The 57,671-nt window shown below is 42.1% G+C and carries 50 protein-coding genes and 1 pseudogene (1 of these 51 running past the window's edge); 32 read left to right on the top strand and 19 right to left on the bottom strand.

The genetic code is table 11. The annotated features are described in order from the left end of the window. The 3 genes from pgmB to V7K30_RS33140 form a co-directional block, all read right to left on the bottom strand. Nucleotides 1–2,120, bottom strand: partial view of a beta-phosphoglucomutase gene (gene pgmB / locus V7K30_RS33150; RefSeq protein ID WP_335006697.1) — the 5' portion only. The gene continues 922 nt to the left of window position 1, outside the view; 2,120 of the gene's 3,042 nt are visible here — the first part of the coding sequence; its start codon is at nucleotides 2,118–2,120; its stop codon lies off the left edge, out of view. A gap of 222 nt (nucleotides 2,121–2,342) precedes the next feature. After that, nucleotides 2,343–4,757 carry a sucrose synthase gene (locus V7K30_RS33145; protein ID WP_335006695.1) on the bottom strand — a complete coding sequence of 805 codons (2,415 nt, stop codon included), beginning with the start codon at nucleotides 4,755–4,757 and terminating at the stop codon, nucleotides 2,343–2,345. A 390-nt stretch (nucleotides 4,758–5,147) separates the two neighbouring features. Then, entirely contained in the window at nucleotides 5,148–9,413 is a 4,266-nt protein-coding gene (locus V7K30_RS33140) for a PAS domain S-box protein (protein WP_335006693.1), read from the bottom strand. A 449-nt stretch (nucleotides 9,414–9,862) separates the two neighbouring features. Between V7K30_RS33140 and V7K30_RS33135 the strand changes: the two genes are divergently transcribed. Beyond that, nucleotides 9,863–10,198 carry a hypothetical protein gene (locus V7K30_RS33135; RefSeq protein WP_335006691.1) on the top strand — a complete coding sequence of 112 codons (336 nt, stop codon included), beginning with the start codon at nucleotides 9,863–9,865 and terminating at the stop codon, nucleotides 10,196–10,198. A 501-nt stretch (nucleotides 10,199–10,699) separates the two neighbouring features. Here the strand turns inward: V7K30_RS33135 and V7K30_RS33130 are convergent. Both V7K30_RS33130 and V7K30_RS33125 read right to left on the bottom strand, forming a co-directional pair. Next, nucleotides 10,700–10,873 (bottom strand): hypothetical protein, encoded by a 174-nt coding sequence (locus tag V7K30_RS33130; RefSeq protein WP_335006689.1) that lies wholly within the window; start codon nucleotides 10,871–10,873, stop codon nucleotides 10,700–10,702. 342 nt (nucleotides 10,874–11,215) lie between these two features. Beyond that, a complete protein-coding gene (locus V7K30_RS33125; RefSeq protein ID WP_335006688.1) occupies nucleotides 11,216–11,437 on the bottom strand; it encodes a DUF4327 family protein in 222 nt (73 codons plus the stop codon). A 307-nt stretch (nucleotides 11,438–11,744) separates the two neighbouring features. Here V7K30_RS33125 and V7K30_RS33120 point away from each other — a divergent pair, with 307 nt between their 5' ends. Beyond that, nucleotides 11,745–12,977: a cysteine desulfurase-like protein gene (locus tag V7K30_RS33120; RefSeq protein ID WP_335006687.1), complete on the top strand. Its 1,233-nt coding sequence runs from the start codon at nucleotides 11,745–11,747 to the stop codon at nucleotides 12,975–12,977. Here the strand turns inward: V7K30_RS33120 and V7K30_RS33115 are convergent. Beyond that, nucleotides 12,974–14,215 carry a molybdopterin molybdotransferase MoeA gene (locus V7K30_RS33115; RefSeq protein WP_335006757.1) on the bottom strand — a complete coding sequence of 414 codons (1,242 nt, stop codon included), beginning with the start codon at nucleotides 14,213–14,215 and terminating at the stop codon, nucleotides 12,974–12,976. The two genes, V7K30_RS33120 and V7K30_RS33115, sit on opposite strands and share 4 nt — an antisense overlap. Before the next feature lie 143 nt (nucleotides 14,216–14,358). Then, nucleotides 14,359–14,652, bottom strand: a complete 294-nt coding sequence (locus V7K30_RS33110; RefSeq protein WP_335006685.1) for a PEP-CTERM sorting domain-containing protein — start codon at nucleotides 14,650–14,652, stop codon at nucleotides 14,359–14,361. Nucleotides 14,653–15,233: 581 nt separating this feature from the next. On the opposite strand from V7K30_RS33110, the gene V7K30_RS33105 reads away from it, so the two are divergent. The 5 genes from V7K30_RS33105 (at nucleotide 15,234) to V7K30_RS33085 (ending at nucleotide 19,580) form a co-directional block, all read left to right on the top strand. Next, nucleotides 15,234–15,791 (top strand): RDD family protein, encoded by a 558-nt coding sequence (locus V7K30_RS33105; RefSeq protein ID WP_335006683.1) that lies wholly within the window; start codon nucleotides 15,234–15,236, stop codon nucleotides 15,789–15,791. A gap of 43 nt (nucleotides 15,792–15,834) precedes the next feature. Beyond that, nucleotides 15,835–16,029 (top strand): 50S ribosomal protein L33, encoded by a 195-nt coding sequence (rpmG, locus tag V7K30_RS33100; RefSeq protein ID WP_335006682.1) that lies wholly within the window; start codon nucleotides 15,835–15,837, stop codon nucleotides 16,027–16,029. Between the two features lie 2 nt (nucleotides 16,030–16,031). Next, nucleotides 16,032–16,247 carry a 30S ribosomal protein S18 gene (gene rpsR, locus V7K30_RS33095; RefSeq protein ID WP_012411240.1) on the top strand — a complete coding sequence of 72 codons (216 nt, stop codon included), beginning with the start codon at nucleotides 16,032–16,034 and terminating at the stop codon, nucleotides 16,245–16,247. 304 nt (nucleotides 16,248–16,551) lie between these two features. Then, complete coding sequence (locus tag V7K30_RS33090) at nucleotides 16,552–18,612, top strand: ribonuclease catalytic domain-containing protein (protein ID WP_335006681.1); 2,061 nt, start codon at nucleotides 16,552–16,554, stop codon at nucleotides 18,610–18,612. 125 nt (nucleotides 18,613–18,737) lie between these two features. Continuing rightward, nucleotides 18,738–19,580: a 2-isopropylmalate synthase gene (locus V7K30_RS33085; protein ID WP_335006680.1), complete on the top strand. Its 843-nt coding sequence runs from the start codon at nucleotides 18,738–18,740 to the stop codon at nucleotides 19,578–19,580. A 56-nt stretch (nucleotides 19,581–19,636) separates the two neighbouring features. On the opposite strand, the gene V7K30_RS33080 is transcribed toward V7K30_RS33085, so the two are convergent. Next, nucleotides 19,637–20,170, bottom strand: a complete 534-nt coding sequence (locus V7K30_RS33080; RefSeq protein ID WP_335006678.1) for a GrpB family protein — start codon at nucleotides 20,168–20,170, stop codon at nucleotides 19,637–19,639. A gap of 113 nt (nucleotides 20,171–20,283) precedes the next feature. Here V7K30_RS33080 and rpmI point away from each other — a divergent pair, with 113 nt between their 5' ends. The 7 genes from rpmI (at nucleotide 20,284) to bchB (ending at nucleotide 27,234) form a co-directional block, all read left to right on the top strand. Next, a complete protein-coding gene (gene rpmI / locus V7K30_RS33075; RefSeq protein WP_109007939.1) occupies nucleotides 20,284–20,481 on the top strand; it encodes a 50S ribosomal protein L35 in 198 nt (65 codons plus the stop codon). Between the two features lie 22 nt (nucleotides 20,482–20,503). Continuing rightward, on the top strand, nucleotides 20,504–20,860 hold the full coding sequence (gene rplT, locus V7K30_RS33070; protein ID WP_069069781.1) for a 50S ribosomal protein L20: 357 nt from the start codon (nucleotides 20,504–20,506) through the stop codon (nucleotides 20,858–20,860). Nucleotides 20,861–20,872: 12 nt separating this feature from the next. After that, nucleotides 20,873–21,688 (top strand): transporter substrate-binding domain-containing protein, encoded by an 816-nt coding sequence (locus V7K30_RS33065; protein WP_335006676.1) that lies wholly within the window; start codon nucleotides 20,873–20,875, stop codon nucleotides 21,686–21,688. A gap of 119 nt (nucleotides 21,689–21,807) precedes the next feature. Continuing rightward, nucleotides 21,808–22,332: a tetratricopeptide repeat protein gene (locus V7K30_RS33060; protein WP_335006674.1), complete on the top strand. Its 525-nt coding sequence runs from the start codon at nucleotides 21,808–21,810 to the stop codon at nucleotides 22,330–22,332. 108 nt (nucleotides 22,333–22,440) lie between these two features. Then, nucleotides 22,441–24,423, top strand: a complete 1,983-nt coding sequence (locus V7K30_RS33055; RefSeq protein WP_335006672.1) for a primary-amine oxidase — start codon at nucleotides 22,441–22,443, stop codon at nucleotides 24,421–24,423. 119 nt (nucleotides 24,424–24,542) lie between these two features. Next, a complete protein-coding gene (locus V7K30_RS33050; RefSeq protein ID WP_012411234.1) occupies nucleotides 24,543–25,112 on the top strand; it encodes a peptidylprolyl isomerase in 570 nt (189 codons plus the stop codon). Between the two features lie 595 nt (nucleotides 25,113–25,707). Beyond that, entirely contained in the window at nucleotides 25,708–27,234 is a 1,527-nt protein-coding gene (bchB, locus tag V7K30_RS33045) for a ferredoxin:protochlorophyllide reductase (ATP-dependent) subunit B (RefSeq protein ID WP_335006670.1), read from the top strand. Nucleotides 27,235–27,694: 460 nt separating this feature from the next. Here bchB and V7K30_RS33040 read toward each other — a convergent pair whose 3' ends face one another. Beyond that, complete coding sequence (locus tag V7K30_RS33040) at nucleotides 27,695–28,525, bottom strand: hypothetical protein (RefSeq protein ID WP_335006668.1); 831 nt, start codon at nucleotides 28,523–28,525, stop codon at nucleotides 27,695–27,697. Nucleotides 28,526–28,638: 113 nt separating this feature from the next. On the opposite strand from V7K30_RS33040, the gene V7K30_RS33035 reads away from it, so the two are divergent. Both V7K30_RS33035 and V7K30_RS33030 read left to right on the top strand, forming a co-directional pair. Next, nucleotides 28,639–28,881, top strand: coding sequence for a type II toxin-antitoxin system Phd/YefM family antitoxin (locus V7K30_RS33035; protein WP_335006666.1), 243 nt, complete (start codon nucleotides 28,639–28,641; stop codon nucleotides 28,879–28,881). 338 nt (nucleotides 28,882–29,219) lie between these two features. Further along, a complete protein-coding gene (locus tag V7K30_RS33030) occupies nucleotides 29,220–32,399 on the top strand; it encodes a plasmid replication protein, CyRepA1 family (protein WP_335006664.1) in 3,180 nt (1,059 codons plus the stop codon). A 275-nt stretch (nucleotides 32,400–32,674) separates the two neighbouring features. On the opposite strand, the gene V7K30_RS33025 is transcribed toward V7K30_RS33030, so the two are convergent. Further along, the gene (locus V7K30_RS33025; RefSeq protein WP_335006662.1) at nucleotides 32,675–32,959 is read right to left on the bottom strand and encodes a DUF2470 domain-containing protein; all 285 of its coding nucleotides are present in this window, start codon (nucleotides 32,957–32,959) and stop codon (nucleotides 32,675–32,677) included. A 253-nt stretch (nucleotides 32,960–33,212) separates the two neighbouring features. Here V7K30_RS33025 and V7K30_RS33020 point away from each other — a divergent pair, with 253 nt between their 5' ends. Then, a complete protein-coding gene (locus V7K30_RS33020) occupies nucleotides 33,213–33,968 on the top strand; it encodes a metallophosphoesterase family protein (RefSeq protein WP_335006661.1) in 756 nt (251 codons plus the stop codon). Nucleotides 33,969–34,191: 223 nt separating this feature from the next. Here V7K30_RS33020 and V7K30_RS33015 read toward each other — a convergent pair whose 3' ends face one another. Next, a complete protein-coding gene (locus V7K30_RS33015; protein ID WP_335006659.1) occupies nucleotides 34,192–35,055 on the bottom strand; it encodes a M48 family metallopeptidase in 864 nt (287 codons plus the stop codon). Nucleotides 35,056–35,447: 392 nt separating this feature from the next. On the opposite strand from V7K30_RS33015, the gene V7K30_RS33010 reads away from it, so the two are divergent. Then, nucleotides 35,448–35,981, top strand: coding sequence for a DUF4330 domain-containing protein (locus V7K30_RS33010; RefSeq protein ID WP_335006657.1), 534 nt, complete (start codon nucleotides 35,448–35,450; stop codon nucleotides 35,979–35,981). Nucleotides 35,982–36,075: 94 nt separating this feature from the next. On the opposite strand, the gene V7K30_RS33005 is transcribed toward V7K30_RS33010, so the two are convergent. Further along, nucleotides 36,076–37,068 carry a metal ABC transporter solute-binding protein, Zn/Mn family gene (locus V7K30_RS33005; protein WP_335006655.1) on the bottom strand — a complete coding sequence of 331 codons (993 nt, stop codon included), beginning with the start codon at nucleotides 37,066–37,068 and terminating at the stop codon, nucleotides 36,076–36,078. 776 nt (nucleotides 37,069–37,844) lie between these two features. Here V7K30_RS33005 and V7K30_RS33000 point away from each other — a divergent pair. The 4 genes from V7K30_RS33000 to V7K30_RS32985 all read left to right on the top strand — a co-directional run bounded on the left by V7K30_RS33000 (nucleotide 37,845) and on the right by V7K30_RS32985 (nucleotide 40,007). Beyond that, a complete protein-coding gene (locus tag V7K30_RS33000; protein WP_335006653.1) occupies nucleotides 37,845–38,180 on the top strand; it encodes a hypothetical protein in 336 nt (111 codons plus the stop codon). Between the two features lie 653 nt (nucleotides 38,181–38,833). Continuing rightward, a complete protein-coding gene (locus V7K30_RS32995; protein ID WP_335006651.1) occupies nucleotides 38,834–39,184 on the top strand; it encodes a YtxH domain-containing protein in 351 nt (116 codons plus the stop codon). Between the two features lie 11 nt (nucleotides 39,185–39,195). Further along, the gene (locus V7K30_RS32990; RefSeq protein WP_335006649.1) at nucleotides 39,196–39,735 is read left to right on the top strand and encodes a DUF948 domain-containing protein; all 540 of its coding nucleotides are present in this window, start codon (nucleotides 39,196–39,198) and stop codon (nucleotides 39,733–39,735) included. 89 nt (nucleotides 39,736–39,824) lie between these two features. Next, on the top strand, nucleotides 39,825–40,007 hold the full coding sequence (locus tag V7K30_RS32985; protein ID WP_335006647.1) for a hypothetical protein: 183 nt from the start codon (nucleotides 39,825–39,827) through the stop codon (nucleotides 40,005–40,007). Here the strand turns inward: V7K30_RS32985 and V7K30_RS32980 are convergent. Then, a complete protein-coding gene (locus V7K30_RS32980; RefSeq protein ID WP_335006645.1) occupies nucleotides 40,004–40,354 on the bottom strand; it encodes a DUF2281 domain-containing protein in 351 nt (116 codons plus the stop codon). The two genes, V7K30_RS32985 and V7K30_RS32980, sit on opposite strands and share 4 nt — an antisense overlap. Nucleotides 40,355–40,786: 432 nt before the next feature. On the opposite strand from V7K30_RS32980, the gene V7K30_RS32975 reads away from it, so the two are divergent. From V7K30_RS32975 to V7K30_RS32965, 3 genes are all read left to right on the top strand, one after another. Further along, nucleotides 40,787–41,596, top strand: a complete 810-nt coding sequence (locus tag V7K30_RS32975; protein ID WP_335006643.1) for a TPM domain-containing protein — start codon at nucleotides 40,787–40,789, stop codon at nucleotides 41,594–41,596. Between the two features lie 125 nt (nucleotides 41,597–41,721). After that, a complete protein-coding gene (locus V7K30_RS32970; RefSeq protein WP_335006641.1) occupies nucleotides 41,722–42,351 on the top strand; it encodes a precorrin-8X methylmutase in 630 nt (209 codons plus the stop codon). Between the two features lie 100 nt (nucleotides 42,352–42,451). After that, nucleotides 42,452–43,864, top strand: coding sequence for a right-handed parallel beta-helix repeat-containing protein (locus tag V7K30_RS32965; protein ID WP_335006639.1), 1,413 nt, complete (start codon nucleotides 42,452–42,454; stop codon nucleotides 43,862–43,864). 86 nt (nucleotides 43,865–43,950) lie between these two features. Here V7K30_RS32965 and V7K30_RS32960 read toward each other — a convergent pair whose 3' ends face one another. The 5 genes and pseudogenes from V7K30_RS32960 to V7K30_RS32940 all read right to left on the bottom strand — a co-directional run. Next, nucleotides 43,951–44,637, bottom strand: coding sequence for a phosphate ABC transporter permease (locus V7K30_RS32960; RefSeq protein ID WP_335006637.1), 687 nt, complete (start codon nucleotides 44,635–44,637; stop codon nucleotides 43,951–43,953). Between the two features lie 39 nt (nucleotides 44,638–44,676). Continuing rightward, nucleotides 44,677–45,513 (bottom strand): 4-hydroxy-tetrahydrodipicolinate reductase, encoded by an 837-nt coding sequence (gene dapB, locus V7K30_RS32955; protein ID WP_335006635.1) that lies wholly within the window; start codon nucleotides 45,511–45,513, stop codon nucleotides 44,677–44,679. A gap of 550 nt (nucleotides 45,514–46,063) precedes the next feature. Then, nucleotides 46,064–47,848 carry a diguanylate cyclase domain-containing protein gene (locus tag V7K30_RS32950; RefSeq protein WP_335006633.1) on the bottom strand — a complete coding sequence of 595 codons (1,785 nt, stop codon included), beginning with the start codon at nucleotides 47,846–47,848 and terminating at the stop codon, nucleotides 46,064–46,066. Nucleotides 47,849–47,857: 9 nt separating this feature from the next. Further along, nucleotides 47,858–48,838, bottom strand: coding sequence for an ABC transporter substrate-binding protein (locus tag V7K30_RS32945; protein WP_335006631.1), 981 nt, complete (start codon nucleotides 48,836–48,838; stop codon nucleotides 47,858–47,860). 7 nt (nucleotides 48,839–48,845) lie between these two features. Next, a pseudogene (locus V7K30_RS32940) lies at nucleotides 48,846–48,923 on the bottom strand (IS200/IS605 family transposase); the annotation flags it as partial. A gap of 290 nt (nucleotides 48,924–49,213) precedes the next feature. Here V7K30_RS32940 and psbP point away from each other — a divergent pair. The 6 genes from psbP to V7K30_RS32910 all read left to right on the top strand — a co-directional run bounded on the left by psbP (nucleotide 49,214) and on the right by V7K30_RS32910 (nucleotide 55,818). Next, on the top strand, nucleotides 49,214–49,759 hold the full coding sequence (gene psbP, locus V7K30_RS32935) for a photosystem II reaction center PsbP (RefSeq protein ID WP_335006629.1): 546 nt from the start codon (nucleotides 49,214–49,216) through the stop codon (nucleotides 49,757–49,759). 82 nt (nucleotides 49,760–49,841) lie between these two features. Further along, nucleotides 49,842–50,435 carry a Maf family protein gene (locus V7K30_RS32930; protein ID WP_335006627.1) on the top strand — a complete coding sequence of 198 codons (594 nt, stop codon included), beginning with the start codon at nucleotides 49,842–49,844 and terminating at the stop codon, nucleotides 50,433–50,435. Nucleotides 50,436–50,554: 119 nt separating this feature from the next. Continuing rightward, nucleotides 50,555–51,292 (top strand): phycocyanobilin:ferredoxin oxidoreductase, encoded by a 738-nt coding sequence (locus tag V7K30_RS32925; RefSeq protein WP_335006625.1) that lies wholly within the window; start codon nucleotides 50,555–50,557, stop codon nucleotides 51,290–51,292. Between the two features lie 938 nt (nucleotides 51,293–52,230). After that, a complete protein-coding gene (locus tag V7K30_RS32920; RefSeq protein ID WP_335006623.1) occupies nucleotides 52,231–53,655 on the top strand; it encodes an HlyD family efflux transporter periplasmic adaptor subunit in 1,425 nt (474 codons plus the stop codon). 171 nt (nucleotides 53,656–53,826) lie between these two features. Continuing rightward, nucleotides 53,827–54,981, top strand: a complete 1,155-nt coding sequence (gene devC / locus V7K30_RS32915; RefSeq protein WP_335006621.1) for an ABC transporter permease DevC — start codon at nucleotides 53,827–53,829, stop codon at nucleotides 54,979–54,981. A 126-nt stretch (nucleotides 54,982–55,107) separates the two neighbouring features. After that, on the top strand, nucleotides 55,108–55,818 hold the full coding sequence (locus V7K30_RS32910) for a DevA family ABC transporter ATP-binding protein (RefSeq protein ID WP_335006619.1): 711 nt from the start codon (nucleotides 55,108–55,110) through the stop codon (nucleotides 55,816–55,818). A gap of 136 nt (nucleotides 55,819–55,954) precedes the next feature. Here V7K30_RS32910 and V7K30_RS32905 read toward each other — a convergent pair whose 3' ends face one another. Then, entirely contained in the window at nucleotides 55,955–56,776 is an 822-nt protein-coding gene (locus V7K30_RS32905) for a hypothetical protein (protein WP_335006755.1), read from the bottom strand. A gap of 95 nt (nucleotides 56,777–56,871) precedes the next feature. On the opposite strand from V7K30_RS32905, the gene V7K30_RS32900 reads away from it, so the two are divergent. Then, entirely contained in the window at nucleotides 56,872–57,540 is a 669-nt protein-coding gene (locus tag V7K30_RS32900; RefSeq protein WP_335006617.1) for an HAD family hydrolase, read from the top strand. Nucleotides 57,541–57,671: the final 131 nt, after the last annotated feature.

Here is a 57,671-nt window from a genome sequence, read left to right as displayed (position 1 = left end):
TGGGGATTGGCTACAGGGCCATTTTCGGTTAGTTGGATGCCGCCAAATCCAAAAATTACAGCTTGCCAAATGCCACCAGCACTAGCGCCGTGAATTCCGTCGTTGGTGTTCCCTCGGTTATCTTCAAGATCCACCATTAACGCCCGCATAAACTGTTCGTAAGCTTCGGTTGATTTGCCCAAATCTGAAGCTAAGATGGCGTGAACTGCTGGGCCAAGAGACGAACCATAGGTAATATCGGTGCGGGGTGCGTAGTAGTCCCAGTTGGTCTGCAATGCTTTTTCGCTGTAAGGAAAATCTGCTGATTCCCGCATTAAATAAAGCAGCATCAAGACATCTGGCTGTTTGATTACTTGATATTTGTTGATTTGATCAACACCCAAGATTGGTTGCATGGAGCGATCGCGTGGTTCATAATCTGCTAAGTTAATATCTTCCAATTGGAAAAATCCCTCGATCTGCTCAATTAGTTCTGTTGATGGGTCATAGAGAAATAATATTTTGGCGATGATATCTTGCCAGTGCGATCGCTCTTGGGGGGTAAGTTTTAGTTTCTGCTCTAGTTCGGTAGCTCGTTCGGGGAATTTGTAAACCAACCAATCATAGACTGCGATCGCTTTCTCTAAATGCCATTGCGCCATGCGGTTTGTAAAGGTGTTGTTGTGGACGAATTCATGGTATTCATCCGCTCCGATCACTCCCCGAATTTCATACTTTTCGCGCTCAGGATTGAATTCGACCCGGCTACCCCAAAAAATAGCGGCATCCAAAATCACCTCTGCACCGCACTTTTGCATCCATTCATCGTCACCAGTGCTTTGCCAGTATTTCCAGATGGCGTAGGGGATATCTGCATTGATATGAATTTCGCGATCGCGGCACCAAATCCGCACATCTTCACCATAAAAATCACTTCCGAGTGCCCAACGTGGTGTCACTTCATCTCCAGTAACAGCACTTTCCCAGGCAAACATTGCCCCTTTATAGCCGTAATGGGCTGCCTTGCGTTGCGCCCCTGGTAAGGTGTGCCAGCGGTAACTGAGTAAGTTGCGGGCGATCGCTGGTTGGGTAAACAGAAACAGAGGCAGCATAAAAATTTCTGTATCCCAAAAGATATGACCGCGATAGCCAAACCCGGAAAGGGTTTTAGCAGGAATGCTCACCCGATCATCATGCCGTGGCCCAGCAATCAGCAGTTGAAACAGATTGTAGCGAACAGCAAAAGTCGCGGTGCTATCCCCTTCAATGAGGATGTCACTTTGCTCCCAAACCTCATCCCATGCCTGTTCATGCGCTTTTAGTAATGTTGCGTAGTCTGGTAAGTGTGCGAGTTTTTCTTGAGCTGCTGAGACTGGTGTTTCAATCTCCTGTGAGGTAAAAACTGTGACAATTTTTTCTACTGTTACGGTCTGTTGCGCTTTAGCTAGGTAGCTCATATTCAAGGTCGGATAACCAGGTGTAGTACTGACTTGCAAAGATGCTTCAGAGCCTAACATTGTCACCTTAGCTGCCATACAGAGTTCAATTCGGGAGTTGCGGGTGCGGCGTTGCAACCAGATTCCTTGGTCGGTCTTGCCCTGGTCTAGTCCTTCCCAGTGATTGAAACCCTGATTTTCTGGATAGCCGTTGATACTAGCTTGAACTTCGATTAACCCATCAAAATCTACTGGCGTTAAATGGCAGCGTAGCGCCAACACGTGCGGATCTGCAAGACTAGCAAAGCGTTCAAAGCTGATGTCTATGATGTTCCCACTGGGAGAGCGCCAACGCAAGGTCCGGAAGAGTAGTCCATGACGCAGATCAAGTTGCCGATCATAGCGCAATATCTCACCTTGATCGAGACGGAAGCGATCGCCATTCACAATCACTACCAAGGATAGCCAGTCAGGGCAATTTACCAGTTCAGTGTATACCACTGGCACATCGTCGTAGACACCGTTGATAAAAGTCGCTGGCAATGCATGAGGATAACCTTCCTCAAAACTGCCCCTTGTTCCTAGATATCCATTGCCGATTGTAAAGACAGTTTCTTTGGAGTGCAATTGCTCAGGGTCAAACTGGGTTTCGATTAATATCCAGTCTGTGTAGATAAAATGGCGATAACGACCTTTTGTTTCCATAAGTGGGGAGTGGGGAGTGGGGATTTTGAGTCTTTGAGGTGAATGAACGGAGTTCTGAGGTAGATGAACGGAGTTCTGAGGTAGATGAACGGAGTTCTGAGGTAGATGAACGGAGTTCTGAGGTAGATGAACGAAGTTCCGAGGTAGATGAACGAAGTTCTAATTTTCCCTCATCTTGCCCATATCCCCATTCCCTACTCCCCACTCCCTACTCCCCATTCCCTAGACACCTCGCCCCATATGCTTTTCCAAAATCTTTTCGGCTCTGGGTTTATAAATGAGATGAAATAAGGCTTCCATATAACGATCTCTAGCTTCGTTATTTTCTGGAGCAACAAAGTTCCAAAAACTAAACATTTTAGCAAGCAGTAGTAATTGATTGCTATGTAAATGCCAATTGTATCTATTATGAATTCGCTGACTCATCCATTCTGATACTTCGTGCCAGTGTTCAGGATGAGTATTGCATTTCTCAATGAAGTCTAAAACTTTATTTGCTGTTCCTTCTAAATCCGTAGGATTAAGATTAAATTCGTTTTCTTGGTTCTCAATAATTTCCAAAGAACCGCCAAATTGAGTAGTAAAAGTAGGCAAGCCGGAAATCATCGCTTCCAAAATACTCCGTCCGAAGGATTCAAAGCGGGCAAAATGGACATAAATTCCCTGAGAATCTGCAACTACCCGGTAGGCTTCGCCGAGTTCACTGCTAGGGATACGCATTCCCAACCAGCGAATCTTGCCATGAAGATGATATTGATCAATAATGTCGTAGAGTTTTTGAATTTCTTCTGCTTCTTCTCGGTTTATAGCTTCATGTGGATGCAGTTTACTACCTAAGATAATCAGGTTACAACGCTCTTGCAACTCCTGACTTTTACCAAAGCATTCAGCTAAACCAGTGAGATTGTTGATTGAAGTGATGGTATCAACAGCAAAGATTGGTCGCTTATTAGGGTGATCTAAGTGACCAAAGATTTGGGAGTCTTCGCGGCTAAAGAGGAGGTCGTGGACTTGTGTACTAAGGTTAGATCGGTCTTCTTTTTGGCTATAGGGAAAGAAAATATTTTCATTTACTCCCGGCGGCACTAAGTTGAATTTAGGACTAAACAAATCAATGCCATCAACCACATGATACAACTGCGGCATCGTAAAGCACTTATACGACTCGTATTGACCCATCGTGTCTGGTGTGCCGACAATTTCTTGATATGACGATGTAATAATGAAGTCGGCTGCATTCATGCTAATCAAATCGGCGGTGAATTGTACCGAGAAGTGGTATTTGTCTTCTAAATCTTGCCAATATAAATTGCTAAATAGATATTTAGGTTTTTCCAAAGAATGGGCAATATTGCACTGGGTAACTTTCATCCGACGAGATAAGAGAAAGGCTACTAAGTTACCGTCGCTGTAATTGCCAACGATCAGATTAGGTTTGCCCTGGAATTTAGTTAGTAATTCTTTTTCTGCATCTAGAGCAAATTGTTCTAAATAAGGCCAAATCTCAAATTTAGAAATCCAATTGTTGGTAACTTCTGGATTGAACTCACCAAAAGGAACGCGCAATATCCAAGCATTTTCAGTATCTTGGACTTTTTCTAAGCGCAGGCTGCAAAATGTCCTTTCAGCGTTAGGGATTAGCCGGGTGAGAATAATTACATGGGGTTTAATACCTAGCTGATCGAGACCAGCGAGTTTGATTTGTTCACGCAGCTCGTTTTCTAAGCTGCGAGCTTGTTCGAGGACGTAGATAACTTGACCGAATGTTTCATCTCTTCCCAAAACATCTTCCTGTCCAACCCAGCCGTGGATGGAAATGAGGACGACGCGAAAGATAGCAGGGACGCGGGCCACAAATGCTTCTAAGATGCCAGGTTCTGGAGAGTAAATGAGTCGGTCGAGGAGTTCTAGGGTTCCCCTGACTCGCGCCACAGTGTTACCCCAACCCGGCTCAAAGCCGAGTTCTTGGAACTCAAAGCGGAATTTTTCATAGGGTTCATCAGGCTCAAGCTCACTCAGGAATTTGAGCGATCGCTTTATTTGTTTAGCTAACTGAATACCGGAAGAAATGCGATCGCTCAACAACAGGCGAATCCCATCGGATTGCAGCCCATGTAATGCTTGAAATAACATTTCTAACCAATATTCGGGGTCAGTCAACAATTGATTGCACAGATAACGGTTGAGGAAGGCTAAACCTTGACCTATATTTCTGGCGTCGTCGATTCTTGGGGAACTCTCGTAAAAGGGGTGGAGGTCAATTTCAAGGATGTGAGGTTGGTAGCGGTTGACTAAGCGATCTCTCACATCTAGCAGCGCTTGCGGCGTCATCTGCTCAAAGCTATTCAAATCGGCTGTCAGTCGCCAAACTTCCTGGTTAGCAATCTTGGGTCGAACCACGAACCAAGTATTTTCCTCTTCAAGAATTATTTCGTGGGTGTACTGTATCAGTTTGCCAACAGAAGAAGAGTAGTAAAAATAGGCTGGCTTTTGGGATTGATGACAGTAATCGGCAAAAGCTTGCAAAATCTCATTTCTCAGGAAGTAACGCTTACCTGAAGCACTCAACGCATAAATCAACTGATGTAGAGCAGTTTTTTCATCACCGTTGAAGACAGCTTGAACTAGTTCATACATGATGACGAATCTCAGAACTTTAGCTTAGGTCACGACCTCATTTTTGTCTCCAGTCTCCGGTTATCTGAGGTACATTTCCGCCACAATGGTAAATAACTATAAAAATTTTGGCGTCTAGCTCTGGGATGAAACACTGCGAGGACTTCAAATCTATGGGATGAGGAAGTGGGGAGTGGGGGAGGCAGGGGAGGAAAGAGAGTTATTAAGTACCTGGACAGAATTAATTACATATTAGTTATTTACCAATTCTTTGCCAGTCAAGGATTTCAGTCCAGATTTTTGTGTAATTAATCTTGTCCGATTACTTATTAAGCTATTTATTCTTCCCCTGCTCCCCCTGCCCCCTGCCCCCTCTTCCCCTTCACTCGTCAATTTCGACTTGACAGACTACTAGCCTCTGAATAGGCGGTGTAAACTTTTCAATAATTCTCTGGCCGTGTAAGGTTTTGATAAAATTCCTTGCACATTAGCATCAGCAGCTTGAGCAAAGACTTCCATTGAGTTCAGTCCGCTACAGGCAATAATTTGAACCTGCTTGTTCATTTTTTGCAAGGTGCGAATAGCAGTGATTCCATCCATCTCCGGCATCATTATATTCATCAATACAGCATTGATTTGATGCTTGTATTGGGCATAAAGTGCGATCGCTTCTATGCCATTACTGGCAGCAAGTATCTTATAGTTATGGTTTTCTAGAATGATTGTGGCAATCTCCCGAATTTGGGCTTCATCATCTACAACTAAAATCAATTCTCCCTGTCCTGGAAGCAGATCCACCTCTTCTATCCTGAACAGTTGGGTTGCTTCCACTGCTGGTAAGAACAGGTCAAATTTGCTGCCTCTACCAACATTGCTAGACACTTTGATAAAACCGTCGTGGCTTCTAATGATGCCCAGCACTGTTGAAAGTCCGAGTCCCGTACCTGCATTGACCTCTTTTGTAGTAAAAAATGGATCAAAAATTCTATCTAATATGTCTGGCGGTATCCCAATTCCGTTATCCGCAACGGTAATCACAATATAATGCCCAACTTTGGCATCGAGATTCATTCTGGTATAAGCTTCATCAATAAACTTATTTTCCGCAGAAATTTTGATATTGCCGCCATCTGGTAAAGCATCGCGGGCATTTACTACCAGATTCATTAGCACTTGATGCAATTGTGTGGTGTCCACAGTGATAGCCCAAATGTCTTCTGGGATAACCGTGGAAAATTCAATAGATTTGGGAAATGTCTGTTTAGAAATTTGGATAATTTCTGATATCAGGTACTTGATTTGGATAATTGTCCGCTCTCCTTTAAACCCTCGCGCAAAGGACAAGACTTGCTTCACTAAAGCTGCTCCGCGTTTGGCGTTGCTTTCTACGAGTGCCATCAATTGCCCAGAATACTCCTCGTCTTGGAAAAATTTTTCCTGTGCCAATTGAGCCGCTGCCAAAATTGGTGTCAATATATTGTTCAAGTCGTGGGCAATACCACCTGCAAGAGTACCAAGGCTGTCCAATCGCTGGGTGCGAAAAAACTGCTCTTCGAGTTGTTTCTTTTCGGTGATGTCAGTGTCAACAGTCAGGATAGATTTGGGTTTTTCTTCAGGATCACGCATCAATGTCCAGCGGCTTTCCACAACAATTTTCTTACCGGATTTCGTCACATTACATAACTCACCATGCCACGAGCCACTCTCAATCACGCTTTTTAGCGGTACTTCCAGTTGCTGCTGAGTTCCTGCTGGGTACAAAATCTCCTGGGTGTCTTTTCCTATAACCTCTATAGAAAGCCAACCGTACATCCGCTCTGCACCTTTATTCCAGAATAAGATTTGAGACTGGAAATCTCGAACTAATATGGCGTCGGTGGCGATATCAAGTAGAGCGGCTTGTTCGGAGATTTTTTGTTCCGCCAGCTTGCGCTCAGTGACATCCCTATTTGTGCCAATCATCCTGATTATCTGACCGATTTCGTTATAGTAGACCTGACCTTTGCAGTTTAACCAGTGTAGGCTACCGTCGGGCCAGATAACTCGATAATCTGTAGTTGCCCTTCCTTCCTCAATCATGCGAGGTACACTTGCAGCAACAGATTCGCGGTCTTCTGGATGGATTAGATTGAGATAGTCTTCAAAGGTTGGACACAAGGTAGTGCTCGGCAGACCATAAAGTGGCCCCATATTGGCAGACCACATACTAGTATTGGCGATCAGGTTGCGATCCCATATACCCATTTGGCCAGCTTCCAGAGCTAAACTCAATCGTGCTTCACTTTCTTGCAGTGACTCTTCGGCCAGTTTGCGTTCAGTGATATCTTCGGCGATGCCACCATAGTAGTTAACTTTTCCTTGGGAATTATATACAGGAAAGCTCCGATCCCAGATCCAGCGCACCGATCCATCAGGTCGCAAAATTCGATATTCTACTGAAGCCGACTCACTACTAAGCTGTTGCTTTGCTGCATTGGTAAAGCGATCGCGATCGGCTGGATAAACGTTGTCTATCCAGGACTCAGGTTGCTCCAATAGACTTTGACAAGAGCGACCCCAAATTTTTTCATAAGCAGGACTAACGTACAAGATTCGGAATGAATCTGGGCTGGTAATCCAGATGACTGCGTGGCTATTTTCGGCAAAAGTGCGAAATTTCTCTTCACTCTGGCGCAGTGACTCTTCCGATAGTTTCCGCTCGGTGATATCTTCGGCAATGCAACCATAGTAGTTAACTTTTCCTTGGTCATCATAGACAGCAAAGCCCCGATTCCAAATCCAGCGCATCGATCCATCGGGTCGCAAAATCCGATATTCTACTGAAATAGATTGACTACCACTAAGTAGTTGCTCTACTGTTTTGGTGGCGCGATGGCGATCGTCTGGATGAATTGCCTCTAGCCATGAGTCTGGCTGGTCGTAAAGACTTTGGCAAGAGCGGCCCCAAATCCTCTCATAAGCAGGGCTAATGTACAAGGGATGGAATGAATCTGGGCTAGCAATACTGATGATGGCGTGGGTGTTTTCGGCAAAATTGCGAAATTTCTCCTCGCTTTGGCGCAGTGCAACTTCTGCAAGTTGGCGTTCGTGTAGCGCGGCTTGCTGTTCAGTAATATCTCTGCCTACCCCTTGGATTTCAACAAGCTCTCCTTTGTCATCATGAATTGCGATCGCATTCCATTGAAACCAGCGGATACCGTTGACTGTCAATGCACGTCGCTCATGATTAGTCAAGGGATGGAATGAAGATCCTAAAGTTGTCATATCTTCCATGACTTCAGGCAAGTCATCTGAATGAAGAAACTGGAAAAATAACTGACCACGAAACTCATCTTGTTTCCAGCCGAAGGTTTGAGAAGCAGCCATATTGGCAAAGGTAATCTGCCCCTGCAAATCAATGCGGATAATTATGTCAGTTTGACTTTCCACAAGTTGGCGATAGAGGTTTTCGCTCTGCCGTAATGCAATTTCTGCGCGTTGGCGTTCGATAATTTCTTGTTGCAAGAGGACGTTGGACATAACAAGTTCTGCTGTCCGTTCTGCCACTCGTTTTTCTAACTCCTCGTAAGCTTGGTGCAGTGATTCCTTTGCCTGTTGGCGGTCGCTAATATTGCAGAGTAACCAGCGCCAACCAACTTGCTTCCCCTGTGAATCGTAGATGGCAGTGGCTCTTATGCTAGCCGGAAAAGCTGTACCTCCCCGTGGTTTTAGGTAAACTTCCCACTCCTGTACATGCTGCGAATTATTCAGTCGGGTGGTAAAAGTCTGGCGATCTTCCTGAGCAATAAATAAATTTAATGGTTTGTTTACTAAATATTTTTGGCGGATAGCCAGCAAGGTTGCTGCTGCTCGGTTAGCCTCTTGGATAACACCTGCTGCATCAGTTACCAAGTAACCATCTGGAGCGAACTCAAACAAATCCTGGTAACGCTGGCGCTCCAATTCTACTAGCTCACGGGCAACTGCCAACTCTTCGTTTTGTTGACGCAGTTCTTCTTCCACAATCTGGAGTTCTTCAAAGGCTTGCTGAAGTTCCTGATTAACTTGCATCATTTCAGCCGATTGTGCCTCAAGCCATAGTTTTAAGTGATTTTGAGTTTGTCTGCGGACTTGCTCTATCTCAATTGACTGATGAACCTGCCTGAATTCATCTGTGGGTTTTTGTAAATATTGCTGCAAGCCTTCAACGACCCCAACCATTTTTATCATGTCAAAGGCTTGTAGCAAGCCAGTCTCAGTGATGATTCCTAGCAATTGGCCGCGATCGTCCAAAACGGGCAAATAGTGAGTCTGATGCTGACGCAATAACGATAAGGCGATGAAAATATCCTGAGAATCTGATTGTCTAAGGGTAACGACTGGCTGCGTCATCACTTCAGCCATTGTCACCGTAGATAAGTCCATTCCAGAAGCTATAAGCCTAAGGACATCTCTATAAGTAAAAATACCTAATAAATTCACTCCATCCAGAACCAAGACACAACCAGTTAAAGGTTGACTTCTGGGGTTTAAATCTAATGACGAATTTAAATAGGTAGGTGTATAATTACCACATCTTTCCTGACTCATCAAGACAATAGCTTCGACTACAAAACTATCAGGGCTAATCGTTAATGGAGAACGATTAATAACATGATTTAAACTAGGTAAGTTAATCAGTTGATCGTTGAATCGCATGGTTAGTTTGTCAATTCTAATGATCTTTTTGATATAGCAGTCCTAAATCAAACGCGCAGGATTTGAAATTATTGCGACCCCCTGTAATCCACCCAAAGCATCGGGGGGACGGCGTTAGCCGGGGGGTTAATTTTCTTACAACTCATTTAGGATTGCTATATTAGAGCGAACTAGCAGAAGCTAGAGTAAGTAAACTTTTAAAAATCAGGAATTATTCTCGTACAATTGGTACTCAATCAACTCTATTGATAAATCCGCCCTGTAAATCTTACAAGACTCAATAGAGGGGACATAGTGCAAGTTAGTAACTAAACCAGGAAGTAGATAGCGTTTTAAGAGTCGCCAAACTTATTCTATTGTCAAATTAGAGATAGATGATCTGTTATTTCAAGAGATTACCTTAATTGATAGTCTTGGTAGTCTTGTTAGCGTGAAATCTTTGATAATTGATGATTAGAGATATTAAACCCTTGCTTCCCGAACGTCGCCAGAAGGTTCGTGCTTTCGGCTGTTTTGATAAACCTCCAGCAAGACTTTCAAGAACCAAGTCAGGGTGCAGAAAGCAAAATGAAAGAGGATTTGAGTTGTTTATTCTATTCATAGCGGGTAGCACGCTACCAGTAAGGCTGCTCCTAATACCAATTTTTTGTGAAACTGCACAAAATCAAGCTTGGCCAGACTTGGGGCTTGAGCAAATTGTTCTATGCAACCTCACAGGTAATCGGTATAAGTCCCAGATTTTTAGTTGTACTAATTTATACGAAGATAATTTGGGGCTATTGTAAAGAAATAGCTAAATAACTTGATGTCATTACTTAAATAAATATGTATAATAATATACGATTATTAAGTATTTTAAATTTCCTCACAAGTTCCTCATATTTTTACAATATAGTCAAAATATAGACAGCTTGTTTTAAATATCTACGGGCTTGTCAACTGGCTGCCCTGATTTGCAATAACACTTTTATTAACAGGATTTGAGAAAAATATGAATTACTGTCCTTGCTGTTCAAGTTTACTTTTAGAACATATACGCCATGCAGAGAGTTTCTGGTTTTGTCGCCACTGCTGGCAAGAAATGCCTGTTTATAATTTGAACGAATCCAGTTCATTCACCGAGGCTGTTATGGGAAAACTACCTAGAAAACCTCAAAAAGAAAAACGTAGAAATACTACTGTTTACGCAAGCCAATGGCAACCTATCACCGAATGGATAGGGCTACAAGATTTGTCTGCCTAAATACCAAGTTACTGAAGGTTATTCAGTATAACTTATTTCGTCTTTATTCCAGTAACCAATTGTCATAAAATGCGAGGATGTAACCCACCCATGAGGCATTACCTGACACAGCCAGAAAGATAAAACAGCGAATTTCCATAAAACCCACAGCAAAGAGGCGAGGTTCCTCTGAGGTTAGGCTACCGTGTATACACAAGTCAAAAAACCTCATCCACATTGGCTTGAATCTCGTGGGGTGGGTTATGGACATTAGTCCTAACGCACCGAAAATCTAGGATGGTGCGTTAGCCTACGGCGGCATAACACACTTTTGCATTAGTAGGTTTTGAGGACTTGTGCGTACACCGTAGCCCCTTTAACAGAGAAGTATTGCTACGCTGGCGGTGGTTCTCTCCTCTTCTCAAGCACCTAACTCATTCATCAAGATTTATTGCTTACTTTAATAATCTCTTGTTTATAACCCCCGACTTAATTCGAGGGTTTTTAATGCTGAAAAATTAATTTTTAATTTTGATTTTATTGGGATGCTGCTAATGGAGTTCAGCTTCTAAATGCAGCCTCAATAGTCTTCCCACGATTCGTGATTCAGTAGGTCGATAATTCTATCTCTGAGTAGAAATTCGTTTTTTTCTAACTCAAGTTCAAAATTTATCCAGTCAGGATGAGGAATATATTTACAGAGGGTATAAATTGGCTGCTGACGGTTAACAAGTCTCTTTTTAACAAGTTGAAGTGCTTCTTCCTTGATAACCTCGATATCATATTTAACCGTAGTGTTCATAGGTCGTTCCTTTGTTTTCAATCAAGGAATTAAGAATCAAAACAAAAGTTGCTTTGACTCTTCCTTAAACTTATCAAAGAAAATTGGCGAGAATTGTGAAGAATCAAGACATTAATCCTTGCTAGAAGTTAGATATGTCAGTAAGATACTCTTTGGGACTCCACGTATACCCCCTTTAGAGAGACTCTTGCAGAGGAATAAGGCTGGCACAACAACCTGTAAACACTAAAAGAGGATGTAGATGCTCTCTGGGCGACTTGCTAAAAGGTAGGCTAGGGTAAAGAACATTGTCTAAAAAACTTATACTATGCTCCTGAATCTTGATAAAGTTCGTCAATATTTTCCTGCTCTAGCTGGTGAATGGACTTTTTTCGATAATGCTGGCGGGTCACAAACCCTGAAAAAAGTAGTAGATAGAATTAGCGAATATCTCTTAAGTTCTGATGTCCAGTTGGGAGCTTCTTATGCGGTTTCTCAACTTGCAGGAGAACGATTGGCTTTAGCAACTAGAGGAATAGCTACTTTCATTAATGCCAATTCTTCTAAAGAAGTGGTCATGGGCCCATCTACTACAATGATGTTGAAAGTTCTCTCAATTTGTCTGGGTCAAACCTTCATACCTGGTGATGAAATTATTGTTACTAATTGTGACCATGAGGCGAATATTGGTGCTTGGGTCGCTCTTGAAAAACAAGGAATAAAGGTTAAAGTGTGGCAAATTCGCTCAGATACCTTAGAACTTCATTTAGCAGATTTAGAACCATTAATGAGTCAGCGCACCAAACTAGTAGCTTTGACTCATGCTTCTAATGTTCTAGGAACCATCAACCCGATTAAAGAAATTGCTGCATTTGTGCACGATCGCGGCGCTATGATTTGTGTGGATGGTGTAGCTTATGCACCCCACAGATTAGTTGATGTGCAAGATTTGGATGTTGATTTCTATACTTTGAGTTGTTATAAGGTCTATGGGCCACATCATGCCCTACTTTATGGTAAAGAAGAACATTTATTAAGATTGCCTGGTCTTAACCATTATTTTATTGAACAGACAGATATCCCTTATAAATTTCAGTTAGGGAATGTCAATTTTGAATTAAGTTATGGAATGTTAGGGTTATGTGATTATCTAAGTGAATTAGCACAACTGCACTACGGCAATCAAACTGCACCTGATTTGAGAAATAAAATGGTGCAGGCGTTTGATTTAATTAGCATACATGAAGAAAAGATTAGCGATCGCCTCCTAAATTATCTCAACAGCAAGTCTAATGTGCGAGTGATTGGTCAATCAAAAGCTGACCGTCAATCCCGTGTGCCAACTATATCTTTTGTGGTAGATGGAATGAATAGCTCAACTATTCCTGCAAAAATTGACCAACATTATATTGGCATTCGCTACGGAGACTTTTATGCTAAACAGCTCATTGAATACCTGGGGTTAGCATCGCTTGGTGGAATAGTCCGGGTGAGTATGGTGCATTACAACACCCTTGGGGAAGTTAACAGCTTGATTGAGGCTTTTGAGCAGATATTTTAACCGTTACTAAGCTGCAAAACTTGCACCTCTTCTTGTGGCGAAATTAATGTTTTACCCATAGGTAGAACAGCTAAGGCATTGGTTTGAGCTAAATTAATTAAATCGCCAGAACTGTGACTACCAGTAGCTTTGTGAAATTCGTAAACTCCATCAATTAAATGCAATTTACCCCAAAGGTAAGTTTCGCGCTTGCCCTGCGATCGCAATTCATCATGCGATCGCACTTTCAAAAACACTGGTTCCCAACCTTCAGTAATTCCCGAAAGTTTCTTGATTGCTGGTAGCACAAACCGCCAAAAAGTTACTAAAACAGCACCAGGGTTTCCTGGTAAACCAAAATAGACTGGGGACTGGGGACTGGGGAGTGTGGCGACGGTGAGGGGTTTTCCTGGCCTTATCTGTACAGCCCGAATGTGGATTTTTGCTTTTAGTGACTCTAGAATTTTGTCAACATAATCATAATCTCCCACTGAGACACCACCAGAAGAGATAACTATATCAGCGATCGCAACGGCGTGGGTAATGACTTTCTCCAGAGCAACTGGATCATCCTTAACAATACCTAAAATTAACGGTTCTGCCCCACTTTCTCTTACCAACGCTGCGATCGCATACTGATTAGAATCCACAATTTGCCCTGGTTGCAATTGTTTATCAATTGACACCAACTCATCACCAGTGGAAAAAATTGCCACACGCGGACGGCGGTAAACACTTAATTGCGGACATTGTGCTGCTGCCAATACGCCAATTTCTGGGGCATTTAACTTAATTCCTGCTGGTAGTAGTTGTGTTCCAGCTTGGTAAAAAGATGCTTTGTGTCTCACAAATTCTTGTGGTTTTGGCGCATCCAAGATAAATACGCGGTTTTCCTCTCGACGTGTCTTCTCCTGCATGACTACAGTATCTGCACCTGCTGGGATCACCGCACCTGTGAAAATCCGCGCTGCTTGCCCTAGTTGAATCGGAGATTTGGGCTGATACCCAGCCGGAATATCTTCAACAATTTCTAAAACGGCTGGTTGTTCGCTGCTAGAGTGCTGTACATCTTCGTAGCGGACTGCATACCCATCCATTTCCGAATTATCCCAATGGGGAAAATCTAGCGGACTGGTGACAGGTGTTGCCAAAATCCGACTATGGGCTGCCAATAAATCGACAACTTCTGTATCCCGTTGATGAGCAAACGGCTGCACCAAATTTAAAATAATTGCTTCTGCATCGCTGACTGATAACATAGCGATCGCCTCCGACTTTTTCCTTGTAAAGTAACACTGACCAATTTTAGATTTTAAATTTTGGATTGAAGGATTCAAAATTTAAACCTGGTTTCACAGCCACCGTTGTTTCAAATATGGAACAAGGGGCTTAAGCCGCTTGTCTAATTGTGATAATAGCTAGATTTACGCCAAGCTGTACTAGCTTTTTTCTGCTTGAGGCTAAATCCCAAACTACACACTGCTAGTAAACCTATAATTATGCTTCCTTCGGGGACTTTGGATACCTGAACCGAATTGTTACTTAAATCTAGTATTTGCTTTGTGCCTGCTGCATCTCTATTCTTAAAGTTCAACTCAGCAGCATAAGCTAAGTCGTTAGCGGTTATGGCGATCGCTAACACTAAACCAGTAGTTGTCACCATACTAATAGCTGTTTTAGTAAACAGATGTTTCATGGATATAACTTCCAAATTAATTAAAATTAAGTTTTTACAACAATACAATATTTCCCAAAAACCGAATGAAAGTTCAAGTCATTCGGGGAAAGTTAGCAAGAATCAAGAAAATAGCAAGTTTTCTTCGGCAGTAGTGTTTGCGAAGGTTCAGGGATCTAGGCACTCACTAAAAAATAACGCTTTCATTGCTCGGTAGATATCGAATCTAAGTTTGACAAAGATAAGCGAGGGAGATTTGGCGATCGCTTAAAGGCACTGCACTCTCATCCTAAGCCCTTCGGGCTGCGTAAACGGACACGCTACGCCAACGCGCAATCACAGTTACCGAAGGCATAGCATAGCGAATACCAAACAAACGACATTGTTTAGTCACTGTCGGCTGCAATCGGCTTTCCGCAGGGTATGAGAACCGCTATAACTGCTTAATCCTATTCTTGAGTCGTGCAGTTGGCAGTTGCCTAAATTTCTGTTGGCTGGTTTTTGTTCGTTTACAGCGCAGCAAGTAGCCAAGTCATCATCTTAATATTAAAAACAGGAGCAATCATTATTTCCCAACCCCTAAATAAAAATACTTGTTTTGTATGACAATCGAACGAGTTCCTCAAAAACACTATCCCAAGGCTGAGATTGGGCGACGAGGTATGGCATTGGGACTTGATTTCCTTGGTGTCTGGTTAGTCAGTTCCCTACTGGGAGGCGGCGATATCGGTATTCAATTTGTTGAAATTTTAGTTTTCGTAATACTTTGGCTGGTTTTGCGGGTGCTACTGGTATATAACAATCAAGGGCAAAGTTTAGGGCGTTGGGCGTTCGATTTAAAGGTGTTGTCAGTCGAAGATGGGCAAGTAATGGGTAGAATTCCAGATTTGCCCTCACTGCTGAAGCGAGAGGCGATCATCGGCTTGGGTGCCCTTTTAGTGTCAATTGCCTTAAGCAATATTAGAGCCAATCCCACTGCTATACTGCTAGTACTTCCCCTAGCAATTGATTGTGGGACTGCCTTCTCTGATGCCCAGATGCGGCAGGCTTTACACGATCGCTACTGCGGAACTTTCATAGTTTCGTCGCGTCGTGGCTACTCGCTCGATATAAAAGTCAAAAGATTAGTTGAAAATATGCGGCGGAATGTGAGAAGATAGTCATTTGTGTTAATTCTCTTCAGGCTTCACTGTTTGTAAGATTATGGCTAAGAGTAAAGGTGCCCGCATAATTGTGACACTAGAGTGTACTGAGTGTCGGACAAATTCAGACAAGCGTTCTGCTGGTGTTTCACGTTATACCAGTACCAAGAATCGCCGCAACACCACTAACCGACTAGAACTGAAAAAGTTCTGTACCCACTGCAACAAACATACCCTTCACAAGGAAATTAAGTAAAGATGAGTTATTTCCGTCGTCGCCTTTCTCCGATCAAGCCGGGAGAACCAATCGATTATAAAGATGTTGATTTATTGCGTAAGTTTGTCACCGAACGGGGTAAGATACTGCCACGTCGAATTACTGGGCTGACGTCTCAGCAACAGCGAGAGTTGACATTAGCAATTAAACGTTCGCGGATTGTGGCTTTGTTGCCATTTATCAATGCGGAAGGCTAGAGCAATTTTGGATTTTGGATTTTAGATTTTGGATTATAAAGAGAAGCTGTATTGAAATAAACATTTGGCTTTATCTTTCTGAAACCAAAATCTCAAATCTGAAAAAGAGAGTGTAAAATAGATTGCTGCATGGAAAATGGTTGGATTTAGGATTTAATAAACACCAGTTATAAAATCCCTTCGGGTTCAGCAGTCGCTCATGGGGGAAAGCCCCATCGCCTTTGGCGTCTCCCCTTGGGAGAAGACCGCGCTGCTTCACCAAAATCCAAAATCTAAAATCTAAAATTATTAGAGTGCGAGAGTTGTGGAGAAGGGGACGTTAGTTGAATTTAGGGTTCAAGGCGATCGCCGTCTGGGCATCGTAGAACGTCCAGACGGTAAAACCCGCTGGTTTGTGGTAGACGAACGTGGTCAATCCCACAGCCTCGCGCCTAGACAAATAACTTATACAGTTACCGGACAGACTTACAAGCCCTCTGAGATTGCCAGCTTTTTGGAGCAGGTCAAGCCTTATTTAGACCCATCTAGTTTAGAAGTGGCTTGGGAATTACTGGTTGAAGATGGGGAAACAGTCACCTCAGACCAAATGGCGAATCTGCTATTTTCTGAATCAGCCACCCCTCATTGTTACGCCGCCTATTGCTTGTTATCAGACGATAAACTCTATTTCAAGCAAAAAGGAGACGCTTACGAGCCGAGAACTGCTGCTCAGGTAGCAGAACGCAAGCACCAACTGGAAGTAGAGGCACTAAAAGCTAAGGGACAGCAGGAATTTTTAACTCGTGTAGAGCAGGCGCTCCAAGGTGAAGTGGTAGAGTGGGGGCGCCACGATCGCCAGCGCTTAGAAGGACTAGAAAAATACGCAGCGCTGATAGCTGACACCGTGCGGACGGGGGTTAATTATGACTCCTTGGCTCGCGCTTATCCGCCCAGCGCTCCAGTATTAGAAACTATGACCATGCTGGGACGACCCACAACACCCCAAGGAGCCTTTCAACTGCTGGTGGATTTGGGTTACTGGAGTCCTTATGAAAACTTGTTCCTGCGTCGTTCTTCAATTCCGATTCAGTTTCCTAATAAGGTATTAGAAGTGGCGCAACAGCGTTTGGATTTCCCGCCAATTGACTCAGATACAAACCGCCTTGATCTGACTCACCTGAAGGTCTACACCATTGATGATGAAACTACTACAGAGATCGACGATGGTCTGAGTTGGGAAGTACTCGCCGATGGACGGGAACGCCTGTGGGTGCATATCGCCGATCCCACTAGATGGTTAGTGCCGGAAGATGAATTAGATTTGGAAGCCAGAAAGCGGGGTAGTACAGTCTATTTACCTACGGGAATGATTCCTATGTTCCCAGAAGTATTGGCTACTGGGCCAATGAGTCTGATCCAGGGACGGGTTTGTTGCGCCCTCAGTTTCGGGATTGTTTTAGGTACAACTGGGGCGGTAGAAGACTACAGCATTCATACCAGCTTGATTAAGCCGACTTATCGCCTCACCTACGAAGATGTAGATGAAATGCTGCAATTAAGGGTACAAGCAGAACCGGAAATTGCAGCGATCGCCACTTGGGCAAAGAAGCGCAAAGCTTGGCGTTACGATCAAGGGGCAATTAGCATCACTATGCCCGAAGCGATGATCAAAGTCAAAGGTGATGAGATCAACATTGACATTTTGGACGATTCCCCATCACGGCAAGTGGTAGCAGAAATGATGATTCTTGCCGGTGAAGTTGCGGCTCGTTATGGTAAAGCTCATAACATACCTTTGCCCTTTCGCGGTCAGCCCCAACCGGAATTACCCCCAGAAGAAGAATTACTCCTACTTCCAGCCGGATTCGTTCGGGCTTGCGCTATGCGTCGTTGTATGCCCAAGAGTGAAATGAGCATTACGCCTCTGCGCCATGCTGGTTTAGGTTTGGATACTTACACTCAAGCAACCTCTCCCATCCGCCGCTACAGTGACTTGCTTACCCACTTCCAACTTAAAGCCCATTTGCGGGGTGAAGTTCTGCCATTTTCCGCAGATCAACTTAAAGAAGTGATGATGACTGTCACCAGCATCACCCAAGAGGTGACGATGGTAGAACGGCAAACTAATAGATATTATGCTTTAGAGTATTTACGCCGTCATCCAGAGGAAACTTGGGATGTAACAGTGTTGATGTGGCTGCGGGAAGACAGCAACTTGGCTCTAATTTTGTTAGAAGATTTGGGCTTGCAGTTACCAATGGTTTTCAAACGTTCTGTGAACTTGGGCGAACAGATAGTGGTGAAAGTTAGCCACGCTGATCCACAAAAAGATATGATCCAGTTTCAAGAAATAATTTATCAAGAAGCTCAAACAGCAGCGAATTAACCTTGCTCTAACCTCTGTCGGTTAGGATATAGGGTCAGTGGTTATCGGGATTTAGAGACAGTTTTTTTAAGTGAGGATATCCCTTCAAATTGCATTTGATATAAGCGATCGCTTGATCTCGGAATATGTTAACAAAGAATAACAAAGTAATTATTTTTGATACCACCATGCGTGATGGAGAATTGACGCCTGGTGTCAAAATGAATTTGCAACAAAAAATCACCATCTCCCAATTGCTCGAAAAAATGGGAGTAGATATTATTGAAGTTGGTTATCCAGGAAGTTCTCAAAAAGATTTTGATGAAGTCTTTAATATTTCTAAAATAATTAAAAAATCTACTATTTGTGGACTAGCAAGTTCCAGTCCCAATGAGATAATGACTCTAGCTGAAGCAATTAAACCAGCTATAAGAGGTAGAATTCATACTTATACTCCGGTAAATATTAAAAATCAATCTCAACTCAGCAAAGAAGAAGTATTAGCAACAATCAAACAGAGTGTTTCTCTAGCACGCAATTACTGTGATGATGTAGAATGGAGTGCTTTTGACGCTCCCAGAAGTGAGCCAGATTTTTTGTGTAAATCTATTGAAACTGCAATTAATAGTGGTGCTAATACTATTAGTATTCCTGATAGCTTAGGCTTGGCATCGCCAGAAGATTTTTCGCAACTTCTGCAAATGATTTTTAATCGAGTCCCAAATATTGATCAAGCTGTCGTTTCAGTACACTGTCATGATGATTTGGGCATGGCGATAGATAATTCAATCATTGCTTTAAGTTGTGGCGTGAGGCAAATTGAATGTGCAATTAATGGTTTGGGTGCGAGAAAAGGTAATGCAGATTTAAATAAAGTTATGATTGAGGTTTTAAAACAGGGGAATTATCAAATTGATATTGATACTTTGTTAATGAGTAAAGCAGCAGAGTTTATTTTTCAAATAACTGGAATTGGAAAGGGAAAATAGTTAATAGTAAGTCTTGAACTGGTTGCTAAAATTTTATCCGTAGTGATTGAACTCGCTCACTGTTTTTTCCCCATCTCCTCACACCGTACTTTTGACATCACAGCCCGGATATAGTCATTTTTACCATTGGTATAAGCCTCGCGATCGCTCCGAAATTTTACCACCAAATCGCGTTTTAAAGCTTCATATAGTTTCGCCTCTTCAGGATGTCTTCTCAGATAGTCGCAAAATAGCTTGCGCTCCCAAAATTCGCTCTCAACCTCGACTATGTGAACATGATGAGTCCGTTGTTTTCCGTATGGTGGCATTCCTTTCACAAAAAACATCCGTCCAGGACGCGGATCTTCACGCCAATAAACGTATCCCAAGGACTCCAATATCGGAACAGCAGATTTTGCATTTACTAAGGAATGCACTCCTACCATAATATCAATAATTGGTTTGGCTGCCATTCCTGGTACTGCCGTACTACCAATATGTTCAATTTGCACAACTAAGTCATTGCCTAGTGCCTGCCAAATACGCGCGGCTTCTTCTGTAAACAAAGTCTGCCAACCTGGGTCATATTCGACTATATTGACCTCATCCATAGGTGAAATTAATTTTATCTACAGCAGTCGTGATTGGTTAAATCGTTTACTTAATTTCCATTCAAGCAATTTTATTAGTATAATAATGGATCGTGTCGAATTAAAGCTATACCATGCCTAAACTCAAGACTCGTAAAGCCGCAGCGAAGCGATTCCGTGCCACCGGCACCGGCAAAATCGTCCGTCGGAAAGCGTTCAAAAGCCACCTTTTAGAACACAAATCTTCTGACAAAAAGCGTAGTATGCGCCAGAGTGCGCTTGTACATGAACGCGATGAACTCAACGTGCGCTTGATGCTCCCATATTTGTAAGTCCTTCAGGAAATAATAAGTTATGACACGGGTAAAACGCGGTAATGTAGCTCGGAAGCGCCGCAATAAAATTCTCAAACTAGCTAAAGGTTTTCGCGGTTCCCACTCAACTCTGTTTAGAACTGCCAACCAACAAGTGATGAAGGCACTACGGAGTGCTTACCGCGATCGCAAAAAGAAAAAGCGCGATTTTCGTCGCCTCTGGATCACGCGCATCAACGCTGCTTCCAGGCAACACGGCTTAAGTTACAGCCAGTTGATCGGGAACTTGAAAAAAGCTGATATCCAACTAAATCGCAAGATGTTGGCACAATTGGCAGTCCTCGATCCAGCTAGCTTCGGCAAAGTCGCTGAACTAGCAAATCAAGCTAAAGGATAAAGGTGGCCACGGATGCATAACAGATGTAACAGATGGCAAGTAATTACTCGGTTACATCTGGTATTATCCGCCACTATTTTTTGGATATCTTGCTTTTCCCTAGTGGGGACAGGATTCACTGCATCTGCCGCCGAAATGCCAGAAATTCAGCAGCACGGCTATCTAACTGTTGCCGTCAAAGATAACTTGCGTCCCTTGGGATTTAAAGATGCCAGTGGCAATTTGCAAGGACTAGAAATTGACTTGGCACAGCACTTGGCACTTGACTTGGTTGGGAAAGCAGGGGCTGTAAAATTGAAACCTGTAGCGAATCGCGATCGCTTGTCTGTAGTCTTAGATAAGAAAGTTGATTTTGCGATCGCTAGGGTGACAGCAACCGAGTCACGCAGCCGTATAGTTAGTTTCAGTGTTCCCTACTATTTGGATGGCACTGTATTAGTTACAAAAGATGCCTCTGTGCAGCAGTTGAGTGATTTGGCAAAACAAAAAATTGCCGTCCTGAATAACTCCAGTACCATTGCTAAAGTGCGGTACTATGTGCCAAATGCCGAGTTAGTAGGAGTGGATTCCTATGAGGAAGCGCGAGAAAAAATAGAAAGTAATGCCGCCGTAGCCTTTGCCGCAGATGCTAGCGTTCTGAGTGGTTGGGTGCAACAATATCCCCAATATCGGCTACTGCCAACCAAGCTATCAACTGAACCCTTGTCTGTAGTCATGCCCAAGGGATTGCAGTACGATGAGTTAAGACGAAAGGTGAATCAAGCGATCGCTCGTTACTTAGAACAAGGTTGGCTCCAGCAACGCTCTGAATATTGGGGTTTACCGTAAAAGAGAGAGGCGATTAATCGCGTCTGTACAGGAGTTAGGATAATTATCCTGATCTCCATCATGGCCAATAAGCTGATAATAGATTACAGAAGCAATTTTTAATATTTGTATTTGCAGCAATGGATAACAGTCTAGCCGTTGTTTATCTCTCAATTTTGGTGGTAATACTCACAATTGCAGCCGTGGGTGTTTTTCGCCAGATTTTCAAAACTCGCAAGATTGAAGGCTCCTTTGCAAGATTGCGAAAGAAGTTAGAAAAAGAAAAGGGTACGACTCAAGAATATTACGAGTTAGCCAGTATTTATTCAGACAAAAAAATGTATTCCCAAGCGATCGCACTGTTTCAAAAAGCTCTTAAAGCTGCCCCAGAAGAGGGAGAAGAAAATATTGCCCCCATTTACAACGGTCTGGGTTACGTTTATTTTACCCAAGAGCAATATGACCTCGCAATTCGTCAGTATAAAGAAGCCCTAAAATCTAAACCAGACTACGTAACAGGGTTGAATAATCTCGGACACGCTTACGAGAAAAAAAAGTTAACTACTCAGGCGTTACAAAGTTACGAAGAAGCACTAAAATTTGCTCCAAATAACTCTATTGCTAAACGCCGTGCTGAATCTTTACGTCGTTTAGTTTCTGCGTAATTGCTGATACTGTTAGCAAATTAATTTAGCTTTAGCTTCTTAATTTATCGGGTTTCAGGCTTCGGCTTAGAAATAGATAACTATAAGTCTTTTGTAAAAATGTAAAAGATGATTAAGCGGCTAAAGCGTTTTTTGTGGCTAGCTATTCCCATCATTGTCGTTATTTCTATCTCACTCGGACTAATTGGAATATTGACGGCTCAACAGCCTTCGATTTCCCATCCTCTCACTTCGCTAACAGAGGCAGAAATTAGTACAGCTGTTTCGGTCATCAAAAGAGAAAAAACTTTGAGCGAAATGGCAGCTTTTCCACTTATTGCTTTACAAGAACCAGATAAAGAAGAAGTTCTAAATTTTACACCGGGTAAACTCTTCCAGCGAAAAGCTTTTTTGGTAATCTATGAGCGATCGCAAAACAAAACCTTTGAGGGAATTGTTGATCTGACAAGCAAAACTTTAAATTCCTGGAAAGAAATACCGTCTGTTCAACCTGCGATCGTCGCTTCAGAATATGAACTTGCAACTCAAGCTTTTAAATCCGATTCCCGATGGCAAACAGCGATGCGAAAGCGGGGAATTACAGATTTCAACCAAGTCAAAATCAGTTGTTGGGCACCAGGAATCCTGAGTAAACAGGAAGAAGCAGCAGGAAACCGTCTTTGTCGGGGTTTATTCTACTACAAGGGCAATCGCTGGAATTATTACGGGAGTCCAATTGAAGGAATATTGGGAACCGTCAATTTGAACACAGGTAAAATTTCCAGTTTCGTGGATAGGCGGATAGTTCCTTTTTCCAAAGAAAACTGGAACTATGATTTAAAGTCTTTGGGCAAATTACTTTCACCGCCTAAAGTCTTAAAGATTCTCCAACCGAATGGTAAAAGTTTCCAGATCAAAGACAATGAAATTAGCTGGCAAGGTTGGAAGTTTCGCTATTTAATGCATCCCCGCAGTGGATTGGTGCTGTACCAAGTGACGCACAAAGACGGAGAAAATATCCGACCAGTTTTATACCGCGCTAGCCTATCGGAGATGGTAGTACCTTATGGCGATCCTGAGCCTACTTGGTCATTTAGAAATGCCTTTGATGTTGGAGAATATAACCTTGGTTTGCTAGCAAATACGATGGAGTTGAGTAAGGAAATTCCCGAAAACGGTCTTTTGCTGGATGCTGTATTTGGTAATGAGCAGGGAGAACCTTATGTAATGCCAGGGGTTATCGGTATCTATGAGCGCGATAACGGAATGCTGTGGAAGCACTATGAGTATAATACTCAGCGCAATGATGTCCATCGCAGTCGAGAATTAGTCATGACAATGACTGCGGCCGTTGACAACTATGATTACAGCATCAATTGGATCTTTCACCAAGATGGGACTTTGGAAGTCCAAAATGAATTAACGGGTATCGTGCTGGCGCAGGGAACGGCTTCTGAAAAGCAATCTGATGATAATTTCTATGGTCGGTTGATTGCTAAGAATATCTTCGGAGTAAATCACCAGCATTTTTTCAACTACCGCCTAGATTTCGATGTCGATGGTCAAGCTAATTCTGTGATGGAAATGAACGTGAAAGCTTTGCCGATGGGTGAGAAAAATCCATTAGGAAATGCGATCGCAGTTGCAGAAACCCCACTCACAAAAGAAACTACTGCTGTGCGCGATTTGGATATGAAAAGCAGTCGGGAATGGATGATTGTGAGTGCAGATAAGAAAAATCCGCTAGGGGCTGCACCTGGATATATGCTGATGCCTGGTGGAAATTCCATGTTTTTCCCAGTAGAAGGCTCGAAAATCCGTCAACGAGCAGAATTTGCGACTCATCACGTTTGGGTAACAAAATATAAACCTGCTGAACTTTATGCTGGCGGCGATTATCCTAACCAGACTCAACCAGGACAGGGTTTACCAAAATATATTGCAGACGATGAATCCTTGACGGGTGAAGATCTCGTGCTGTGGTACACAATGGGCGTAACTCATATTCCGCGATCGGAGGATTGGCCTGTGATGCCTGTTCACCAAGTTGGATTTAAGCTAGTACCTAGAGGATTCTTTAGCCGGAATCCAGCGATAAATTTACCTGAGTAAAATATTTGTTGGCTTAAGTTTCCTTCCTTCAGTTTTTTTGTCATGTCTAAAGGGAGCAACTTGAATGCTGATAAACTTATATAGGTCAAATACTGGCACTTGTTAAAGTAGGATATCTAATGAACTTTCCAGAAATTAATATTCCCGGTAATGGCAAGCTGCACGCTCGTTTAATTACTTCCTTGGGTGAAATCGTAGTTCGTTTGGAAGAAGAGCGAACCCCCAACACCGTCAAAAATTTTGTTGGTCTAGCAACCGGAACAATCGACTGGAAAGACCCTAAAACTGGTGAATCTGGTAAGGGAACTCCAGCTTACGATGGGGTTCGCTTTCACCGGGTCATCCCAGATTTTATGATTCAGTGTGGCGATCCCCTGAGTCGTTATCTAGATACAGCCAGTCGTTGGGGTACTGGTGGACCAGGATATCAATTTGAGGATGAGTTTCATCCTGAATTGAGACACACTGGTGCAGGTATCCTGTCGATGGCTAATGCCGGACGCGGTACAAATGGTTCGCAATGGTTCATTACAGAAGCACCAACGCCTCACCTTGACAACAAACACAGTGTTTTTGGTGAAGTTGTCCAAGGTCTAGATATAGTCAACAAGATCGCCAATGTACCTACGACTAGAGATCGTCCGAATCAAGAGGTCGTGTTACAAAAAGTAGAAATTTTTCGGCAGTAATTAAAGCCATTTCCCTAAAATTTATATGTCTCATGATTTTAGGGAAATGGTAGTTTTAAGATTTCAAAATGTAAAGGGAATCATCCGATGCGTAAGTCCTAAAATTTTCTAAATTGATTGGTGATAGTTAATACCTTTTCTTTGTCACGCTGCGCCAAACCCTTTTAAATTCTTTCTTTCGTGTCCTACCCTGCGGGAAGCCGCTCCGCGTCTATGCGTCCTTCTCTACGAGACACTACACGAACACGGTTCGTTTTTCTTTCTTTTTTCTTGTACTTAAATATGATTTAGCCCATTTTCATACAGAATTTTGTATAACACACCGCCCCAAATAGAAAACAAATTTGCCGAAAAATTAAGATTTATTTTAAAAAAGCAACAGTAATCTTGTTAAATTCAGAAGCTAGATTCTAATCAGGAACAAGGTTTGAGCGATGCCTACGTCTACATACCGCAGTTAAAACCCTTACAACTCTTCACTTCATCAGGGATACAACTTTTGAGACAATCAGAAACGATTTAATAATAATCAAGCACTTATAGTCCACTCTTATCGGACTCCGTGTTATTTCTGTTGAAAAGGGAGAACACAAACATGAAATTGGCTTACTGGATGTATGCAGGCCCAGCCCACATCGGCACTCTGCGAATCGCTAGCTCTTTTAAAAATGTTCATGCGATCATGCACGCCCCCATTGGCGATGACTACTTTAACGTCATGCGCTCCATGCTATCGCGGGAGAGGGATTTCACTCCAGTGACAACCAGTGTTGTTGACCGCAACGTTTTGGCACGCGGCTCTCAAGAGAAGGTGGTTGATAACATCATCCGCAAGGATGCCGAGGAACACCCGGATCTGATTGTCTTAACTCCCACCTGCACTTCTAGCATTTTGCAAGAAGACCTGCACAACTTTGTCGAACGGGCGCAACTGGAAGCTAAAGGAGACGTAATGCTGGCGGATGTGAACCACTACCGCTACAACGAACTCCAAGCCGCCGATCGCACTTTGGATCAAATCGTTCAATATTACATTGAAAAAGCCCGGAAGCGGGGCGAATTGCCAGAGGGCAAAACAGCAAAACCCTCAGTTAACATTATCGGTACTACCACCCTCGGTTTCCACAATAATCACGACTGCACCGAACTGAAACGGCTGATGGCTGACTTGGGGATTGAGATAAATACCTTAATTCCCGAAGGTGCTTCGGTGAACGACTTGAAGAAGATGCCCAAAGCCTGGTTTAACCTGGTGCCTTACCGTGAACTTGGTTTAACCACAGCTCGTTACCTAGAAGAACAATTCGGCACACCTTATATAGACATTACTCCAATGGGTGTGGTGGAAACTGCCCGTTGTATTCGCAAGATTCAGCAGGTAATCAACGCCCAAGGTGCAGAAGTTGACTACGAAAACTTCATCAATGAACAAACCTTGCATGTATCTCAGGCTGCTTGGTTTTCCCGTTCGATTGACTGTCAAAACTTGACTGGCAAAAAAGCTGTGGTTTTTGGTGACAACACCCACGCCGCCGCCATTACTAAGATTTTGACGCGAGAAATGGGGATTCATGTTGTTTGGGCTGGTACTTACTGTAAATATGATGCAGACTGGTTCCGCGAACAGGTTAGCGAATATTGCGATGAAGTGCTAATTTCCGAAGATCATGGTGCAATTGGGGATGCGATCGCTCGTGTCGAACCCTCCGCCATTTTCGGCACCCAAATGGAACGCCATGTTGGTAAGCGTTTGGATATTCCCTGCGGCGTAATTGCAGCACCAATCCACGTCCAAAACTTCCCCATTGGTTACAAACCATTTATGGGTTACGAAGGCACGAATCAGATTACAGATTTGATCTACAATTCCTTCACTTTGGGAATGGAAGATCACCTATTAGAAATCTTTGGTGGTCATGATACCAAAGAAGTTATTACTAGGGGAATTTCTGCTGATTCTGATTTGAATTGGACAAAAGATGGTCAAGCAGAATTGAATAAGATTCCTGGATTTGTGCGAGGTAAAGTGAAGCGTAATACTGAAAAATTTGCGCGCGATCGCGGTTTCAAAGAAATCAACGCTGAGGTATTATACGCCGCCAAGGAATCTGTCGGGGCTTAATTTCGGGACTTAACAATATCAGCAGTCAACTTCTAAGAGTGACTGCTGATATTTTTATGAATTAAGTAAAGCCAGAAAATTACCTAGTCCTTCTGTTTAGTGTTTTGATTAGTTCAGTAATCAACTTCAATTGGATTTGGGAAAAGTAACTCATTGAAAGGATTACGGCTACTGCAATTCCTCCATACATCAATATAGGGATTGAAACTGCGGGTGGGAGTGATGTTGGAGGATTAGTTAGATTAGAAAAGACAAGCAGCCCCTGCTGTTTTTCTACCTTCACCACTGTATTTTGACCATAAAAGTCGTATTCCCATTTTTGGAAAAAAGAGGGTGAAGACTGAAAAAAAGCAATTCCATTGTTTTTATTCATAGGTTAAAGACCCACTAAATTTATAGTTTTCAGACTAAAGCTTTTTCTTAGTGGGCCTATCAAGTGTGTCAAAGATATGAATAATTGTTAAGCAGAATAAGCACCACCCTTACCAGCACAGACCTTTGTACCCTTTTTCCAAGCATAAGAGTAGCTTTTTTCCCAGGTAGCTGATTCTCTCTTACGAATTGAAGTAGCTATATGGTTATGAAATTCGTAAAATGTGTTCATAAAGGTATCAAAATTTTCTTTAATCCGTCGATTTGACTTTGACTCCCTTCGACAAAAAGTAATAAAAAGAAAGTACCAACGTCTTTCTTTAACAAAATGACTCTTTTCTAATGATTTATATTTCTTAATTTCTATTGAATTACGTTGCTCCTCAAGAACTAACTTTGTCGTTCCATCTTGATTTTCTACTAGATGAGATTTTTTGCCTGAGTTAATTATTTCTTTTATTTTTGGAAGTGATTTCTCATAATGATTTTGTAGACAAGGTAAAAACTCATCTTCTGCTTCTTCTTCCAAAAAGGCGAAGAACATTTCCAAAGGAGATTGGAAAGGATACTTAAAAGGTAAGTTTGCTTTTAGATATTTTTCTTCAAATTGCGGTTCAACAACAACAACCTGTACCAATTTCCATAAACCCATCAGATAGTTCATCCATCGTCGGTAGTGTTCACAAATATGAGGGTCAATTTGCTTATTATCAGCAATAACGTCAAATGGATTATGTCGGATAGAATGACTTTCTTTCCAAAATACTGATAGTAATCCATAGTTAAGCCTTAACCTCAACCACTCGATTCGTTGCTCGTCGGTCTTTGCTTGAGATAGTAGTTTGTCGGAGGGTAGTTGGGCTAGATAGTCGCTAATCAACTGATATTCCTGTTTTTTTGTGTCCGTAGGTTCTTTCATCGTTGTATGCTAGATACTTATAAGTTTGAAGCACTTATCAATACTGATTTTAGCTAATAACCAGTCAAGTTATTATGTACTGTAAAGCCTACAGCATTAGGAAATCTCCCACCATGTCCAACCAGACAAACTTGACTGATGCTCGTAACAACCTAGCCGAACTCTGCGCTCAAGTAGTTGAAGATAGAGAAGTGGTAATTATTACCCGACAAGAAGGCGAAAGCGTCGCCCTAATTGCTGTTGATGAACTAGATAGTTTACTAGAAACATCTCATTTACTTCGTTCACCTAAAAATGCAGTCCGTCTGTTAACTGCTTTGGAAAGAGCAAAAGCTAGAACTTTAAAACTGAAATAGCACATAGCGACAAGCCACTGTGCGTTTACGAATCGTGACAAAGCTTATTTTGTAAGATGTTACCCTATAGCGATGTCTTGCGGCAACCCTTCGAGCGATCGCATTCCTTTACGCAGAAATTTACTGATAAATAAAAATTAAAATCGAACAAATATCACAATACATAATTATTACTTCGGGGATCTAATAGGCAGAATAACCCACTAGAGGCTTAACCGATGTGTCTCCCGTGACGAAGTAAAAAAAGCATCATAAAAGCCTCGCAATATCTCTTATAGAAAAAAAGCAGATGCATGTTAATCTTTTAATCTCATCGTCTTGCTTTCTGGTCTTACCCTATGCATCTGCACTATTCACACCCCCAACACCTTGAAGAATTAGTCAAGAGTAGTGGTATAGACTTACACTTAGTGCAACTCAATTTTAAGTCACTCCAAGGCGTAACGGCTTATGAGTACCTATTGATTTCTGAGCTACTCCCGCGCACCAATACTGGTATGGTGAAAGCTGGATGGTTGCAGCGTTATGCTCATATTACTGAAGGTGGTTGGTGGTGTTCCGGGCTAGACCCTTTCAATAATTGGCAAATGATGGAATGGGGATGCTTTAAGCCAAACCAACCCCGACAGAATCACAATGGTAAGTCCATCAAATACGAGCATCCCCCAAGCACGCCAACGCGGGTGTTTTGTTTGCGGGTAACGCTGCAAGTGTGGCAGCAAGTCGCTGAACGTTACAATCTGGTCATGCCTGACAATATCACCATTACTGCTGATTGTGAAGCTAGAGGCTTTTGGCAATGGGTGATGCAACAGAACATTCCCCTCATTCTCTGCGAGGGTGTGAAGAAAGCAGCAACGCTGTTGACACAAGGATATGCAGCTATTGCTATTCCCGGAATTACCAGTGGTTATCGGGTTGTTAAAGACGAATTTGGCAAAGTTACCCGTCGTCAGCTAATTCCCGACTTAGCAGCGTTTGCAATTACAAAGCGTAGCTTTTATATTTGCTTTGATTTTGAAACTCAACCTAAAACAATTGCTGCTGTAAATAATGCTATTTCTCAACTTGGTTGTTTATTCCAGCAAGAAAAATGCAATGTTAAAATTATCGAACTTCCAGGAATAGAAAAAGGGGTTGATGAGTTTATCGTTGCGAAAGGTGCAACTAGTTTCGAGAAAGTTTATCGCCAAAGTGTTGATTTAGAAATTTATCTTGCTCAAACCAAACCCCACACTGAGTTAACTATTCCTGCTGCTCTCACCTTGAATCGCCCTTATATAAGTGAAATACCTTTCCCCACGTCTGGATTAGTAGGAGTCAAATCAGCAAAAGGAACGGGTAAAACAACAGCACTGCAAACCGTTGTTCAGCAAGCAAAAAGCAGAAATCAACCCGTTTTGTTAATTACTCACAGAATTCTACTAGGAAGATTTTTGTGTGAAAAAATTGGTATTCAATGGGGAACACATAAAGAAGATGGGGAGAAAAGGATTGATAAAACACTTACCCCCGCTCCTCCCATCCTCCGCTCACTCTCTCCTCAGCAGTCCCTCGGCTTGTGTGTTGATTCGATTTGGAAACTTAACCCGGAAAATTGGCGCGGGGCAATAGTAATTTTGGATGAAGTAGAGCAATCTTTATGGCATCTATTAAACAGTAATACTTGTAAACATAAACGTGTAAAAATATTAAAATTATTCCAGCAATTAATCTCCACAGTTTTAACAACTGGGGGGTTAGTAATTGCCCAAGATGCTGATTTATCAGATGTGTCACTTGAATATTTACACGGATTGGCAGGAATTAAATTAACACCTTGGGTAGTTCTCAACCAGTGGAAACCTCAGCAAGGTTGGGACGTAACTTTTTATGATTCGCCAAACCCAACACCGCTAATTCACCAACTGGAATTAGATTTACTTGCTGGACGTAAATGTTACGTTACTACTGATAGTCGCGCTGGGCGTTACAGTTGTGAAACAATTGAACGTTATCTTAAAGAACGCTTACAAAAATTACGACGGCAATATCCCAAAACCTTAGTAGTTAGTAGCCACACTACAAACACACCTGGACATGAAGCGGTTGATTTTATCGCCGCTATCAATCAAAAAATCTCTGAATATGACGGCGTTTTTGTTACCCCTAGCCTTGGTACGGGAATTAGTATTGATGTCCAACATTTCGACCGAGTTTATGGTATTTTTCAAGGGGTAATTCCTGACTCGGAAGCAAGACAAGCATTAGCGAGAGTGCGGGATGATGTGCCGCGTGTTGTCTGGTGCGCTAAACGAGGTATTGGCTTAATTGGTAGTGGTAGTACAAATTATCGCTTGCTATCTGATTGGTATCAAGAAAATCAAAAAGAAAACTTAGCTTTGCTTAGTCCACTACATAAAATAGATGTGGATTTACCTTTAGTTCATGACCCGATTCATTTGCGAACTTGGGCCAAGTTATCTGCACGGGTAAATGCTTCTATCCGCCTCTATCGTCAATCGATGCAAGACGGTTTGATTGCGGATGGGCATCAAATTCAGATGCGGAGTAATGCTGTTCACAATAATATTATTCGAGATTTACGCTTGGCCTTTTTGGCAACTGACGCTGATGATTTAGCTACCCGGAGAAGATTAATTTTAGAAATTGTCAAAGTTCAAAAAGATTGGGCGCAAAGCCGTCAAAAAGCTAAAGAAATTAAACGCAAAATTAAAGATATTAAGCAGCAAAATCAACTATCGGTAGCAACTGCTGTAGCTAATGCTAAAGATATCGATTATGTAGAATATGAGCAGCTATTAGTGAAACATTCTCTGACTGATGGAGAACGCAACCAAATCAATAAATATGTTCTCAGACAAAGGTATGGTGGAGAAGTTACTCCTTGGTTGAAATTACAGGATGACCAAGGATATTACCGTCAACTGTTAATTCATTATTATCTAACTCACGAAAGTGAGTATTTTCACGTCAGAGACCAGCAAGAATGGCATCAGCAATTGTCTTGGGGTGAAGGGAAAGTTTTTCTACCAGATTTAAAAACTTACACGCTCAAAGTTGAGGCGATGAGAGCCTTGGGAATGCTTCAGTTTCTTGAAGCAGAACGGGAGTTTACTGAGAGTAGTCCAGATTTGATATTGCTGAAAAATGTTGTTTTTCAACATAGTAAGCATATTAAAAGAGCGCTTGGTATTAACTTAGTCGGAGATAAAGAGCAGGTTTCGGCACTAAAAATACTCAGCCGACTGTTAAATTTGTTGGGCTTGAAACTAAAGCGGGTAAATGAGGTTTATCAAATCGACCTAGAAACGCTTTATGATGGCAGAGAGAGAATATTTGCAGTTTGGCATCAACGAGATGAGTTGATGTTGACTCATATTAAAAGTGTTGGCTATGAGTTGCCTGATTATTCTTCAGACTGGAAGTTTGAAATTATCCAAACCAAGCCTTATGCCGCAGTAATCAAGGAAGAGGTAAAGGAGACGAATACAGTCGGGGCTTATACCCACGACTAATTTGAGACATTCAATCTTTCAGATTTGGTTGTTGCTCTGATAAGTACGATTGCTTTAGAAAATCTAGATTGTGAGAAACCATCACAACCTTAATAAATGGAAGCGATCGCTATATTTTACTTAAGTTAGGACGGCGGAAATAATTAAAGCTTCGTAGTGTTCGCATAGCGTCTCGTAGAGAGGACTAAAGTCCTTACTATGAATTCAATTACAATAATTTTACATTGCAAAACACATAGTTTAATTTATTCCCGCCGAATTACTTATGCCAATTTCTACTTTGCCTTCACCCGCGCCTGCTTCACCATCGCAATTAAAGTTTGATGGGCATCTTCTGCATCTGCTAAAACATGATCAAACTGAATGCGAACTGGCACAGCTTCCCCATTGACTTGCGCTGTTAAATCCATACCTTGTGTATCAATTGACAGCATTTTTGCTGCGATCGCATCTGTTATACCGGCAAAAGCCTTAGCATAAAGAACTATGGCATCAGTATGATCATCATTCATATGCTTGCAGATGCGCGAACTAATATCAGCAGAGAAATCCTTTGACATTGTGAGATTGAAAATGAGCAATACAGTAACAGCTTAAATTTTAAGCTAACAACGTGAATGAAATTTGCTGATTTTCTTTCTTTGCACTCAAGACTATGAGTTTTACCCCTTTACCATTATAAATTAATTTTATTTCTGGAATAATAATTAAATTAAAATAAAACTTATTCAGTATTTTTACCTTTCATTGCGGAAAGCAGACAGCTTAAACTGTAGCAGAAGTATTAGCCAAAACTATTGAAGCTAAGAGACAATGAGCGAAATTAGCCCCAGACGAATTGTAATTGGGGATGTGCATGGTCACTATGAAGGTTTGATGACATTGTTGGAGGCGATCGCCCCCACCTCAGACGATCAAGTCTATTTTTTGGGAGACTTAATTGATCGCGGACCTCATAGTGCACAAGTAGTTAATTTTGTCAAGCGAAATAACTACCCATGTTTGCTGGGAAATCATGAGCAAATGTTATTAAACATTTTGACCAATGAAAGAACCTCCTCCCCGACAATGCAAGCATGGCTGTACAGTGGAGGGCAAGCTACCGTAGCCAGTTACCACGAGGCTCCAATCCCTGATGACCATCTGGATTGGTTCAAGAGTTTGCCTACATATCTCGACTTGGGGGATATTTGGTTAACTCATGCTGGTGTTGACCCTTCCAAGTTGGTGACAGAACAAACTGCCGATCAACTGTGTTGGATACGAGAGGAATTTCATAGTATTGAAAAACCCTACTTCCCAGATAAACTAATTATCATCGGTCACACCATTACTTTTACTCTGCCGGGTGTTTCTCCTGGTAAACTGGCACAAGGACAGGGATGGCTAGACATAGATACTGGCGCTTATCATCCTCGGAGTGGCTGGTTGACTGGACTGGATGTCACGAATAACTTGGTTTATCAAGTTAACATTTTTAAAAACTATCTCCGTGCCCTGCCTTTAGAAGATGTGGTGATCAGAGTTGATCCAGCCAAAATCAAAATCGATCGCCGCAACAAGAATTGAGCATCATCTGAGATCAGGGGGATGAGGGGGAGTGGGCAGATACACAGGATAAGGGGGATGAGGGAGACAAGGGGGACAAGGGGAATAACCAATGCCCAATGCCCAATATCCAATGCCCAATATCCAATGCCCAATATCCAATGCCCAATATCCAATGCCCAATATCCAATGCCCAATATCCAATGCCCAATATCCAATGCCCAATACCCAATGCCCAATACCCTCAAGACTTCGCTAATGGTCGAATATTAGCTTTATAACTAGCTTTATCCAAGCCATAACTTCCATTACTAGGTTGAGAGTTGATTGCATTTCTGAGCGCATCAATGCGATCGCTGGTTCCGGGGTGCGTACTCAAAAATGTCGGAGCAGAACCACCCTTTTTCAGCAGCTTTTGCATAAAAGAAACCATTGCAGACTGAGCATAACCAGTCCGTGTCAAAGTTCTTAATCCTCTTTGATCAGCCTCAAATTCATTTTTACGACTGCGTGGCAAGTCTCGCGCTAACTGGACACCAATTTGCACCGCCGTACTCCGGTCTAAGCCAGCAGCTGATAATAGACCACTTTCGAGCGCTTTTTGCTGCATCTGTTTGACTACGTGTTTCCCGCCAATGTGACCAATTTCATGGGCGAGTACACTTGCTAGTTGCGCTTCATTGTCTGCGGTTTTCAGCAAACCTGTGTGGACATAGACATAGCCACCCAAGGTAGCAAAAGCATTGATGCTGTCATCTTGAACTATTTGGAAGGTATAGGGGAGATCGGGGCGATCGCTATTTGCTGCTAAACGCCGACCAACTTGTTCCACATAACGATTAACTTCAGAATTCCGGTAAAGCCGGACTTGACTGCCGACTAATTCCTGATTAATCTGCTTACCAAGATCAACTTCTTGGTTAGGGGATATATTAGAAAGCTGAAATGCCTGAACTCCTTGGAGTAGAAGAGGCAAGAAGTCTAAAGTTCTTCCAGGCAAGGGTGTACTTAGACACAGACTCAGGGCAACTACCACCGAAATTAAAGGATAAAACCAGCTACGCCGCCACACACGGTAATTTGCAACAAAACCTTTCCAATTGAACATAATTTGCACTGAATATTATTTTAGGAGGACGTAAAATGATGGGACAAATTATGAGACGGATTTAGAGTATTCTAAGTTGCATTCTTAACTCTAGACCAAAAGAGTTGTTATACAGCTAATGTTTAGGCAAATCTACCCAATTGCGGGGGTTAAAAATTCCCTTTAGAGATAGGCTTAAACACTAGATATTACTTTCTGGGTGCGTCAGTCTTAACTGGCAAAAGTTTGAGGGTTAGCTGCCGTCACTCCAAACTTACGAACTCGTGATAAACTGTCGCATAACCGCAACGCCCAGGCGCTTTGAGTTATTACCAAATAGGGAAAATTGCTATTCCTATCGAAAACCTTTTTGCTACAATCAATTACTTCGCTATTACCTCGGAAAATTTTTTATGGCTATTTTAGATTCAAAAGGTCGTTTGTTCGGCAAAATCAACCTCTTAGATTTAGGTGCTGCGCTGGTAATTCTGCTAGTTATATTTGGCATCTTTGTCTTCCCTGGCACTTCTGGTTCTGTTGCCCAAGTCGGTGCAAAAACAATACCCATAGAAGTAGATTTAGTCGTCCGTGGTTTAAATGTCCGTGACCCTCAACAATTATTCAATAACGGATTCAAAAAAGGCGGCAAAACTAATGTGATTATCCGCAATCAACCCTATGGGGAGATTGAGATTAAATCCGTTCAACAGCTACCTAGAACAATCAATATTCCCCAACCTGATGGTACTGTTAAAGAATTGCCAGATCCGAAGACCAATAATTTTAGTACAGATTTGATTTTGACTTTAGATGGCAAAGCCCAGGTCACTGAGAATGGCCCAGTTATCGGTAACAGTAAAGTGAAAATTGGAATGCCATTTGAGTTGGAAGGCTTTAACTACAACTTCAATGCAACTGTTATTGATATCAGGTTAAAAGACAAATAGCATTTACATTTTCCTCTTCTAAAATAGCCTGATAAACCGAACTTTCTAGAATCTACAAAACTCGGTTTATCAGATTACTAAATTGAGGTTATAACTACTGAGCAGCTTTCGGTTCAAACATTAAATACGTCCCTTCTAACCCTTCTACAATTGTTCGTGTATTAGCAATCATCATTTTCTGATAAGTGTCCGCCTCGCTTCCTGGTTCACCAAGTCCCTCAGCATATAACTTCCTGCGAGAAATTTTCACTTCAGCAACTCTTGCTACAGATTGAAGCAAATTAGGGTTAATTGCCGCCTCAGGAAAAACTGTTGACACTTTAGCCAGTTTAATATTTGTAACCAAAATTTTCACTTGTGCAGGTGTCAGATTCTGGTCAGTACTAATACCTTGTAATCCCCCTGCTAATGAAATACCATATGCTTTGGCGTAATAACTCAGTGCATCAGAGGTTGTAACTAACTTGCGTTCTTTGGCAGGAATACTCGCAATTCTTGACTTAATCCAGCTATCTAGTTGAGCGAGTTCATTTATAATTTTTTTGGTATTGCTGGTATAAACCTCTGTATCACTAGATTCTAATTTTCTCAGGTTACTATTAATTATCTTCACCATTCTGATAGCATTTTTGGTATTGTGCCAAAGATGAGGATCAGTTACATTCTTACCGCCTACCTGAAATTTTTGTGGTTTAGGCACTGCCAGTTGACCGACGGCTATTTTCGGTGCAGTGTTTTTAGTTGCTTTAATTAATTTGATCAGATTTGGTTCAAAATTGTAACCAGTATAAAGAATAAGATTAGCTTGCTCAATGGCTTTACGATCTTCCGGTTTTGGTTTATAAAATTGGGGGTTGGCTGTAGGGGAAATTAAGCAGGTGAGGTTAACAGTATTCCCGGCAACCTGTCTGGTTAAGTCACATAATACACTTGTAGTGGCAACGACTTGGGGAAGATTCTCATTTACCTGGGTGCTAGTCTCAGTGAATGCGGTTCTTGCAGCTTGATTTCCACAGCCAACAAATCCAATCGTCAAGGCAACAAGAATAGCTCGGAACAAATTAGTTGATGGTAATTTTTTTGACATCCTCACCTCCTACTGGATGTATTGAAAATATAATCATTATCAGTAACGGATTAGTAAAATATCAGGGACAAGCCTTCAACAAGGAAGAGGTTAAAGATTAAGGAAAGACGGGTAATCCTTCGGCTGGGAAAATTCTAAGAGTTAAGGGAAGAGGAATTAATAGACTCTCTCCTTTCCCACTTTCCCTTTCCCCAGCCCACATCCAGCAATTTTTGCTTAGTGAACCACTAGTGAGGTTTTTGCAGGCAAAATGTTAGTTAACTTCACGCGACAGACTGGAAAACTGGTAGAGGTAATAGCACAATAATAAAAGCAATGCTGGGGAGCCTCCGGTAAGGAGTGGAGTGTAGGTCTCTCACCGGATATTGAAGGGGCTATGCCATTGTGCTTACTGCCGCAAAGGTCGCAAATTGACTAGGATTATCAGGTTAAGGAGTGGAACGTAGTAATGCTGGGGCTTATTGAGCATACGGATTGATTTCGCAAACCGAGTCGTGAATCTAAGGCAATTGTAGCTGTGGTTTTGCGAGGTGTGGGCATATGGTTGTTACAAAATTGGCGAATTGGCGATTTTTTAGCCATCAGCCTTTGTTACACTAATTTTCACCTAGTAAAGCCTTTCAATAGCGCTCAGAGCATCATCTAACTGCTCTTTCTTACCATAATCCCGGCTGGATGTGCCATAATTTTTATCCTTTAGTTTCTTCATCATTAAATAAGAGCCAAATCAAGTATATAGAACAATTCCTCAAAGCTAATATTGGTGAAGATAAACAATGGTAATTTTAGTCATCCTCCTTAACACCCTCATTTCGCTGATACTACTTTATGTGGCTTGGCGGGTGTGGCAACTCAAGCAGCAGCTAGCATACATAGCAGATAGGTTAACTGTCTATGAAAGTTGTACCCACGCAGCACTGAATAAAGCACCCGAAAATATTTATCTCAGCCATGAGAATATTTATAACTTACGGCAGAAAAATCAAGCGCTACAAATACAAATCCAACAAGTGCGGCAAATTATCAGTCTACTTTTGCTAGGACGGCAAATCTGGCAGCGTTATTTTCGGAGGCTAGAGTTAACATCTGCGAAAAGAACTGTTGCAAAATGAGTTATGTCAATACGGTTCGGTTAACGTATTTATTCCTCGAAGATCCCCCCAACCCACGCCAGTCGCTCCACTTGGGGAGACCCCAGACGCTCTCTACGAGACGCTGCGCGAACGCAGGCTCGCTAACGCTGCGCTATGCGCGGCATCGTCTCCCCTTCTCACATTGGGAGAGGCTAGCGCCCGCCGTAGGATGCCCGTTCGCAAGAGCGTCTCCTTTAGGAGAAGGGCTGTAGGGAGAAGACCGCGCTGGCTCCCCTAAAAAAGGGGGGCTTCTAAACCTCTTTTACCCCCTTTTTAAGGGGGTCGCCGCAGGCGGGGGGATCTTAACCGAACCGTATTGTGAGTTATGTCAGGATCACATGAACATTTATAATTAGGGCTGATGCGAAAACACTGGTACGTGGTGACACAATAGAGAAGTCTAAACACCGATTTGGGACTTATAAGCCCGCCATAAGGCTTATCAGAGGCATAAAAACTTTGGGAGAGAAGGGGAGTTTTTAATTATAAGTAATTAATGGTTTTGATATTTAATGAATAAAAGCAACATTTACGGCTGATATTTTGTCACATAGATTAACTGGATAAAATCGGTTGAGTCTTACAAGGAGAGAAAACCCACCTAAAATGGGTGTAAGGAGAGAAACAATAAGATGTCTAATAACCGTTCTGGAGTATTTATTGGCGGTTTGATGCTGGGAGCTACCATCGGTGCTTTGACCGGTTTGCTCGTCGCTCCACGCACAGGGCGCGAAACTCGTAAAATTTTGAAAAAATCTGCCAATGCTATCCCAGAATTGGCAGAAGATTTATCAACGAGTGTGCAAATCCAGGCAGATCGTCTCTCTGCCAGCGCACTGCGAAACTGGGATGAAACTTTAGATAGATTACGGGAAGCGATCGCAGCAGGTGTAGATGCCAGTCAGCGAGAAAGCCAAGTCTTAAAGCGACAAACATCTGTTGAAGACTCAGATTCTCTTCCCCAGGAATTAGAACGCTCATAAATGACACAACCGTGATTGAACCCCTGTTTTGGTTGGGACTCTCCTTACTCTTAGTCGCCACAAGCTTGACTGCGGTTTTAGTGGCGGCAATACCCGCTTTGCAGGAGTTAGCACGCGCGGCTCGCAGTGCAGAAAAGCTATTTGATACCCTCTCACGGGAGTTACCGCCCACTCTAGAAGCTATCCGTGTGACTGGTTTAGAAATCACTGACTTAACTGATGATGTCAGTGAAGGTGTAAAAAGTGCCAGTCAAGTCGTGAAACAAGTTGACAAAAGTCTTGATAGTGCAAGAATTCAGGCTCAAAATCTGCAAGTAGGTACACGCAGCATCTTTATTGGCGCGAAAGCTGCTTGGAGAAACTTCACACGCCAAAAACCCGCGAGGCGAATAAGCGATCGCACCCCAAGCAATGAAAAACCACCACTCACGTTGCGAGAACGAGAAGTGCTGAGGCAAGAAAATCACCGGATCAAAGCAGAATTATACCGCGCTAATGACGGTTACAACGACGCTGCTAACTGGGAAACCAATTTTGATGACGAAGATTGATCAAAAAAATGGCATGGGGCATTGCTTGTCTTCCTTATGCGGTGTCAAAACGTGCTATTTTTCCAGCTTAAAAAAAGCGATTTTTGTTTATGGATAAACTTTGGCATTGTATTCAGCAATTTGGCAGAACGGGTGAAGCATATTTTAATGAAGCTGTCTTTTTAGGAGAAATGTGCTTGTTCCCAAATTTCTGTCAGGAACCAAGTACATACAAAGTTGTTCGCAAATTTGTAGATAGCATCAATAGCCAAGATAAATCTTGGGACAGTTAAATAGGTAATTTTAAAGTATTTGCAAAACCTAGCGGATATCGCAGCTTATCAATTTTAGCTTGACCACGGGTAGCATATACTGCTTGAAGGCATTCTTCAAAGTCGTCACCTTCCCAAGTGCCAGCATGTCGAAGGATAGAGCGTCCCGAAGCAGGACGATATGTAAGTTGCTCTTGCTCGCTAGAACTTTCTGTAGAATCGCTTAAAGGGATAGGTTCAAGCTTACCTGTTTCCAACTTCTTGTTTGTATAGTTAACCTTAATAGAACGGATCAAATCGAGTGCTTCTGTTAGCAACTCCGGCGGTAAAGTTTCTATTTCTTGGATTAATAATTCTTTGTTAGTCATCTCTCACCTCTAAGAGGATGTTTGAAAAGTCCTCTCGTTGGTAGCAAAACATTTCAGATCCCCCTAAATCCCCCGATAAATTGGGGGACTTTGATTCCGGTTCCCCCCTTTTTAAGGGGGGTTAGGGGGGATCTCTAAGTGCCTAAAATCACAGCCAAATACTTTTCAAACAACCTCTAATCATTCCACTTTTATTGTATGGGGAACTCCGCTATGGCTTAGTCAATTTTAAGTATTTTAACTGATTGACAAAATGCACTTTACCTTAAGGTTTCACGAATGTCACTCCCCAATGCCCGATTCCCTAAAAACGCTTTGCTTTGATCCCGTAGATTAGAGTAAAGTAAACAAGTGTAAAGAACTATCACTTTTCTAGTACTCTTTTAAAACAACTTGTTGACTTCTACCGTTGATATTTGTATAAAAACGTCCATGCAATCTTGTTTTTGGCGACGAATTCTAGTATCTATTGCAGTATTTTTCCTGGCTGGGTCAATTTGGGTCATGCATTCTCCCCCAGCACTGGCTTATGACAATCCTGACTTACTCCCAAACACCTTTACCCCAGTTGTAGACTTAGCTAAATCTCTTCCTGTGCTGCAAGAAGAAAAGCTTGTCAAAGATTTAGAGCAGTTTGAAGCCGATACGGGCTGGAAACTGCGAGTATTGACCCAGTATGACCGCACCCCAGGTCGGGCAGTTATAAAATATTGGGGTTTGGATGACAAAAGCATTCTACTAGTTGCCGATTCTCGTGGCGGTAACATCCTCAGTTTTAGCGTCGGCGATGCTGTTTATGAACTTTTACCCCGGACATTCTGGATAGAACTGCAAACCCGCTTCGGTAATTTGTACTTTGTCCGCGAACAAGGCGAAGACCAAGCCATTCTCCAAGCCTTAGAATCGGTTAAAGGCTGTTTGCTCAAAGGTGGTTGCAATGTTGTTCCCGGACTGCCACGAGAGCAATGGATTCTCACCTTGATTTCCTCAGTTATTGGTGGGGTGATTTGTGGATTTGCAGCTCAACCACGCGACAAAGGACAAGTTTTCGCTTGGCAATGGGCTTTAATTTTCTCACCTTTGTGGGGAATCTTATTTATTGCCTTTGGTATTGGGCCAGTGGTGACACGCACAAGCGACTGGGTACCTCTAGTTCGCAATATCTCTGGGTTTCTCATCGGCGTCTTGGTTGCGTACTTATCTCCTGTTTTCAGTCGGCCTTCTTCCAGTAATGAGTTATGAGTGCTGAGTTATGAGTGCTGAATTAGGAGTTAGGAGTTAATTAAAAACTCATAACTCCTAACTCCTAACTCCTAACTCCCTGAAGCTGATAAGCTGAAAGCTAATATTTGAGAAGCTCAACAAAAATGGAATGGCACGTAACTGATGCTCAAAGTTTAGCAATTATTGATAGTGAAATTGACACTCATGTCTTTTCACCCGCAGAGTATGAGATTGTGCGTCGGGTAATCTACTCTACAGCTGACTTTGAGTATAAGTCTTTGATTCGTTTCTCTGAGCGTGCCTTGCAAGCTGGAGCAGCTGCACTAGCCGCGCGGACCACGATTGTGGTAGATGTGCCGATGGTACAAGTAGGTATTGCCTACGAGATTCAAAACACCTTTGCCAATCCGGTGTATTGCAGTATGGAAGCTCTGACACGCCCTCAAAAAGAAAAAACTCGCGCAGCATGGGGAATAGAAACCTTAGCAAAGCGTTATCCAGAGGGAATTTTTGTGGTGGGTCAAGCCCAAACAGCACTAACAGCACTAGTAGATTTAATTGAAGCTGAAGAAATTAGACCTGCTTTGATAATTGCGACTCCAGTCGGATTTGTTGATGTTGATGAAGCGAAGGGGCGTTTACAAGACTCCCTAGTGCCTCATATTACCATTGACAGTCGCAAAGGTAATGCAGTTGTAGCAGCTGCGATCGTTGATGGATTGGTAGACTTGGCTTGGCAAGCCTATGGACAAGATGGAAATCGGGGGAGTTAGGAAAGTCGGCTCTATTATATTCTGTATCCAAAAGAGTATTCAAAATTACTGAATATCCTGATATTTTTATTGAAGAGTGCCGAGAAAGGAGCCTAGTCTTGTGGTAATTAAGGGTCTTATTTTAAGCGCATATATTGCAATCCCCGTGGTACTAAGTCTTTTGCTTGAGCGAGAAAACATAAAATTATTTGTAGTTAAAAACGTTCCTCAGGTATTTATTAATCAGGAAACAATACCACCCAGCGGCCAGTTAATCAGCGCTAACGCGACTCGAAAAACATACTATGTTAGTGGTATCGGAAACGACAAAAATAGTGGACTCTCTTCCACATCCGCTTTTAGGACTATTCAAAAGGCAGCAAATCTTACCAACCCTGGAGACACCGTACTCATTATGAACGGAGTCTACACGAATGCAAAGCCGAAAGGCGAGGTAGTATCAATTACTCGCTCTGGAACTGCAAATGCATGGATTAAGTTTAAAGCATATCCTGGACATTCACCAAAACTTCGGCACAATGGATGGAATGGAATTTTGATTCAAAATGGAGCTTCATATATTGAGGTAAACGGACTTGAGGTAATAGGGAACAATGCGAATGTAACCCTTGATTATGCGATGAGTGAGAAGAGTAACAAATTAAACCCGCTGACGAATGGAAACTGCATCAACATTGATGGACGAAAAAATGGTCATGTTCATCACATCCGTATTTTGAACAACAAAGTGCATGAGTGTGGAGGAGTAGGCATTGCAGCGATTGAATCGGACTATGTGACAGTGGATCGGAACGTAGTGTTCGATAATGCTTGGTACAGCGTCTATGCTGCCAGTGGAATCTCGATGTTGAGTAATTGGAACTTTGATAGTTACCGCGGATATAAGATGTTCATAACCAAAAACAAGGTTTACAACAATAGAGAATACATTCCTTGGATTAAAACAGGGACTATCACGGACGGGAATGGCATTATTATCGATAGTACAAATGTTCAGAATAACTCAAAAGTGGGTGCATATAAAGGATACACTTTAGTTAAAAATAATTTGACATTTAATAATGGTGGTTCAGGTATTCATGCATATTACAGCGCTCGTGTTGATATTGTAAATAACACAGCTTTTTTAAATAATCAGACTCCAGAACTTAAACTTGGACAAATATTTACTCAGACGGCATCTGACGTGAAAATTTTAAATAATATTCTCTATGCCTTTCCTGGCAAAAATGTTAATAGTAACACTAAAGGTACAAACGTTATTTATGATTATAATATATACCTGAATACTTCCTCTGTAAGTGTTAAAGGATCTCACGATATTGTTGCAGACGCCGATTTCATAAAGGCACATCCCAGTTTGAAAAAAATAGCTGCGATTTCGAATCGCCAACTATCCAAACAAAGTCAGTCTGCACCGACTTCTATAGAGCTTGAGTCGGCAGGTTTTGTTTGTGAACCAGTGACTTACAGTCTAAAAGGAAAAGTTATCAAGGTGGGATGCAGCCGTTAGTAAATTTCTCTGGTCAAAAAAAGAGTTTTTGACTTTTAAATTAAGAGAGAATAAATGTGTCACTAGCCAGAATTCGGAATTCTGAATCAATCCTCTACTCTCCGCCGCCGCCGACGCGGCTTTTGTTCTTGGTCTTCACGCAAGCGGCGACCGACTTCGTTAAAGAAATCCCGCCGCAGAAAAGGATAATCGCTAACCCACAGGTCACGATTGGGAAAGTATATATCGCTGAATTGTTCAATGCTGCTCAAATCTGGGCGATTTGACATCACTACCATTTCTGCAATTTGACCACGAGTAATGACTTTGTGGGCAGAACGTAATGGTGCTACAAACTCAATGCTAAATCCTGTGTCATCACCCACTTCTAAGTTTATCTGTTTTTCTCGGTTTTCTACAATCACCAATTCGCCTTTGTTGTTGACTGTTTCGGTTTTACCCATCAACTGGTCTGTAATCCACCAATCTAGCACTCGACCACGGAAAAAGCCGCCGTACTTATAACGGCGGCATTGTAAATTCCGCATACTTGCTTGAAACACTGGATACCACAGCCAAAAAAAAGCGCTAACTACCCCCAGCACAAATACTATTGAAGCAAACTCAAGCCTAAAAACGACTGTCACAAGCAAAAGAGCAACTACGGCAACTACAGAAATTAACAGGCGTTGCAAAAAATTTGAGAACTTCCCCCAGTAGTACTTGTACTGCAAACCAGTGGCAATTAGGGGGACAACTTGTTCAAATTTCTGGCGAGTCAGTGGTACTAACATGAGTGCTGAGTAATGAATGCCCAATAGTGTGTTTAAAGTTTAAAGTATCTTTTCTAATCCATATACTAACGACTTTAGCGCTAAGACTTTGCGAATCGCTAGTAGCACTCCTGGCATATAACAAGCGCGATCGCTCGTATCATGTCGTAAAGTATAAATCTGTCCCGCTGCGCCAAAAATAACTTCCTGATGGGCAATCAATCCTGGCAAGCGCACGCTATGAATTCTAATCCCTTCATCTGCTATACTGCCTCTAGCTCCTGGTAATTTCTCCGTTTCTTCTACAAGAGCAGGGTTAAAATTTTTACCCAATTCTCCTAATAACTGCGCCGTTTGAATGGCAGTACCACTGGGAGCATCAGCTTTTTGGTTGTGATGCAGTTCGATAATTTCCACATGGTCAAAATATTTTGAGGCTGCGACTGCGGCTTGTTGCAGTAGCACCATGCCAATGGAGAAGTTAGGAATAATTAGACAACCAGTGCTAGCTTTGTCGGCAAAGTCTGCCAACTCTTGAATTTGTTCTGGACTTAACCCAGTGGTGCCGACTACAGGACGAATCCCGTAGGCGATCGCACTACGAATATTGTCATAAACTGAATCGGGATGGGTAAAGTCTACAATCACCCCTGGAGGAGACTTTCTATCGCCAGCCACATATCCCAACATCGGTTCTAATTGATTGGTAATCGGCACTTCCAGAGGTTCGCTTAAACCCGCCAACTCTCCAGCGTCTTTATCTTGATGTTCCAAACTGTGGTCAATTGCACCCACTAGGTTTAAGTCAGGCGCTTGCGCCACCGCCTTAATCACCTCACGTCCCATTTTACCAGCAGCACCGTTGACAATAACCGGGATAGGAGCTTGATTTGTCATAAGTCGAGAAATACTTTTTGAGGTAACAAGGGAATTGTAAAGACTTTGGTGATCTAGTAGCTAGCTTCTCAAATTTCTGGCTTAATTGCGACTACCCTGATTTATGCAGCTAATCGCTCAGTTTTTCTACTCCCCAAAGCTGATCGCTTCTCATTTTCATCCCACTATCTTAGCCAGTAACCCGTTTTATTTTCCCTACTTTACTTACCACACCTCCAAAAATAATCCCATACTGTTCTTGATAAGTAGCTCTTATAAAGGCTATCAGTCTTTTTTTGTCAAGTATAATTGACTATTTGTAATATATTTGTTATATTTATTTACATAAATTAGCAAAACCCAAGCTTAACTATCTAACTGGTGTTAGCTAAGAAAAACAGATTTTGGTATCGCTATATATCATCGACATTTGGACTTCTCCCATCTACCTCGGCTATTAAGTCGGGGTTTTTTGTGTCCTCGATAGTAATTAACATGATGTGCAACTTATGCCGTCACAACACCATTGAACTGTAATGGTTCCAAATCAAACAGACGATTTTTGATACATCTAGTCAGTACAATAGCGATCGCGCCCCTTTTGTTTGGCATTGTACATTGCTTTATCGGCTGAAATGATGAGTGTATCTGGCTTGATGTCGCAAGTGGGTATGATAGAAGTAATACCCAAACTAACTGTGACGATATCCCTAATATCAGACTGTGTATGGGGAATGGCCTGATCGTGAATTGCTTGCTGAATTCTTTGTGCTACTTTGATCGCTCCTACTAAGTCAGTATTGGGAAGGAGTACCGAAAATTCTTCTCCTCCGTAACGCGCTACTAAATCAGTAGGATAACGAACCATCTGTTGCGCTGTTTGCGCTATTCTGATTAGACAATGATCGCCTCCAACATGACCATAGTAGTCGTTGTAAGATTTGAATTTATCAACATCGAAAAAAATCAGTGACAGGGGTTGTTGTTCTCGTGCAAGGCGTTTCCATTCTGCTTGCAGTCGTCCATCGAAGCAGCGACGGTTAGCCACCTGAGTCAAACCATCTACATTTACCAGTTGTTCTAGTTTCTGATTTGCATCTTCTGCTTTTTCTTTAGCAATTAGTAACTCTGCTGTTCTCTCTTGTACCCGTTTTTCCAAAGTTTCAAAAGATGTTTGTAACTGAAGTGCCATATTGTTAAACGATTTCGCCAGTTGACCTATTTCGTCTTTTGAGCTAATTTTGGCGCGGATATCTAAGTTACCTGCGGTAAACTGGAAAACTATATTGGTAAGGTAAATTATTGGCATTGTTAGCAGTTGCCCAATGGCAAAAGCGATGATTGTCACTACTGAAGCGATAATTGCAAATAGAAATATTGCGTCACGAATTTGCTTTTCTACAGGTGCTAGGGCAACAGCAAGGGGCTGTGCGAACAACACAGACCAAGGTTTATATTTTAAACGAGCGATCGCAATCAGATTAACCTGATTACCTGTTGCTGACAAAGATGCAATTAAATACAACTGTTTATTATCCAATGCTTGCTTAAGTTTTGACTCATTAGTTGCCAATTGTTTGACAGGGGAATTAGGCAAACGCCCTTCTCGTTGTAGTCGAGTTACAACATCCAAAGGCAGAGGCACAATTGATTTAAAAAGTAGTTTTGGTGCAGTGCTATGTGCCAGATAAATATTATTTTCATCTAAAAGAATAGCAAAGGATTTTGCCCCAGCCCGTTCAGTTTGTCGAGTAACTAACTGCTGAACAACAGTAGCATCGTATGAAACACGCAATACACCCAATATATCTCCTTTGGCATTGCGAACCAGACTGCTAAAAAAGAGGGTAACAAGATCAGGAATTATCGGCGATCGCTTCATGCTAGAAACGAAGGATAATCCAGTTTGCAGTGGGTTTTCAAAATAATCTTCAACTGATTCATCTTTGATAATGTCTAGTGTATGTGTATCCAATACATTTTTACCGTTTAAGTCGAGCAAAGCATAGGAGAGAATATTGAGCATATCTTTGCGACTGAGACGGATTAATGTTTCTGTCGCCAATTGCATTTCGGGGCTGTGATCTCGCTGTTTTGGAGTTAGGCTGAGGTAGCGTGCCAGACCTGGTAAAAGCGCCTCTACGCGCACGGCATTGAGATTTCCATCAATAAAAGCATCTATTCTGTTAGTGGTTTCGTTAGCCGCAGCAGATAGGGCTTGTCGAGCGTTGTCAGTTAGTGCTTTTTCAGTTGTGTGTTTGTTGATAAATGCCAATAACAGCAACGGAATTAAAGCAACAATGAGAAACCAAGCGATCAACTTTGTACGGATGCCGCCCAAAAGAGAGTGCTGCATGGCTTTAAACTAGGAGGCAGGGTTCAAGAAGGAAGAATTAAACAAACTTTTTAGCTCAGGAATGCGCGTTACGTTTCCAGAGCGAATAAAAAAGTCTGCATATATCTTGGCAGTTTTGTAGATGGAGTTAGGGTTGCTAGATTGAAATAATTTTTTATTTTCACCTAAATCAGTTAGGTTTACTTCCTCCAGAGAGAGTGTATTGCTAGGAATTTTTAACGCTTTGCTGATGATAGCGTTTCCTTCCTGAACATTTGCTTTCCAGTAGGTCGAGGCTTGCAGCCATCCTCGCACAAATGCACGAATGTCTTCGGGACGATCGCGGATTGTATCACCGCGAAAGATTATTATATCTAAAATCAAGCCAGGGGTTTGTTTGCTGGTAAATAGAATATGTCCCCCTAATTTAATAGCTTCAGAAAGATGGGGTTCCCAAGTATGTCCGGCTTGAATAACATTATTTTTTAGGCGTTGAGGAATTTCTAAAGCCTCTAATTTAACTAAGTTCAGATCATCGCTGGTTAAGTTGGCAGTTTTCAACATCTCAGTCACGAAAACTTCGCTAAAACCGCCTAGATTTGCGCCCAGTTTTTTCCCTTTCAAGTCAGCGACGGTTTTAATTTGTGGTTGGGCGACTACCACATCTGCTCCTGTTGATTCATCTATAACAAGCACGCTTTGTATATCAGGATTTGTGGCACTCAAGATGATAAAACTTCCCAAGGACGCTGTAATCCCATCATACTTACCCGCACTGAAATTTGCTCTTTCCAATTGGGTGTATCGTTTAGAAATTAGTTCCACATCTACCCCTTGGGCTTTGAAGAATCCTTTTTCTTGAGCAATGATGCCTGGATATTCCCCAACAAAAGATCCAAATGCCACTTTCAAGGGAGAGCGTTTGAATTCAGTCGGTGCCCAAGCATGACAAGCAAATAGCAAACAGGCAGTAATGAGAAAAACACTAACGGATCTAAGTCGTTTAAACATAGAATATTTTGCCAATGATATAACCGTAAAGTTGAGTTTCACGTTCGGGGGTAATTAGTGGCTGTCGCTCTTCTGTCGCCCAAATAAGATGATAGTAAAGTCACCACAGAGCCATGTACATGCTGTTGTTGATAGAATAGACCTTTTGCAAAAGTCCCTAGCACCCCACCCCCAACCCTTCCCCAAAAATCCTACCGTGTATACAGAAGCCCGCCTATGCTTACGCATTTCAGACCGCTTCATCAGTAAGGTGATACACCAGGGAGTATTTGCCGATATCTAATACGTCATCCGAAGCGTCCCGCTTGGTGGGAGAATAATAACGAGAAATCATGCAAGCCTGGTGTTGTCTCCAGCCCAAAGGAATCTGTAGAAATGTGGAAAAGAATTGTATTAATTTTGCTATTGGTGTTGAGCTTCAGCCTGAGTAATTCTGATGTAGCGGCTGCGGCTGGACTCAAAAGCTTTGTAGACACTAGTGATGGCTATCAGTTTTTATATCCTAACGGCTGGCTGCAAGTGAAAGTTGCCAATGGGCCAGATGTGATTTTCCACGATTTGATTGAGGTATCTGAAAATGTTTCGGTTGTGATTAGCCCAGTTCCAGAAGGCAAAACTTTGTCAGAATTGGGAACCCCAACAGAAGTAGGATATAAATTGGGAAAAGCAGCTCTTGCGCCTCCTGACTCTGGTCGTTCAGCTGAATTAGTCAATGCCGCACAGCGAGAAGTAGACGGGAAAACATACTACCTTTTAGAGTATGAAGTTAAACTCCCCAATCAACAGCAACGGCACAACATCGCCAGCGTCGCTGTTAGCCGAGGTAAACTTTTTACCCTCAACGCCTCAATTCCTGAAAAACGCTGGCAGAGAGTTAAACGAATGATTGATGAAGTTGTCAATTCTTTTTCTGTTTATTAATTGTGGAGTGGGGAATAGGGAATAGGAAATAGAGAAGAAACTTAATCACCAATGCCCAATTACCAATTTTGTGAGAAATCTCATGAAAATTCCACCTTTTGTACTTGCTTCAGCTTCCCCAGCCCGACGCCGCTTGCTGCAAACTGTTGGTATTGAACCGATAGTTCGAGCCAGTGACTTTGATGAGTCGCAAATTGAACTAAGTGAACCAGCAGAATTGGTCAAAACTCTTGCCCACTACAAAGCAAAAACTGTAGCCCCACAGTTTGAATCGGCTTTGATTATGGGTTGTGATTCAGTTTTGTCCATGAATGGTGAAATTTACGGCAAACCAGCAGACATCTCTGAAGCGATCGCTCGTTGGCAGATAATGCAAGGTAACTTTGGCGACTTGTACACAGGTCACGTCTTAATTGACACTGACCAAAACCGCACAATAGTCAAGTCGCAAGTTACAAGAGTTTACTTTGCTCAAATGAGCGATCGCGCCATTCAAGCTTATGTTGCCACAGGTGAACCCCTCAAATGTGCTGGAGCCTTTGCAATTGAAGGTTTTGGTAGTTTCTTTGTCGAAAAAATTGAAGGCTGTCACAGCAATGTCATTGGACTCAGTTTACCCCTGCTCCGGCAGATGCTCGCAGAATTGGGATACGATGCCACAGATTTCTGGCAATAGTCTTTTAGCTTTTGTCTTTTGTCATTTGCCCAATGCCCACTTTGCTTAATATTGCAAGCGAGAACGGTGAGGCACAACAGGTTGTAGACTGGGCATTAGATCGCATTCCCAACTAGCTTATGTCATTTACTTCTATGCCCTCGCTGCGTGAGCAACAACATCCCCTAATTCGTCAGCTAGCTGATTGTATTGAGGCAGCTTGGCATCAGCACCTGGATCTATCGCCTTACCATTTGCCTGATGAATTGGGGTATGTGGAAGGTAGACTAGAAGGTGAAAAACTGACGATTGAAAATCGCTGCTATCAAACGCCCCAGTTTCGGAAAATGCACTTAGAACTGGCGAAAATCGGAAACATGCTGGATATTTTGCACTGCGTCATGTTTCCCCGTCCAGAATATAACCTGCCGATGTTTGGTTGCGATTTAGTTGGGGGTAGAGGTCAAATTAGTGCAGCGATCGCAGACCTTTCTCCGATCCAATTAGAGCGCACCTTACCAGAATCTTATACTTCTGCACTGACACAGCTAACAGTGCTTAACTTTTCCCAACCCCGTGAATTACCTGAATGGGGAAATATTTTTTCGGATTATTGCATCTTTGTCCGCCCCAGTTCCCCAGAAGAAGAAACAATGTTTCTCTCGCGTGTGCGAGAATTTTTAGACATTCATTGCACCCAAGCGATCGCCTCACATCCTGTTTCAGTTGAACAAGTTACACAAAATATCGCCGGACAACACAACTACTGCACCAAACAGCAGCAAAACGATAAAACCCGCCGCGTACTAGAAAAAGCCTTTGGCCCCGCTTGGGCAGAACATTACATGACCACAGTTTTATTCGACCTGCCAAATTAATCATTCCCCTCATTCTCCGTCTCCCTCCAGACTCACAGTTCCCCATCTGTAGGCTCTGTTACGTTTTCGCGTAATGGATAAATGTAGAATTCATTCAACGAGAGTTTAATGGAGTCCCAAAACAGCAGCAGGGAGATTAGTAAGGTCTTTAAAGCGAATATCACAAGATGGCTTGTTGTCTTGGTAGGTGCAAGCAACTAGCCTCGCTAACTCATGGTTGACCAGAAAGTTAAGGAAACTCTGATGTTAGGAATGCTCAAGTTGACCCTTCGGCTTCCCTCCGGGACGCTACGCGAACGCTCAGGGTCAACAGATATTTTTTAGTTAGTTAATTGTTGATTGACTTAAGGAAGACTAACTTTTGTAGCAAGATTGTATCAAGCATTGGCAACAGTCTATTTTTGATGTTTCTTTTCAATTTTGTGACTAACTGTAGCCGTAGTGAATGTAGCAGTACAGTACCGCATCATACCAATTTAGGATTTTGTGTAGAGACACGATATATCGCGTCTCTACATCTAGATTTATACTGCTTGTGAATTCTGCTAATTCTCATTGCACTCATGTCTCAATAATACTCAGAGTTATTGAATAGCCAGCTACTATAGCGCTTTTCGGTTGAGTTCGATACCAGACCTAACCCTAGCCCCTTCCCTGCTAACGTTGGGGAGTAAGCCTCAAAGCCTCTCTCCTTTTAGAAGAGAGGAATGGAAGTAAGGTCAAAGTGTATTGCACACAAACAAGCACAGATGTCGTAAGACATCGCTATAGAAAACACCATTTTGCAAAGCCATAGTGTTGAGCGTTCATCACACAATGGATTTTAAGGCATACCCAGCTTTAAACCACTGTTGTTTGTCTTAAGCGGCTGGCTGTTGATTAAAAACCCTTTTATTTTTACTTTCATCAGCACAATTCAGGTAAACGGGCAACATACTATGTCAAGGGTGACTGAAAAGCCAAAGCCAAGTGAGCAGCCACTTAATCATGAACAACCTAAGATTTGGTGGGGTATCGCTGTAGCTGTGCCAGTAGTAATCGCGGCTGGGATACTAGGTACAGCCAAAATCGAGCAGCTGAGAAAACTAACTACATCCGTACCCATAATGCCATCTACCAATAGCATTAGTGCTGTAGGGCGTTTGGAACCGCGAGGCGAAGTTGTTAAATTGTCCGCCCCATCCTCAGGATTAGCACCATCGTCACGAATTCAGCAACTTCTAGTGAGAGAAGGTGAACAGGTAAAGCAAGGCCAAATTGTGGCAATTTTGGATAACCGCGATACCCAAATAGCCGGACTACAAGAGGCAAAAGCCAAAGTACAAGAATCCCGTGCGAATTTAGCGCAAGTCAGAGCCGGATCTCCAAGAGATATTCAAGCCCAAAGAGCAGTTATTGCTCGCCTACAAGCGCAGTTACTTGGGGAAAGGAATGGTCAACAAGCAACGATCGCGCGGGTTGCAGCTCAGTTAAGTGGGGATAAACTCGTCCAACAAGCAACCGTGAATCGCTTAGAAGCTGAACTCAGTGGGCAAAAAGAAGCTCTGAGGGCAACGCTTACACGTATTCAAGCCCAACAGCGCAATGCCCAAGTCGATGCTGGACGCTATGATTTTTTATACAAAGAAGGTGCGATTTCTCAGCAAGAGCGCGATAGTAGACGCCTAAATGCAATAACTTCTAATCAACAGGTGGCTGAAAGCCAAGCTACGCTAAAGCAGACATTAGCAACCCTACGACAGCAACTTGCTGAGGCTAGAGCTAACCAAATACAAAATTTAGCAACTTTGCAACAGCAGTTAATCGAAGCCAAAGTTAACCGTGACAAAACTTTAGCAACTTTGCAAAGACAAATCGATGAAGAAAAGGCCAAACTGAGCAGAATTTTAGATGTTAGTCCTACCGATGTGCAAGTAGCGCAAGCCCAAGTTAGTAATGCGATCGCAAATGTCAGAAAAGCCGAGGCAGAACTAAGGTTAAGCTACGTTCAAGCACCAATCGCTGGAGAGATTTTAAAGGTTTATACCAAGTCAGGTGAAGCCATAGGTGCAAATGGCATTGCTGAAATTGGACAAACCAGCCAAATGTTTGTGATTGCTGAAGTCGCCGAAGACAGTATTGGTAAAGTGCGTATTGGTCAAAACGCCACTATCACCAGCGATAATGGAGCATTTAGCGGCGAATTAAAGGGAACTGTCACTGAAATTGGCAGAAAAATTGGTAAAAAAGATGTGCTGAATACAGATCCAGCAGCAGATGTGGATGCCAGAGTCGTAGAAGTGAAAATTGCTCTGCCTCCAGATGATAGCCAGAAAGTTTCTGGTTTAACTTACGCTAAAGTTGTTGTCGAAATTAATAACTAATCAAGTTATAGGTGAACAGTATTACCAATTTGTGATTTGATATTTTGGATTAGGAATGTTCTTAACTAGGCTGTTTAATCAATTTTAAACATTCTATCAATTCTCTACGCCCGTCACCAGAATGGATTAAATAAAAAATCTAAAATCTAAAATTGCTTGGATGCCTAGAAAATGAATCAAAAAATACCTCTGTCCTGGCTACAACTAACAAGAGAAAAAACTCGCCTTGCTGTGGCTTTGGCAGGAATTGGTTTTGCTGATATTTTAATGTTTATGCAACTCGGCTTCCGAGATGCTCTGTATTATAGTAACGTTCGATTCCATAACAGCTTACAGGGTGATATTGTTTTAATTAACAGTCAATCTAGCGCTGTCCTGGCGATGAGGAGCTTTTCTCAACGGCGGTTATATAAAGCTTTAGATTTACCCGCAGTCCAATCAGTACATCCTATATATTTGGACTTTACAATCTGGAAAAATCCTGTAACAGGTCGTCCTCGGAGTATCCTTATTTTTGGAATGAATCCAGAAAATAATCTAGTTAACTTACCTGGGGTTCAGGAGAATTTAGATAAACTTAAACTTCCTGATGTAGTTTTATATGACCGTTCTTCTAGGGTAGAATATGGCCCAATTGCTGCTAATTATGAGCAAGGAAAGACTGTGATAGCAGAAGTGCGAAGGCGGCGAATTAAAGTAGGAGGACTATTCACATTAGGTGCATCATTTGGTGCAGATGGAAATTTAATTACAAGTGATATTAACTTTCTGCGAATATTCAGCAATCGTCAACCGGGATTAATTGATATTGGGCTGATTAGATTAAAACCGGGAGCAGATGCTAAAGTTGTTGCCCAAGAATTACGAAAGTATTTACCTAATGAGATAAATGTTTTAACTAAGCAAGAATTTATTGACTTTGAGCGGAATTATTGGGCAAATAGTACAGCTATCGGGTTTATTTTCACATTAGGGACTGTCATGGGTTTCATTGTAGGGACTGTGATTGTTTATCAAATTCTTTATACAGAAGTTGCAGATCATTTGGCTGAGTACGCTACTCTCAAGGCAATAGGTTATACACAAAACTATTTATTAACAGTCATTCTTCAAGAGGCGTTGCTGTTAGCAGTCTTAGGATATTTCCCTGGAATAGTTTTTGCTTTATTTATGTATAATAGCGCCAGAAATGCAACACTTTTACCAGTTTTTATGAGTTTTGATCGTGCTGTGATGGTGTTGATTTTGACTATGCTGATGTGCATTATTTCCGGTGCGATCGCAGTCCGAAAATTACGTTCTGCCGATCCAGCAGATATATTTTAATTAATTCAATATTAATTAAAATATGTTGTCAATAGTTATAGCTTATGATTGATGATTAAGAAAACTAAATTTCTGACATCCACTACAGTTAAATTTCGGAACCGCTAACTTATAACCAACAAAAATATGATGGAAAAAGAACCTGTAATTGCCATTAGAAACCTCAATCACTACTATGGCAAAGGCGCACTGAAAAAACAGATATTATTTGATATAAACCTAGAAATTTATTCTGGTGAGATTGTAATTATGACCGGGCCATCAGGTTCAGGTAAAACCACATTACTGAGCTTAATTGGTGGTTTGCGGTCTGTACAAGAGGGAAGTTTAAAATTTTTAGGTGAAGAACTATTTGGCGTCAGTCAAAATAAACTGGTGCAGATGCGACGCAATATTGGTTATATTTTCCAAGCTCACAATTTGCTAGGGTTCTTGACTGCGAAGCAAAATGTGCAAATGGCGGTAGAATTAAATAATAATATTTCTCAAACAGAAGCAGTGGCTAAATCAAAAGCCATGCTGGGGTCTGTTGGTCTAGAAGAACGAGTAGATTACTATCCAGACAATCTTTCTGGTGGACAAAAACAAAGAATTGCGATCGCCCGCGCCTTGGTGAATCGTCCCCCCCTGGTATTAGCAGACGAACCGACAGCAGCATTAGACAAACAATCAGGACGCGATGTTGTGGAAATAATGCAGAGCCTGGCTAAAAATCAGGGGACTACTATCTTATTAGTGACACACGACAACCGCATTTTAGACATAGCCGATCGCATCGTAGAAATGGAAGATGGACTTTTAACCCGTAATTCCCCCAATACAGCTATTCAGTCATGATTTCAAAGTGAGAAATCACAACTCATAACTAAGCCGTAACGCAAATAAATATTACCTATTTACTCGTAAGAGTCATTCTTTGTGATTGGTCATTTGTATCTACAAATAACTAATGACAATATCCCTAAAGCCATAATTATTGTCTAGCCGAGCCTGATTTTTTCATTCCAGGTGGCTTTGGCTGAGTTGGGGCATTTGGTTGACGACTAGTACGAAAAGTCACATTTACGCCTTCATTCGATTGCTCCAGCACCAGTAGAGGCGTAGGTTTAGCCTTTTGATCCCAATGCATGGTAGCAATCCGACCTTGAATTATTGGTTGCCAACTATCTTCGTCTTCTATGGGGCTTAGGTAAGTTTCTATACAGTCAATAATTTGACTAATAGTCGCAGAACTTGCTTGCGTCGGTAACTTCATTAACCGGATTTGAATGCGAAACAGCACTCGCTTGGCAGAGTTCCCTGGAGTACCAGTTTCATACTCTACATCAAAAATTTCATCTACTTGCCGTCCAGCGCTATTAGCAATTCCGACTGATCCTTGTTGTGCTTGATTTGGACGCAGGGCTTGAGTAACTTTATCTTTGATCTGAATCTTCACTTGATTAAGGATTGCAAAATGAAACACCTCCTCTGACATCCGCATTCGCAGATAATCTAGGTTAAAGTCCCGTGAGTTGACCAAATCGGGATTAGTTTCCATTTTGCGAATTGTTTCCAGCGCCAGCTTAAACTTTTTCTCTAGTTCTCGCGCCCGGAATTGTTCAAACTTAAGTTTTTTCTCCAGCTTATTCATCTGGAGCTTACTATACACAATTAAAGCAATCACTGCTAAAGCCAGTCCTCCAGAAGTTACCACCAACAAAAGTGGTATTTGAGGATTACTTGCTGGCACTTCCAGGGATGCCTTTTTAGTCTTTGTCCCGGAGGATTGGGCAAGAAACATCGAAGTGGACATGGTTGGAAACTGAAAAACTTGACTCCTGATGTTTAGGATGCCCAAATCTTCAATGCCATCTTGCTGTATCATTAATATTTTTTTACAAACCGCATATGTCTAGACATTTGAGCCTCCCTGCCCTGTCTGAGGTTTCATCTACAAGCTTTAGCAATATTCGTCTGATAGCCACAGATATGGATGGCACCCTGACTATACGAGGAAAATTTACTCCCGCACTGCTGCAAGCTTTAGAGGATTTAGCAGCAGCTGACATTAAGGTGCTGATTGTCACAGGACGTTCTGCTGGGTGGGTGAGTGGATTAAGTGCGATTATGCCAGTGGCAGGTGCTATGGCAGAAAATGGTGGTTTGTACTTTCCGCCTGGGAACCAGAAACCAGTAGTCTTAACACCCATTCCCGATTTAGCTAAACATCGCCACGACTTGGCTACGACTTTTGAAAATTTACAAACTAAATTTCCCCAAATCCAAGAATCTGTTGATAATCGCTTTCGCATCACCGACTGGACTTTTGATGTAGCTGCTTTGCGTCAAGACGAACTACAAACCCTAGACAATCTCTGTCAACAAATGGGCTGGGGATTTACCTATAGCAACGTGCAGTGTCATATTAAGCCTCAAGGGCAAGATAAAGCTGTGGGATTGTTGCAGGTATTGCGCGAATATTTGCCCCAGTACTCACCAGAACAAATTGTCACTGTTGGTGATAGTCCCAATGATGAAAGGGAGCATCCCACTTTTTATTTAGCGAGCAAAGATTAATCCATTAAGATAGGCGCAACGATGAGCAATGACTTAAGGAACATTCTCAATTTTCCATTGTGCGCCAGAAATTTTAGTTCGACGGTCGATCTGTTTGACAGTAGACTCTATTGCACCAGAGCCAATAGAAC

The organism is Nostoc sp., assembly GCF_036917655.1.
GTDB lineage: Bacteria > Cyanobacteriota > Cyanobacteriia > Cyanobacteriales > Nostocaceae > Nostoc.
The sequence above is the reverse complement of the archived record's forward strand: the minus strand, read 5'-3'. Positions and strand labels throughout refer to the sequence as shown.

Bases quoted from the DNA above. Each gene is read 5' to 3' on its own strand.
- V7K30_RS33110 (WP_335006685.1), bottom strand. From the start codon at position 14,652: ATGAAACATCTGTTTACTAAAACAGCTATTAGTATGGTGACAACTACT.
- V7K30_RS33050 (WP_012411234.1), top strand. From the start codon at position 24,543: ATGAACTTTCCAGAAATTAATATTCCCGGTAATGGCAAGCTGCACGCT.
- V7K30_RS33005 (WP_335006655.1), bottom strand. From the start codon at position 37,068: ATGTCAAAAAAATTACCATCAACTAATTTGTTCCGAGCTATTCTTGTT.
- V7K30_RS32960 (WP_335006637.1), bottom strand. From the start codon at position 44,637: ATGTTAGTACCACTGACTCGCCAGAAATTTGAACAAGTTGTCCCCCTA.
- V7K30_RS33130 (WP_335006689.1), bottom strand. From the start codon at position 10,873: ATGTGGATGAGGTTTTTTGACTTGTGTATACACGGTAGCCTAACCTCA.
- V7K30_RS33120 (WP_335006687.1), top strand. From the start codon at position 11,745: ATGCTCCTGAATCTTGATAAAGTTCGTCAATATTTTCCTGCTCTAGCT.
- V7K30_RS33125 (WP_335006688.1), bottom strand. From the start codon at position 11,437: ATGAACACTACGGTTAAATATGATATCGAGGTTATCAAGGAAGAAGCA.
- V7K30_RS33140 (WP_335006693.1), bottom strand. From the start codon at position 9,413: ATGCGATTCAACGATCAACTGATTAACTTACCTAGTTTAAATCATGTT.
- V7K30_RS32900 (WP_335006617.1), top strand. From the start codon at position 56,872: ATGTCTAGACATTTGAGCCTCCCTGCCCTGTCTGAGGTTTCATCTACA.
- V7K30_RS32910 (WP_335006619.1), top strand. From the start codon at position 55,108: ATGATGGAAAAAGAACCTGTAATTGCCATTAGAAACCTCAATCACTAC.
- devC (WP_335006621.1), top strand. From the start codon at position 53,827: ATGAATCAAAAAATACCTCTGTCCTGGCTACAACTAACAAGAGAAAAA.
- dapB (WP_335006635.1), bottom strand. From the start codon at position 45,513: ATGACAAATCAAGCTCCTATCCCGGTTATTGTCAACGGTGCTGCTGGT.
- V7K30_RS33145 (WP_335006695.1), bottom strand. From the start codon at position 4,757: ATGTATGAACTAGTTCAAGCTGTCTTCAACGGTGATGAAAAAACTGCT.
- V7K30_RS33000 (WP_335006653.1), top strand. From the start codon at position 37,845: ATGGTAATTTTAGTCATCCTCCTTAACACCCTCATTTCGCTGATACTA.
- V7K30_RS32905 (WP_335006755.1), bottom strand. From the start codon at position 56,776: ATGTCCACTTCGATGTTTCTTGCCCAATCCTCCGGGACAAAGACTAAA.
- V7K30_RS32980 (WP_335006645.1), bottom strand. From the start codon at position 40,354: ATGACTAACAAAGAATTATTAATCCAAGAAATAGAAACTTTACCGCCG.
- V7K30_RS33035 (WP_335006666.1), top strand. From the start codon at position 28,639: ATGTCCAACCAGACAAACTTGACTGATGCTCGTAACAACCTAGCCGAA.
- V7K30_RS32950 (WP_335006633.1), bottom strand. From the start codon at position 47,848: ATGCAGCACTCTCTTTTGGGCGGCATCCGTACAAAGTTGATCGCTTGG.
- V7K30_RS33135 (WP_335006691.1), top strand. From the start codon at position 9,863: ATGATTAGAGATATTAAACCCTTGCTTCCCGAACGTCGCCAGAAGGTT.
- V7K30_RS33115 (WP_335006757.1), bottom strand. From the start codon at position 14,215: ATGTTATCAGTCAGCGATGCAGAAGCAATTATTTTAAATTTGGTGCAG.
- rplT (WP_069069781.1), top strand. From the start codon at position 20,504: ATGACACGGGTAAAACGCGGTAATGTAGCTCGGAAGCGCCGCAATAAA.
- V7K30_RS33010 (WP_335006657.1), top strand. From the start codon at position 35,448: ATGGCTATTTTAGATTCAAAAGGTCGTTTGTTCGGCAAAATCAACCTC.
- V7K30_RS33020 (WP_335006661.1), top strand. From the start codon at position 33,213: ATGAGCGAAATTAGCCCCAGACGAATTGTAATTGGGGATGTGCATGGT.
- V7K30_RS33060 (WP_335006674.1), top strand. From the start codon at position 21,808: ATGGATAACAGTCTAGCCGTTGTTTATCTCTCAATTTTGGTGGTAATA.
- V7K30_RS33080 (WP_335006678.1), bottom strand. From the start codon at position 20,170: ATGGATGAGGTCAATATAGTCGAATATGACCCAGGTTGGCAGACTTTG.
- V7K30_RS32920 (WP_335006623.1), top strand. From the start codon at position 52,231: ATGTCAAGGGTGACTGAAAAGCCAAAGCCAAGTGAGCAGCCACTTAAT.
- V7K30_RS32945 (WP_335006631.1), bottom strand. From the start codon at position 48,838: ATGTTTAAACGACTTAGATCCGTTAGTGTTTTTCTCATTACTGCCTGT.
- V7K30_RS33015 (WP_335006659.1), bottom strand. From the start codon at position 35,055: ATGTTCAATTGGAAAGGTTTTGTTGCAAATTACCGTGTGTGGCGGCGT.
- V7K30_RS32925 (WP_335006625.1), top strand. From the start codon at position 50,555: ATGTCATTTACTTCTATGCCCTCGCTGCGTGAGCAACAACATCCCCTA.
- V7K30_RS33065 (WP_335006676.1), top strand. From the start codon at position 20,873: ATGCATAACAGATGTAACAGATGGCAAGTAATTACTCGGTTACATCTG.
- rpmI (WP_109007939.1), top strand. From the start codon at position 20,284: ATGCCTAAACTCAAGACTCGTAAAGCCGCAGCGAAGCGATTCCGTGCC.
- psbP (WP_335006629.1), top strand. From the start codon at position 49,214: ATGTGGAAAAGAATTGTATTAATTTTGCTATTGGTGTTGAGCTTCAGC.
- V7K30_RS32930 (WP_335006627.1), top strand. From the start codon at position 49,842: ATGAAAATTCCACCTTTTGTACTTGCTTCAGCTTCCCCAGCCCGACGC.
- rpmG (WP_335006682.1), top strand. From the start codon at position 15,835: ATGGCTAAGAGTAAAGGTGCCCGCATAATTGTGACACTAGAGTGTACT.
- rpsR (WP_012411240.1), top strand. From the start codon at position 16,032: ATGAGTTATTTCCGTCGTCGCCTTTCTCCGATCAAGCCGGGAGAACCA.
- V7K30_RS33040 (WP_335006668.1), bottom strand. From the start codon at position 28,525: ATGAAAGAACCTACGGACACAAAAAAACAGGAATATCAGTTGATTAGC.
- bchB (WP_335006670.1), top strand. From the start codon at position 25,708: ATGAAATTGGCTTACTGGATGTATGCAGGCCCAGCCCACATCGGCACT.
- V7K30_RS33030 (WP_335006664.1), top strand. From the start codon at position 29,220: ATGCATCTGCACTATTCACACCCCCAACACCTTGAAGAATTAGTCAAG.
- V7K30_RS33085 (WP_335006680.1), top strand. From the start codon at position 18,738: ATGTTAACAAAGAATAACAAAGTAATTATTTTTGATACCACCATGCGT.
- V7K30_RS32985 (WP_335006647.1), top strand. From the start codon at position 39,825: ATGGATAAACTTTGGCATTGTATTCAGCAATTTGGCAGAACGGGTGAA.
- V7K30_RS32970 (WP_335006641.1), top strand. From the start codon at position 41,722: ATGGAATGGCACGTAACTGATGCTCAAAGTTTAGCAATTATTGATAGT.
- V7K30_RS32995 (WP_335006651.1), top strand. From the start codon at position 38,834: ATGTCTAATAACCGTTCTGGAGTATTTATTGGCGGTTTGATGCTGGGA.
- V7K30_RS33105 (WP_335006683.1), top strand. From the start codon at position 15,234: ATGACAATCGAACGAGTTCCTCAAAAACACTATCCCAAGGCTGAGATT.
- V7K30_RS32975 (WP_335006643.1), top strand. From the start codon at position 40,787: ATGCAATCTTGTTTTTGGCGACGAATTCTAGTATCTATTGCAGTATTT.
- V7K30_RS33025 (WP_335006662.1), bottom strand. From the start codon at position 32,959: ATGTCAAAGGATTTCTCTGCTGATATTAGTTCGCGCATCTGCAAGCAT.
- V7K30_RS33055 (WP_335006672.1), top strand. From the start codon at position 22,441: ATGATTAAGCGGCTAAAGCGTTTTTTGTGGCTAGCTATTCCCATCATT.